This window comes from Streptomyces rishiriensis, assembly GCF_003112535.1.
GTDB classification, from domain to species: Bacteria; Actinomycetota; Actinomycetes; order Streptomycetales; family Streptomycetaceae; genus Streptomyces; species Streptomyces rishiriensis.
In genome coordinates this window covers 1-57,671 of sequence record NZ_BEWA01000004.1, presented here as the reverse complement: position 1 = coordinate 57,671, position 57,671 = coordinate 1, and the positions used below count along the sequence as shown (strand labels likewise).

Below are 57,671 nucleotides of genomic sequence, written 5' to 3'. Positions count from 1 at the left end.
AAGAAGCGTGACGCAACGGATGGGAGCGGGACCGCCCGGCAGTACCCCCGTGGATTGCCGGGCGGCTCCCGCACGGCCGTTCACCTTAGGCGGCGTCCTGTGGCCTGATCCACGAGACCCCGCTCAGCGACGCGGCCGTCGCACCGAGCCGTCTGCCCCCCGACGCGACGGTCCGGCACGACAGACGGTGCCGCACGGCGATAAACGAATGATGAACGCCCCCCCGCGCGGCCCTCACCCGCGCCCCCCCCGCGCGGCCCTCACCCGACCGGCGCCGAGGCCAGCAGCGAGCGTACGTCCGCCGCCTCCGGCGACTTCAGCGCCTCGTACGCCGCCAGGGCCTCCTGCCAGCACACCCGCGCCCGGTCGAGCTGGCCGACGCCGTGCAGACCGCGGCCGAGGGCAGTCAGGACGTTGGCGCGCCGCCAGTCCCCGCCGATGCCGTGCAGGACGGCGAGGGCCTGCTCCGCGCAGGCGGCGGCGCGGGCCGGGGCGTGGTCGGCGAGATGGAGCTCGGCGAGCCGGAAGAGGGTCATGCCGTGCCACAGCTGCTGCCGGGCGTCCTGGAACATGCCGAGCGCGTCGGTCAGCGCCTCCAGCGCCAGAGCGATCTCCCCGGCGCTGGTCAGCGCCAGCCCCAGGGCGTACTTCCCGTTGGCCAGGCGCAGGGCCATGCCGGTTTCGTCGCGCCCGTAGATGGCGACGCCCTGCCGGGCCAGGGAGACGGCGCTGTCGATGCGGCCGGTCGCCAGATGGACCCGGGACAGGTTGCACAGCGCGCTGGCCTCGCCCGGTGAGTTCCGGTCGGCGCGGAACGCGGCCAGCGCCTCGGTGAGGTGCTGCTCCGCCTCGTCGTGCCGGCCGGTGTAGAGGGCGATGATGCCCTGCTGGTTGGGTGCCTGGGCGCAGACGACCGGATCCCCGGCGGCCAGGCCCAGCTTCAGCGCCGTACCCGCCTCCCGGTCCGACTCGGCGAACTGGCCCGACACGCCCAGGATGTGACTGTGCATCAGGCGCGCCCTGCCCTCGGCGTAGGCGTCCCCGGTCCGCTGTGCGGCCGTGACCACCGCGGTGGCCGCCAGCACGTACTGGCGTGAGCTGATCCCCGACTCCCCGAGGTCGACGGCCGCGAAGAGCAGGTCGGCCGCGCGCCGCAGCATGCCCGCGGTGCCGGCCTGCTGCACCGCCGCCAGCAGTCCGCTCGCCTCGGCGAACAGCCAGTCCAGCGCCTGGGCGCGGTCCGGGAACTCCAGGCCCGGGTAGCTGCCGCGGCTCAGGTGGTCCAGCACCCGCTCCCCGGGCCGCTCGATCGCGTAGACGCCCGTCGCGGTCGCCAGGTAGAAGTCCAGCAGCCGCGACATCGCCGCCTGCGTCCGCCGCTGCCCGCGAGGCGCGGGAGACGCCCCCACGTCGGACGCTCCCAGGTCGGACGCCCCCACGTCGGACGCCCCCACGTCGGCCGATTCCTCGTCGCGTTCCGCACAGGCCCGCGCGTACAACCGCACCAGGTCGTGGTATCGGTAGCGGCCGGGGGCCGCGGACTCCAGCAGGGAGGTGTCCACCAGGGACTCCAGCAGGTCCTCGGCGTCCTCCGGCGGCAGGTCCAGGACGGCGGCGGCCGCGGCGAGGGAGACGTCCGGGCCGTCCGCCAGGCCCAGCAGGCGGAACGCGCGGGCCTGGGCCGGCTCCAGCGCGCCGTAGCCGAGCTCGAAGGTGGCCTTCACGGCGAGGTCGCCGGCCTGCAGCTCGTCCAGTCTGCGCCGCTCGTCGGCGAGCTTCGCCGCCAGCACCGACACCGTCCAGGTGCGGCGGGCCGCGAGGCGGGACGCCGCGATGCGGATGGCCAGCGGCAGGAAGCCGCAGGCCGCCACCACGTCCAGGGCGGCCTTGCGCTCCGACGCCACCCGCTCCTCGCCGACGATGCGGGTGAACAGCGCCAGTGCCTCGTCCGGGGACATCACGTCCAGGTCGACCAGATGGGCGCCCGCCAGGTCGACCATCCGGACCCGGCTGGTGACCAGCGCCGCGCAGCCCTCCGTGCCCGGCAGCAGCGGCCGCACCTGTGCCGCGTCCCGCGCGTTGTCGAGCAGCACCAGGACCCGGCGCCCGTCCAGCACGGAGCGGTACAGCGCCGCGCGTTCGGCCAGCGAGTCCGGCACCGCCGAGTCGGCCGTGCCGAGCGCCCGCAGGAACGAGCCCAGCACGGTCTCCGGCTCGGCCGCCCGCGCCCCGGCCCCCTGGAGGTCGACGTACAACTGCCCGTCGGGGAAGGCGGAGCGCGCCTGGTGGGCGATGTGCACGGCGAGGGTCGTCTTGCCGACGCCCCCGATCCCGGCCAGCGCGGAGACGGCCATCACCCGGCCCGTCCCGTCGCCTCCGCCGGGTCCGGACGCCGCCGCCAGCACCTCGCTCAGCTCCCGCACGAACGCCGAACGCCCGGTGAAGTCGGGCACGGTCGCCGGGAGCTGGGCGGGCCGCACCTGCACCACCGCGGGCTGCTCGGCCGGCGCGGACGGCTCGGCCAGCTCCGGGTCGGCCTGCAGGATGCGGCGCTGCAGCTCGCGCAGTCCCGCGCGCGGGTCCACCCCCAGCTCCTCGGCCAGCAGCCGCCGGGTGTCCGCGTACACCGCGAGCGCCTCCGCCTGCCGCCCGCTGCGGTACAGCGCCAGCATCAGCAGCTCGCGCAGCCGCTCGCGCAGCGGATACGCGGCCGTCAGCGCCGTCAGCTCCGACACCGCCTCCGCGTGGCAGCCCTGCTCCAGGTCCATGTCCAGGCGCGCTTCGAGCAGCCCGAGCCGCCACTCCTCCAGCCGGACGCGCTGGGCCTCCGCGTAGGGCCCGGGGACGCCGGCGAGCGCCTCGCCGTCCCACAGACCCAGCGCCCGGTTCAGCACCTCCCGGGCCCGGCCCAGGTCACCGGCCGCCCTCGCCTTCTCCGCCTCGGCCGCGCGCTCCTGCGCCACCGTCAGGTCCAGGGCGCCCTCGCCCAGCCCGCGCACCGCGTACCCGCCCGACTCGCTCACCAGGACGCGCGGGTCCAGCGCCTTGCGCAGCCGGGAGGCGTACGTCCGCACCGCGGCCAGCGCCTGCGAGGGCGGGTCCTCGCCCCACAGCGCGTCGATCAGCTCGGCGGCCGTCGCGGTCCGGCCCTCGCGCAGCAACAGGGCGGCCAGCAGGGCGCGTTGCTGGGGGGATCCGGTGGCCAGCTGTTCCTCGCCGCGCCGGGCGCGCACCGGGCCGAGCACATCGAAGCGCAGCGCGGCCGGCTCCCCGGGAGAACCGGGGCGCCTCTGCTGCGGCACACGTGGGCCGCCGTGCTCTGCGCGGTCGTCCATCAGGGCTCCCCTTAGGCATCCGAAGTACCAGCCCAGTTTGCCCTGTCCGCGCCAAGACCGTCAGCTGCGCGAGACGCCGATCACAGCGCGGCGCACGGGAGTCCACAGACCTCTCACACGCTCTGTGCGCACAACCGCACACAGTCGATCACCGGCGGCCCCCGCAGGCTTGCTGACGGGTCGTCAGATCAGCGCTACCGTGCCTGCATGGACACCTCAGCGACCGCCTCGCCCGCCGCCTCGCCGCCCGCCGCACCGCTCCCGCTGATCATCTCCGTCGACGACCACACCGTGGAGCCGAGCACCGTCTGGCAGGACCGGCTGCCGAAGAAGTACCTCGACGCCGGCCCGCGCACCGTCCGCGCCCCGCTGAAGGAGATGACCTTCCTGGGCGGCCGCTTCAAACCCGTCATGGGCGAGCCCGGCGACGACGGGCCGGTCGGCGACTGGTGGCTCTACGAGGACCTGCAGCGCCCCCTCACCCGCCTGGACACCGCCGTCGGCTTCAGCCGGGACGAGATCAAGCTGGAGGTCATCACCTACGAACAGATGCGCCCGGGCTCCTACGACGTCCCCTCCCGGCTCGCCGACATGGACGTCAACCACGTCCAGTCCGCCCTCTGCTTCCCCACCTTCCCGCGCTTTTGCGGTCAGACGTTCACCGAGGCCGCCGACCGCGAGCTGGGCCTGCTGTGCGTGCGCGCCTACAACGACTGGACGGTGGAGGAGTGGTGCGGGCCCGCGGCCCGGGGCCGGCTCATCCCGCTCACCCTCGTCCCGCTCTGGGACGCCGAACTGGCGGCGGCCGAGGTGCGGCGCAACGCGGCCCGCGGGGTCCGGGCGGTCGCCTTCTCCGAGATACCCCCGCACCTGGGCCTGCCCTCCGTGCACACCGACTACTGGGACCCGTTCCTCGCCGCCTGCGACGAGACCGGCACGGTCGTCGCCATGCACATCGGCTCCAGCAGCCGCATGCCGTCCACCTCGGCGGACGCCCCGCCCGCCGTCGGCTCCACCATCACCTTCGCCAACTGCTGCTTCTCGATGGTCGACTGGCTGATGAGCGGCAAGTTCGAGCGCTTCCCGAACCTGAAGGTGATGTACGCGGAGGGCCAGATCGGCTGGATCCCCTACATCCTGGAGCGCGCCGACGTGGTGTGGGAGGAGAACCGGGGCTGGGGCGGCGTCGCGGACAAGGTCCACCGTCCGCCGTCCGAGCTGTTCGCCGGCCACGTCTACGGCTGCTTCTTCGACGACGCCTTCGGGCTGCGCAACCTCGACTCCGTGGGCGTCGGGAACGTCCTCTACGAGACCGACTACCCGCACTCCGACTCCACCTGGCCGAAGTCGCGGGAGGTCGGCGAGGCGCAGATGGGCCACCTGGCCCCGGACGTGGTCGAGCGGATCGTGCGGGGCAACGCCATCGAGCTGCTGGGACTGACCGAGGACGGCCTGTGGAGCCCCCGGTGAGCCTCGCGTACGGCATCCAGCTCCCGGTCCAGTCCCAGTCCACGATCTACGCCGAGCCCTGGGAGGCCGACGCGGGCCCCGCCGACCTGGTCGAGATCGCCCGCGCCGCCGACCGGTCCGGCTTCGCCTACGTCGCCGCCTGCGACCACGTGGCGATCCCGCGCCGGCTCGCCGACGCCATGGGCACCGTCTGGTACGACCCGGTGGCCACCCTCGCCCACCTGGCGGCCGTGACGACCCGTGTGCGCCTGCTCAGCCATGTCGCCGTGGTCGGCCTGCGCCATCCCCTCCTGACGGCCAAGCAGTACGCCACCCTCGACCATCTCAGCGGAGGCCGCCTCGTCCTCGGGGTCGGCGCGGGACACGTGCGCGAGGAGTTCGAGGCGCTGGGCGCGGACTTCGAGCGGCGCGGCGCGATCCTGGACGAGACGATCGACGCCCTGCGCGCCGCCCTCGGACCGCAGGAGTTCCCCTCCCACCACGGGAAGACGTACGACTTCGAGGGGCTCGGCCAGCGGCCCCGTCCCGCCCAGGCCCGCGTCCCCCTCTGGGTCGGCGGATCCTCCCCGGCCGCCGTGCGCCGGGCCGCGCTCCGGGGCGACGGCTGGCTGCCCCAGGGCGACCCGAGAGACAGGCTCCCCGCGCAGATCGAGCGGATCCGACGGCTGCGCGCCGAGGCCGGCGTCGAGGAGCCGTGCACGGTGGGGGCCATCACCGAGCCGCTGTACGTCGGCGCACCCGCCTGGGACGTGGGCCGGCGCACGCTCTCCGGCTCCCCGCAGGCCCTGGCCGGGTCCCTGCGCGCCTACCGGGAGATGGGCGTCGACCAGATCCAGGTCCGCTTCCGCTGCCGTGAACGGGCCGAACTCGTCGACCAGATCACCGCGTTCGGGGCCGAGGTGGCGCCGTTGCTCAGTTGACCGCATCGACTCGGGGCGTCGGTTCGACGTGCTGACGGCGCGTTCGGGTCCCTCGTCCGCCCGTCGGCCATCTGACGCATCGTCAGATTCAGCGCTACGATGCTGAGCTCCAGTGATGCGATGCGAAGGGGTTCGGCATGGGCAAGCTCGACGGACGCGTCGTCCTCGTGACCGGCGCCGCGCGCGGCCAGGGGGAGCAGGAGGCCCGGCTGTTCCGGGCGGAGGGCGCGGAGGTGGTGATCGCCGACGTCCTGGACGAACAGGGCGTGGCCCTCGCCGAGGAGATCGGTGCGCTGTACGTCCACCTCGACGTGGGGCGTGAGGACGCCTGGCAGTCGGCCGTGCGTGCCGCGCAGAAGGCCCACGGCCGGATCGACGGCCTCGTCAACAACGCCGGCATCCTGCGCTTCAACGCCCTCACCGACACGCCCCTCGACGAGTTCATGCAGGTCGTGCAGGTCAACCAGGTCGGCTGCTTCCTCGGCGTCAAGACGGTCGCGCCGGTGATGGCCGACGGCGGCACGATCGTCAACACGGCGTCGTACACCGCGGTGACCGGGATGGCGGCCGTCGGCTCGTACGCGGCGACCAAGCACGCGGTCCTCGGTCTCACCCGGGTCGCGGCCCTGGAGCTCGCCCCGCGCGGCATCCGGGTCAACGCCGTGTGTCCCGGCGCGATCGACACCGCCATGTCCAACCCCTCCCTGCTGGACCCGGAGGCGGACCGGGAGGAGAGCGCGAAGGCCATCGACGGGCTGTACCGCAAGCTCGTGCCGTTGGGCCGCATCGGCCGCCCCGAGGAAGTGGCCCGGCTCGCGCTGTTCCTCACCTGCGACGACTCCTCCTACATCACCGGCCAGCCGTTCGTGATCGACGGAGGGTGGCTGGCGGGGGTCAGCGTCATCTGAGAGGCCGTCAGGTATTGACCCTCCATGCGGCGGGTGCGACAGTCGGGCCAGCCGATCTGACGAACCGTCAGGAATCGTGGACTTTCAGAACCGGGGACGGTGAACCTCCTTGGAATTCGGGCTCTTTGTACAGGGATACGTGGGCAAGCGCGGCGATACCGACCCGCTCGCCGAGCACAAGGCGCTGATGGAGGAGACCGAGTACGTCATCCAGGCGGACAGGTCCGGCTTCAAGTACGCCTGGGCCTCCGAGCACCACTTCCTGGAGGAGTACTCGCACCTCTCCGCCAACGACGTCTACCTCGGCTACCTCGCCCACGCCACCGAGCGCATCCACCTCGGCTCGGGCATCTTCAACCCGCTCGCGCCGGTCAACCACCCGGTCAAGGTGGCCGAGAAGGTCGCCATGCTCGACCACCTCACCGGCAACCGCTTCGAGTTCGGCTCCGGCCGAGGGGCCGGCTCCCACGAGATCCTCGGCTTTCTCCCCGGCATCACCGACATGAACCACACGAAGGAGATCTGGGAGGAGACCATCGCCGAGTTCCCCAAGATGTGGCTCCAGGACGAGTACGCCGGCTTCCAGGGCAAGCACTGGCAGCTGCCGCCGCGCAAGATCCTGCCGAAGCCGTACGGGAAGTCGCACCCGGCGATGTGGTACGCCGCCGGATCGCCGCCGTCGTACGCGATGGCCGCGAAGAAGGGCCTCGGGGTGCTGGGCTTCAGCATCCAGAAGGTGTCCGACATGGAGTGGGTGCTGGACCAGTACAAGACGGCCGTCGTGAACGCCGAGCCGATCGGCGACTTCGTCAACGACAACGTGATGGTGACGACGACGGCGATCTGCGCGCCCACCCACGACGAGGCGATCCGGATCGCCGTCGAGGGCGAACTGCACTACCTGCCGTCCCTGGTGTTCCGCTACCACGACACCTTCCCGCGCCCCGAGGGCTTCCCCGTCTGGCCGGAGACGCTGCCCGAGTACAACGCCGAGTTCGTCGAACTCCTCATCGAGGAGGAGCTGCTGATCTGCGGCGACCCGGACGAGGTGACCCGCCAGTGCAAGCGGTGGGAACAGGCCGGGGCCGACCAGCTGTCCTTCGGGCTTCCGGTGGGCGTGCCGAAGGAGGAGACGCTCCAGACGATCCGGCTGATCGGGGAGCACGTGATCCCGAAGATCGACACGGATCCCGTCCACCGGACGTCGCGGTTCCGGGGGACTGTCTGAGGTCGTACGCCGGCTGCGGGTGTGTGCGGGCCGGTCGCGCCCACGCGGCGGAGCCGTCCGTCGACAACGCCCCGCGCCCCTTCGGGCCGGACAGGTCCCCGCAGGTGAAAAGGGAGCCCCATGCTTGATCACGTCATCAAGGGCGCGACCGTCGTGGACGGGACGGGTGCGCCCGCGTTCCGCGCCGACGTCGGTGTACGGGACGGGCGGATCGCCGTCGTCGGCACGGTCGCCGAGGAGTCCCGTACCGCCGAGGACGCCGCCGGGCTCGTCCTCGCGCCCGGGTTCGTCGACCCGCACACGCACTACGACGCCCAGCTCTTCTGGGACCCGTACGCCACCCCCTCGCTCAACCACGGCGTGACCACCGTCGCGGCCGGGAACTGCGGCTTCACGCTCGCGCCGCTGAACCCCGACCGGCCCGGGGACGCCGACTACACCCGCCGCATGATGTCCAAGGTGGAGGGCATGTCCCTGGTCGCGCTGGAAGAGGGCGCGCCCTGGAACTGGCACGGCTTCGGGGAGTACCTCGACGCCCTCGAAGGGCGCATCGCCGTCAACGCGGGGTTCATGGTGGGGCACTGCGCCCTGCGCCGGTACGTGATGGGGCCGGACGCGGTGGGCGGACAGCCCAGCCGGGAGCAACTGGCGCAGATCGTCCGGCTGTCGCACGAGGCGATGGAGGCGGGGGCATGGGGCCTCTCCACCACCCAGTCGTCCACCCACTCCGACGGCGACGGCCGGCCGGTCGCCTCCCGGCACGCCCTTCCCGCCGAGCTGCTGGCGTTGTCACGGGCCGTCGGCGAGCACGAGGGCACCCAGATCGAGGCCATCGTCGCCGGCTGTCTGGACCAGTTCAGCGACACCGAGATCGACCTGTTCGTCGAGATGAGCGCGGCGGCCGGACGTCCCCTGAACTGGAACGTCCTCACCGTGGACGCGTCCGTCCCGGAGCGGGTGCCCCGGCAGCTCACGGCGAGCGAGCGGGCCCGCAAAGCGGGCGGCAGGGTCGTGGCGCTCACCATGCCGATCCTCACGCCGATGAACATGTCCCTGGGCACGTTCTGCGCCCTGAACCTGATTCCCGGCTGGGGGCCGGTCCTGAGCCTGCCCGTCCCGGAACGCATCGTGAGGCTGCGCGACCCGGCGGTGCGGGCCGAGATGCTGCGGCGGGCCGACTCCAGGGAGGCGGGCGTCTTCCGGCGGCTGGCCGACTTCGGGCGGTACGTCATCGGCGACACCTACAGCGCGGCGAACGAGGGCCTCACCGGCCGGGTCGTCCGCGACATCGCCGCCGAACGCGGCCTCGACCCGTTCGCCTGCCTGGTCGAGATCTGCGCGGCCGACGAGCTGCGCACGGTCCTGTGGCCGATGCCCACGGACAACGACCCCGACTCGTGGGCGCTGCGCGCGCAGACCTGGAGCCACGAGGACGTCCTGCTCGGCGGCTCCGACGCCGGCGCGCACCTGGACCGCATGTGCGGCGCGCCGTACACCACCCGCTTCCTGGGCGACTGTCTGCGCGGACGGAAGCTGGCCGGTCTGGAGCAGGCGGTGAAGATGCTCACCGACGACCCGGCGCAGCTGTTCGGCCTGCGGGAACGGGGCCGGATCCAGGAGGGCTTCCATGCGGACCTGGTTCTGTTCGACCCGGAGCGGATCGACGCGGGCAAGGCCACCCTGGTGCACGACCTGCCGGGTGACAGCCCGCGGCTGGACTCCCGGGCGATCGGCGTGCGGGCCGTCTGGGTCAACGGTGTGGCGGTCATCCGGGACGACGTGGTGACGGGCGCCGTGCCGGGGCGGGTGCTGCGCTCGGGCCGGGACACCAGGACGGTGAGCACCGGATGAGCGGGGCGCCGGCCGACGGGCAGCGGCTGTTCGTCGGCGGGGCCTGGGTGGAGCCCGGCGCCGGGCACTACGAGGTCGTCGACCCGGCGACCGAGGGGACCGTCGGCTGGGCGCCGGAGGCCTCGCAGGACCAGGTGCGGGCGGCCTGCGCGGCGGCTCGCGAGGCGTTCGGCCCGTGGTCGCGCACCCCGCCGGAGGAACGTGCGGCGATCCTCGGCCGGGCGGCCGACATCGTCCGGGCCCGGCTGCTGCCGTACGCCGAGCTCGCCCGGGCGGAGACGGGCGCGACGACCGGGACGGCGCGCGCCATGCAGGTGGGGGTGGGCGCGGCCCGCTTCCGCCGGTACGCGCGCGTGGAGCCCGCCGAGTGGCCCATCCCGCCGCAGATCAACGAGGCGGGCCCGATGGGGAGGGCCGGGGTGATGGGCGCGCTGGCCGTCCGCCAGCCCGTCGGCGTCGTCACCTGCGTCACCTCCTACAACAACCCGTGGGCGAACCCGGCCGGGAAGATCGCCCCCGCCCTGGCGATGGGCAACACGGTCGTGGTCAAACCGGCCCCGCAGGACCCCCTGTCCGTCTACCGGATGGCGGAGGCGCTGGAGGCGGCGGGCGTGCCGCGCGGGGTGGTGAACGTCGTCTCGGGACGCGCCGTCGGGATCGGCGAGACGGCCGTGTCGTCGCCGGACGTCGACATGGTGAGCTTCACCGGCTCGACGGCCGTCGGGCAGCGCATCGCCGAGGTGTGCGGGCGGCAGATGAAACGCCAGCTGATGGAGCTGGGCGGCAAGGGCGCGGCGGTCGTCCTCGACGACGCGGACGTCGCCTCGGCGGTGGCCGGCATCGGCACCACGTTCTCCTTCTACAGCGGCCAGATCTGCACGGCGCCGACGCGGGTGTTGGCGCAGCGGGCGGTGTACGACCGGCTGGTCGAGCAACTCGCCGCGTATGCACGCCGGTTGAAGGTGGGCGATCCGGGGGAGGCGGACACGGTGGTCGGCCCGGTGATCTCGGCCGCGCACCGGGACCGGGTGGAGTCGTACGTCGAACTGGGCCGCAAAGAGGGCGCGGTGGTGGTGGCCGGCGGCGAACGCCCCTCACTGGAGCGGGGCTTCTACGTCGCCCCGACCCTGCTCGCGGACTGCACCAACGACATGCGGGTGGCCCGGGAGGAGATCTTCGGCCCGGTGGTCGTCGTCGTCCCCTTCGACGAGGAGGAGGAGGGCGTCGCCCTCGCCAACGACAGCGACTACGGCCTCATCGACTACGTCTGGTCGGGCGACGTCGCCCGCGCCTTCCGCGTGGCCCGGCGGCTGCGGGCGGGCGGCGTCGGCGTCAACACCGTCGGCCGCAACATGGAGGCGCCGTTCGGGGGCTTCAAGCGGAGCGGGGTCGGCCGGGACGTCGGCTCGTACGCGCTCCACGCCTACAGCGAGGTGCAGGCGATCGTCTGGCCGGGGTGAGCCGCGCACGGCCGGACGGCGGGTCCTCGGTAGCCTGCCCGCCTGTGCTCACAGATCGAGCACGGCACGCAGTCCGATCTCGACGGCTTCCATGACCCGCTCGCCCACCGGGCCCAGATCGTCGGTGAACCGAACGGCGGACAGGGTCCGGAACTCGCCCAGCACGATCGTGCCGACCGAGGGCGAATCCACAGGGATGTCCACGAGTGTCGGCTCCCGTACCTGCTGGGGGTAGACCAGCACGCACGTCGCCGACTTGTGCTGGGTGTTGAGTGCGTCGGACGAGATCACCAGAACGTGTGCAGGCCCTCCGGAAAAGGACAACGCGTAGACATGGCCACGTTTCACCGGCCCGCCACCCGGCCCCAACGCTCCAAGGTCGCCTCTTCGCTTTCGGCGGGCTCAGCGGCCGTCGTCACTATTCCGGCCTCCGCGCGCACACGCTCGGACCTTCCCAGCTCCTCGGAGAGCATCTGCCGACGCAGTACGCGGGCCGTGTAGGCAGAGGCGTTGCCCTTGGCCTTCACGAAGGCCGCCACGTCGTCGGGCAGGCTCATCGTCATGTTCACCGTCATGCCATCATCATACGGCGTTCACGACGACCGTCACTTCTCCAGGTCCACCCGTACCGTGAGCAGGCCCGTGCCCAGGGCGCGTACCGCCGTGCTGTTGGCGCGGGGCAGGGTGCGCAGACGGGCCACCGGGTCGTCCTCGGGCATCAGGTGGGCCGTCCCCGCGTGCCACCGGCCGCCGATCCGCACCCGCACCCGTGGGTCGGCCTGGATGTTGCGGACGTACTGCGACCGCTCCCCGAACTCCGAGACCAGCCAGAACGTGTCGCCGACCCGGCGGCCGCCCAGCGGGGTGCGCCGGGGCCGGCCGGAGACGCGGCCGGTGGTCTCCAGGAGCGTGTGGAACGGCAGCCGCCGCGTCAGAGGATTGGCGAGGTACCGCTGGAGGGCGGTCGTCGCACGGAAACGGAGGTCGTGGGAACGGGCCATGATCCGTGGGGCTCCTTCGCGGACAGGGTTGTTGCGTCCATGCTCCCCGACGCCACCGCCCCGAACCGGAGCGGGTCGCCTGCCGGGCCGGCGGGGGCGTCGTCGACGCGTGGGCGTGGGCGCGGACCGCCGCGCGGTCACTGCCGAGCGGTACTCGTGGTCACGATCTCGATGGCGAGGGCCGAGCCCCGGAGGAAGGAGTTCGGCGATCCGGCGGAGGGGGGAGAGGAAAGCGGAGAGGGGAGAGGGGAGGGGGCGTCGTCCGCCGGTGGTCTCGCCTCGGGTGCGCTCCGGCGACAGTGCCGACCAGTCGGTATGGACACGTGTCCTGTCTGCCGGTACAGATGAGGGCGTCGTCCGCGACGACGCCGTCGACCGAGCCGTACGCAGTGAAAGGGCCGCCCATGCGCATCGCCGTCACGATCTTCCTCACCGACGAGACGATCACCCCCACCCGCCTCGCCCGTGAGCTGGAGGAACGCGGGTTCGCCGGGCTCTATCTGCCCGAGCACACGCACATCCCGGTCGAGCGGACCACCCCCTACCCCGCCGGCGGCGACCTGCCCCGCGAGTACGGCCGCACCCTCGACCCCTTCGTCGCCCTCGGCCAGGCGGCGGCCGTGACGGAGTCGCTCGGCCTGGGCACCGGCATCACGCTCGTCGCCCAGCACGACCCGATCGACCTGGCCAAGCAGATCGCGACCGTCGACCACCTCTCCGGCGGACGGCTCACCCTCGGCCTCGGCTACGGATGGAACGTCGAGGAGGCCGCCGACCACGGCGTGCACTGGCGGACCCGGCGCGAGCTGGTCCGCGACCGGATGCGGCTGATGCAGGCGCTGTGGGCGGACGAACCGACCGCGTACGAGGGCGAGTTCGGAAGCGTGCGCGCCAGCACGGCGTACCCCAAGCCCGTGCAGAAGCCGCGCGGCCCGGTCACCGGCCCCCGCACCCTGATCGGCGGGGCCGCCGGGCCCAAGCTGTTCGCGCACATCTGCGAGTACGCCGACGGGTGGCTCCCGATCGGCGGCCGCGGCCTCTCCGAGTCGCTGCCCGTGCTGCGCTCCGCCTGGGCCGACGCGGGCCGCGATCCGTCCGCCCTGCAGATCGTGCCGTACGCCGTCCACCCCTCCCCCGGCAAGCTCGCGCACTACGCGGAGCTCGGCATCGAGGAGGTCGTGGTGCAGCTGCCGCCGGCGGGCGAGGCGGAGGTGCTGGGGCTGCTCGACGGGTTCGCACCCTTCCTGTAGACCGCCCTTCCCGTAGGCCGCCCGCCGCAGGGCGCGCCCCGAGCCCGGAAAACGTGATCGTATGCTCGAAGGATGACGACTCCCGCGAGCTCCGGTACCGGCCCCGGCCCGACCCCCGGCCCGTCCGGCGGCCCCACCGAGAACTCCATGCGGCGCGCTCTCAAACGGGCCCGGGACGGCGTCGCGCTCGACGTCGGCGAGGCGGCCGTGCTGCTCCAGGCGCGCGGCGAGGCACTGCGGGACCTCACCGCCTCCGCCGCCCGGGTGCGGGACGCCGGCCTGGAGGCGGCCGGCCGGCCCGGCGTCATCACCTACTCGAAGAGCGTCTTCATCCCCCTCACCCGGCTGTGCCGGGACAAGTGCCACTACTGCACCTTCGTCACCGTCCCCGGCAAGCTCCGCCGCGCCGGGCACGGGATGTTCATGTCGCCCGACGAGGTGCTCGACATCGCCCGCAAGGGCGCGGCCCTCGGCTGCAAGGAAGCCCTCATCACCCTCGGCGACAAGCCGGAGGAGCGGTGGCCCGAGGCCCGGGAATGGCTCGACGCGCACGGCTACGACGACACCATCGCCTACGTCCGCGCCGTCTCCATCCGCATCCTGGAGGAGACGGGGCTGCTCCCGCACCTCAACCCGGGCGTGATGTCCTGGACCGACTTCCAGCGGCTGAAGCCCGTCGCGCCCTCCATGGGCATGATGCTGGAGACCACCGCGACCCGGCTGTGGTCCGAGCCCGGCGGTCCGCACCACGGCTCCCCGGACAAGGAGCCCGCCGTCCGGCTGCGCGTCCTGGAGGACGCCGGCCGCTCCTCCGTCCCCTTCACCTCCGGGATCCTGATCGGCATCGGCGAGACCTACGAGGAGCGGGCCGAGTCGCTGTTCGCGCTGCGCAAGGTCTCCCGCGCCTACCACGGCGTCCAGGAGCTGATCATCCAGAACTTCCGCGCCAAGCCCGACACCGCGATGCGCGGGATGCCGGACGCGGAACTCGACGAGCTCGTCGCCACCGTCGCCGTCGCCCGCCACATCATGGGCCCCTCCGCCTGCCTCCAGGCCCCGCCCAACCTCGTCGACAGCGAGTACGGCCGGCTCATCGGGGCCGGAGTCGACGACTGGGGCGGGGTGTCCCCGCTCACCATCGACCACGTCAACCCCGAGCGCCCCTGGCCGCAGATCGAGGAGCTCGCCGAGCAGTCCGCGGCGGCCGGCTTCGACTTGCGCGAACGGCTCTGCGTGTACCCGGAGTTCGTGGGGCGCGGCGAGCCCTGGCTTGACCCGCGGCTGCTCCCGCACGTGCGCGCGCTGGCCGACCCGGAGACGGGACTCGCCCTGCCGGACGCCGTCGTCGAGGGCCGCCCCTGGCAGGAGCCGGAGGAGGTGTTCGTGCCGTCCGGCCGCACCGACCTGCACCGCACCATCGACACCGAGGGCCGCACCTCCGACCGGCGCGACGACTTCGACGAGGTGTACGGCGACTGGGCCGCCCTGCGCGAGGCCGCCGCCCCCGGCATGGCGCCCGAGCGCATCGACACCGACGTGCGCCAGGCCCTGGCGACGGCCGCCGACGACCCGACGAGGCTCACCGACGACGAGGCCCTCGCCCTGCTCCACGCGGACGGCCCGGCCCTGGACGCCCTGACCCGCATCGCGGACGACGTCCGCCGCGCGGCCGTCGGCGACGACGTCACGTACATCGTCACCAGGAACATCAACTTCACCAACGTCTGCTACACCGGCTGCCGTTTCTGCGCCTTCGCGCAGCGCCGCACCGACGCCGACGCCTACACGCTCTCCCTCGACCAGGTCGCCGACCGCGCCCAGCAGGCCTGGGAACTGGGCGCGGTGGAGGTCTGCATGCAGGGCGGCATCCACCCCGACCTGCCCGGCACGGCCTACTTCGACATCGCCAAGGCGGTGAAGGAGCGCGTCCCCGGCATGCATGTCCACGCCTTCTCGCCGATGGAGGTGGTCAACGGGGCGACCCGCACCGGCCTGTCGATCCGCGAGTGGCTGATCGCCGCGAAGGAGGCGGGGCTCGACTCCATCCCCGGCACGGCGGCGGAGATCCTGGACGACGAGGTCCGCTGGGTGCTGACCAAGGGCAAGCTGCCGACGGCGACCTGGATCGAGGTCGTCACGACGGCGCACGAGGTCGGGATCCGGTCGTCCTCGACGATGATGTACGGCCATGTCGACCAGCCCCGCCACTGGCTGGGCCATCTGCGGACCCTCGCCGGCATCCAGCAACGCACAAGCGGCTTCACGGAGTTCGTGACCCTGCCCTTCATCCACACGAACGCGCCGGTGTACCTGGCGGGGATCTCCCGTCCCGGCCCCACCATGCGGGACAACAGGGCGGTGACGGCCATGGCCCGGCTCCTGCTGCACCCGCACATCCCCAACATCCAGACCAGCTGGGTCAAGCTCGGAGCCGAGGGCGCCGCGGAGATGCTCCGCTCGGGGGCCAACGACCTGGGCGGCACGCTGATGGAGGAGACGATCTCGCGGATGGCGGGCTCGTCGTACGGCTCCTACAAGTCGGTGAAGGACCTGATCGCGGTCGCGGACGCGGCGGGCCGCCCGGCGAGGCCGCGCACCACGCTGTACGGGGAGGTGCCCGAGGAGCGGCAGCGGGCCGCGTCGGCGTCGGACGGGCATCTGCCGGAACTGCTGCCGGTGCTGGACTGAGGGACAGCCCTACAGGATCCCCACAGTACGATGATCGGACCCCTCGTGGTCGGGGGGCCCCGTAGCTGAGGAGATGCGTGCCCGTGCCTGCCCGACGGCTTCCCTCCTGGGCCTGGGTCACCGGCCTGACCGCCGGTGCGATCGCCGGCGTCGTCGTGCTGACGGCGCAGGCCGAGAGCGGTCCGCACCCGACGGCGTCGGCGGTGAAGAGCCCCCGCGCGTCGGCGTCCGCGGGCGCGAAGCCGTCGTCCGCGCCGAAGCCGTCGGCTCCCTCGCAGGCCCTCCGGGTCCCCGAGAAGTCGGGCACGGGCCGCCGGGTCGTCTACTCGCTGGGGCAGCACCGCGTCTGGCTGGTCGACGCGGACGACACGGCCCGCCGCACCTTCACGGTCTGGCCGGGCACGGTGAACCCGGCCGTCGGCAGCTACACGGTGTCGGTGCGCAAGGCGGCCGTCACCGGCTCCGACGGTGTGGCCATCGAGCACGTCGTCTACTTCTCCGCCGCGTCGGGCGTGAACATCGCCTTCTCCAACGCCGTCGACGGCTCCTCCCCGCCCCCGGCCGCCGCCGGCGCGCAGACCGGCGGCATCCGGATGCCCAAGGCCGACGGCACGGCGCTGTGGGCCTTCGGCGAGACGGGGACGAAGGTCAGGGTCGTCGACTAGGACCTGTCGGCCAGGACCTGTCGGCGCCGGCTTCCGCGATCACCGGGGGAGTCGTCCTGCCGTGAGCAGGGCGGCGGTGAGGGAAAGCACACGTGAGGCGTGTGCGCGAGGCGTGGCGGGCGTGGCCGCGCGGGTGTCCCTGCCCCACCAGGTCTCCATGACCCCTCCACCCGACAGTCCGCACCCGGGGCGGGAACCCGCAGGTGTTCGATTACAGTGACGGACGTCGTACGTACGGACGGTGCCCGGGAGGACTTGGTGGGTGCGACTGCCGGGCCCGTCTGGGGCCGCGCCGAACAACAGGACTTCCGCAGCCGGGTGCGCGGCACGCTGCTCGGCGCGGCCGTCGGGGACGCGCTCGGCGCCCCCGTCGACGGGCTGGACATCGAGGAGATCCTGCAAGGGCACGGGCCCGAGGGCGTCGTGGACCTGGCCCCCGCCTACGGGCGGCGCGGCGCGGTCAGCCACCTCACCCAGCTCACCCTCTTCACGATGGACGGCCTGATCCGCGCCCAGGTGCGCCGGGACACCGGCGCCTGGCACCCGCCGACCGATCTGCACCGCGCGTATCTGCGCTGGGCCGCCACCCAGCGCGACTGGGGCCCCGACCTGCGCCGCAAGGACAACGGCTGGCTGGCCCGGGAGGAGTGGCTCTACGTCCGCCGCGATCCGACCCGGACGCTGCTGCTGGGGCTGGGCGACGAGGTGATGGGCACGCTCGACTCGCCCAAGAGCCCGGACGCGGCCGGTCCCGAAGTCGTGCCGCGTTCGGTGCCGTTCGGGCTGCTCGTCGGCTGGGAGCCGCAGCTGGTTGCGCAACTGGCCGTCGAGTGCGCGGCCCAGACCCACGGTCATCCCACGGCGTGTCTGTCGGCGGGCGCGTACGCGGTCACCGTGCATGCGCTGGCCCGCGGCGAGAGCCTGGACGACGCGGTGCAGCGGGCGCTGGCCCTGCTGTCCGCCCGGCCGGGGCACGAGCCGGTGTCGCAGGCGCTGCGGCACGCGCTGGGCGCGGTGCGGCAGGGGGTGCCCGGCCCGGCGAGGGTGGAGGAGCTGGCGGCGGCGGGAACCGCGGAGGCGGTGCTGTCCGGCGCCGTCTACTGCGCGCTCGTCGCGCAGGACGTCCGGCACGGACTGCGGCTCGCGGTGAACCACGGCGCGCCCTCGGCGCCGACCGCGGCCGTGGCGGGCGGGCTCCTGGGGGCGCTGCACGGCGAGACGGCCCTCCCGCCGGCCTGGCTGGCCGAACTGGAGGGCCGTCCCACGATGCTGGAGCTGGCCGACGACTTCGCCATGGAGATGACCCAGGGACCGGCCCTGCACAACCCCGCCGGGGCGTCACCCGGCTGGCTGACCCGCTACCCCCCCGAAACCTGACGACGGGCGACGAGCGACGGGCCACGGGCGCGGGGCGACGAGCGCGCGGTCGGCGGCGGTCAGTCCTTGGCCGCCGTGGAGACCTCGTCGCGGGGGCCGGGGACGGGCGCCGTGGCCGAAGCGCTGCCGTCCCCGTCCGTGTTGATGGTCTCGATGACCGCGAGCCGCTCCGGGGTGTCCTCGGGCTTCAGGAAGCCGATGAGGATGTAGAGGACCAGCGACACGGCGAGCGGGATCGACACCTGGTACTGCAGCGGCACTCCGCCGTCGACGCTCCAGTTGATCGGATAGTTGACCAGCCAGAAGGCCAGCAGGCCCATCGCCCAGCTGGTGAGCGCCGCCGTCGGGCCGGAGCGGCGGAACGGGCGCAGCAGGCCCAGCATCATCGGGATCGCCATCGGGCCCATGAGGCCGGCCACCCACTTGATGACGACGGTGATGATGTCCTTGAAGGCGGGGGAGTTGACCTGGGTGGCCGCCGCCATCGACAGCCCGAGGAAGACGACGGTCGTCACGCGCGCCGCGATCAGCCCCGAGCGCTGGTTCCACTCGCGCGCCCTGGCCCAGATGACCGGCGCGCAGTCCCGGGTGAAGACGGCGGCGATGGCGTTGGCGTCGGACGAGCACATGGCCATCGTGTGGGAGAAGAAGCCGACGATGACGAGCCCCAACAGGCCGTGCGGCAGCAGCTGTTCGGTCATCAGGGCGTAGGAGTCGGAGCCGTCGGGCTTGTTGGACGTCACGAGCAGCGGTGACATCCACATCGGGTAGAACAGCACCAGCGGCCAGACCAGCCACAGCACCGCCGACAGCCGCGCCGACCTCTCGGCCTCCTTGGGACCGGCCGTGGCCATGTACCGCTGGGCCTGGTTGAGCATGCCGCCGTTGTACTCGAAGAGCTTGATGAAGAGGAACGCGAGCAGGAACACCGTGCCGTACTGGGCGACCAGCGGCTTGTCGTGTCCCTGGAGCGCGGGCTCGTCCCAGGCCCCGGTCACTCCGATGCCCTTGTCGTGGAGCTTCAGCACGACGGCGATCAGCATGGCGACGCCGGCGAGCAACTGGATGACGAACTGGCCGAGTTCGGTCAGCGCGTCCGCCCACAGGCCGCCGATCGTGCAGTAGACCGCGGTGATCGCGCCGGTGATGAGGATGCCCTGGTTGAGGGAGAGCCCGGTGAACACGGACAACAGGGTCGCGATGGCGGCCCACTTGGCCCCCACGTCGACGATCTTCAGCAGCATCCCGGACCAGGCGAGGGCCTGCTGGGTCTTGAGGTCGTAGCGGTTCTTGAGGTACTCCAGCGGGGAGGCCACCCGGAGCCGGGACCGCAGCCGGTTGACGCGCGGCGCGAACAGCTTCGAGCCGATCCCGATGCCGAGGGCGATCGGGAAGGACCAGGTGACGAACGAGGTGACGCCGTAGGTGTAGGCGATGCCCGCGTAGCCCGTGAACATCACCGCGCTGTAGCCCGACATGTGGTGCGAGATGCCGGACAGCCACCAGGGCATCTTGCCGCCGGCGGTGAAGAAGTCGCTCACGTTGTCGACGCGCTTGTGCGACCAGGCGCCGATGGCGACCATCACGCCGAAATAGCCGATGAGCACGGCCCAGTCGAGACCGTTCATGTGCGCCCTCCCGTGGTTCAGCCCGGCGTTCAGCTCGGCGCTCATCGTGGGCGCTGTCGCGTGAACACGACAAGTAACCGACGGGTCAAAGGGAGGTAAAAGAATTCTGTATGGTGTCCTGCATTCACCTATGTGAACTCAACGCATCAGCTCCCCGGCGTTGACCAGCAACGATTGCCCGGTGATCGCCCGCGCCCGGTCCGAGGCCAGGAACACCGCGGCGTCCGCCACGTCCCCGTCCGTGGCCAGCTCGGGCAGTGCCATCCGCTCGGCGAGCCGCCCGAGCACCTCCTCCTCCGGCACCCCCTCGGTGTGCGCGGTGAACTGCACGTACGCCTGCACCGGCGGCCCCCACATCCACCCCGGCAGCACGGTGTTGACCCGGATCCGGTGCGGACCGAGCTCGCGCGCGAGGGAGTACATGGCACTGGTCAGCGCCCCCTTGGAAGCCGCGTACGCCGCCTGCCGCACCTGCGAGGGGGCCGCCACCGCGGACTGCGTCCCGATGAACACGACCGACCCGCCGCCCGCCTTCAGCGCCGGCAGGCACGCCCGGGTCATACGCAGGCTGCCCAGCAGGTTCACGTCGATCACCGACTGCCAGGTGGCGAAGTCGGCGTCCTCGATCCCGCCGAAGTAGGAGTCCCAGGCCGCCACGTGCACCACCGCGTCGATCCCCCCGAACCGCTCCCGCGCCAGCCCCGCCAGCGCCTCGCACTGGGCCTCGTCGGTGACGTCCGTCGCCCGGTACGCCGTGCGCGCCCCCGCGGGATCGATCTCGGCCGCGCTCTTCGCGAGGTTCGCCTCGGTCCGCGCCCCGAGCACGGCGTTCCCGCCGTCCCGCACGACCGCGGCGGCGACCCGGTGGCCGAGCCCGGCGCCCACCCCCGAGACGACGACGGTCCTGCCGTTGAGCAGTGACATCGGGACCTCCCTGACCCTGGCGCATTGTCTGACGGAGCGTCAGAGTATGGGCCAGCCGCCGAGGAAGGGGAAGACGCGTGAGCGACGAGACCCGCAGCGAGACGTACGCCGAACTGGCCTCCGTGGGCCCCTACGGGGTCCGTCCCGGCCACGCCCTGATCACGATGGTCGAGCCGCACCCGGGCCACGAGTACGCCTACAACCGCTGGTACGAGGACGACCACTACTACGCCGGCGCGATGGCCATGCCCTGGATGTACTCGGGCCGCAGATGGGTGGCCACCCGCGACCTGCAACTCCTGCGGTACCCGGAGAAGTCGGCCGTCGCCCAGCCCGTCACCGCCGGCTGCTACCTCTCCACCTACTGGATCACCGACGGCCGCTACGACGACCATATGAGGTGGACGGTCGCCATCAACAAGCGCCTCAACCGCGACGCCCGCGTCTACCAGGACCGCACCCACGTCTTCACGGCGTTCCAGGACCATGAGACGACGGTCTACCGCGACGGCGCGGCGGGCCCGCGCGACTTCCACGCCCTGGACCACCCGTACGCCGGTCTCGTGGTCGAGGTGATCGACGCCGACTCGCCCGCGCAGCGCGCCGAACTCCTGGAGTGGCTGCGGGCCCGCCATCTCCCCCGGCAGGCGGCCGGCTCCCCGACGGCCATGGTCACCGTCTTCCGCCCCACCCCCCTGCCCGGCGACCGCATGACCTACGTCAGGCAGGTCGAGGGCGTCGACACCCGGCTGACCCTGCTGTGGTTCCTGGAGAGCGACCCCAGGCAATGCTGGGACCCGCACTTCACCGGCCTGGAGGAGACGGTGGCCGAATCGGGCCTGGGGCGGGTGGAGCTGGTCGCCCCGTTCATCCCGACGGTGCCGGGCACCGACCGGTACGTGGACCGGCTCCGCTGATCAGGGCCGGTCCTTCAGCTCGTCGGGGCACGGCGTGCCCCGCGGCAGCTGGTAGGGGGCGGCCAGCCGGTAGGTCCCCGCCCTCGGCGCGAGCAGCACCGTCCACTTGTCGCCCTCGCTGTCCTCCCGCGTCTCGAACAGGCATCCGTTGACGTTGTCGTACGTCTTCGGCTCCCCGTCCGAGCGGTCCTTGGACTCCGGCGTCTCCTGCGGCGGCTTCAGGCTCTTGCCCTGCGCGTCGACCACGCTCAGCCACGGCGAGTACGGGATCCGGATCAGGATCCGCCCCGCCTTCTTCACGTCGATCGTCATCTCGCCCTGCTCGGCGCGCTGCACGACCGCGTTCGGCTCGGCCAGCGGGGCGGGGTCCACGACCCGGAACAGCTGCCAGTTGGCGTCGCCCCAGATCTGCTCCAGATACGGCAGCCCCCGCTGCACCAGCTCCCGCTCCCGTTCGCCCCCGTCCCCGTCCAGCGCCTCCTTGGGGACGACGACGAAGTGCACCGCCCACCGCTGGAGCCAGTCGTGGTAGTTCGCGGAGTTGAGGGTGTCGTCGTAGAAGAGCGGGTTGCGCTCCATGTCGGCCTGGCGGTTCCAGCCGCGGGCGAGGTTGACGTACGGCGCGAGCGCGGACGCCTCGCGGTGCGAACGGGCCGGGACCACCTCCACCCGTCCCTTCTCCGCACCGACCCCCTGCAGCTCGTTGACGAGCGGGGCCAGCTCGCGCGCCCAGGAGGCCGCCGGGGTCGTCCGGACGACGTCGTCGACCGACTTGAAGCCGATCCAGCCCGCGAACCCCAGGGACGACAGGACGATCACGTACCACTTGCGGCTGCGCGGCACGGCGAACGGCAGCGCGGCCATCAGCACCACACCGGTGAACATCATCGCGAGCCGCGTGATGTTGGACCCGATCTGCGAGCTGATCAGCCACACCATCAGCACCCCGAGCCCGTACACCGCCGCCGTGATCCGCACGGTCTTCCAGTCGCGCGGGACGACCGCGAAGACCGCCACCGCGGACAGCAGCGGCAGACAGGCCGAGCCGAAGGACATCGGCTGGGTTCCCGAGAACGGGAACAGCCAGGCGGACAGGGCGACGACCACCGTGGGCGCGAGACCCAACGCCCACGCGCCCGGCCGCCGCTTCTGCAGGAACAGCGCGACGGCGACGATGCCCACGAAGAGCCCGGCCACCGGCGAGCCCATGGTGGCCAGCGCGGCGAGCGGCGCCGCGCACAGCGCCTTCGCCCACCGTTTGTAGCGCCAGCGGTGCGGCCAGCAGAACACGACGGCGACCGCGGCCAGCGCGAACATGTTGCCGAGCCCGAACGTCACCCGCCCCGAGGCGGCGTTGCACAGCAGGGCGAAGATCCCCGCCAGCGCCGGCCACACCGGGTTCCGCACCGGCCGGCAGCGCAGCAGGATGAGGGTGAGCAGGCCCGCCGAGAGCGTTCCGGCGATCATCATCGTCGTCCGGACGCCCAGCACGGACATCAGGTACGGCGACACCATGCTGTACGACACCGGGTGCATGCCGCCGTACCAGGCGAGGTTGTACGCGGAGTCGGGATGCCGGCCCACGAACTCGGCCCACGCGTCCTGCGCGGCGAGGTCTCCGCCACTGTTCGCGAACGTGAAGAACCAGACGAGGTGCAGGACGGCGGACAGCGCCGTCATCGACAGCACCAGATGCCGGTTCAGCCGGCCGCGCAGCCGGTCGAGGGCGGATCTCGCGCGGGACGCCTCGCGCGCCGGCTCCGTCGGGGCGGCGGTCGCACGATCGCCGTCGCGGGCGTCGCGGGCGTCGCGGTCGCCGTCGCCGTTCTCGCGGTCCCGGGCGGGGCCCTGCTCGACGTCTACCACGGGGTCCGCCGCGGGGCCGTCGGCCGTCGGGTCCGCCGCCGGGGCTGCCGCGGCGGCTGTCGCCGGATCACGGTCGTGCTCGCACGACCGGCGGGGTGCGGGCAGCCTCGTGCGCGGGCCGACGTCCGGTCCCGGACCTGTGTCGTCGGCGCGTGTCGGCTCCGCAGTGGCCACCTGAAGGCACTCCCCGTGTCCCGTCTTCTGTTCTCGGTCGCGTCCCGTTCGCGTCCGCTTCACGGCTGCGCCCTTGCGACCGGCGACCTGTCCCGTTTCGCGACGCTAGCACGCACCCCGCCGGGCGGCTGCCCGACGGGGTGCGCAGAGGTGCGGACGCGTGGCAGGCGTCAGCCGAGACGTGTCAGCTTGTCCGAGAAGCCCGGCTCGCTCAGGTCGGACCGCAGGGCGACCGGCACCTTCACGGCGCTGCTGGTGCCGTCCCCGACGGTGAGCGTGCCCACCTGGGCGCCGGCCTTCGCGGTGTGCGGCACCCCGGCGGCGGCGAACGACAGCTTCACCGTCATGCCCGCCCAGCCGACCGCCGAGACGTCCTGGGTGATGACGACGGGCGTGTGGCCGCCCAGCTTGTCGTCCACGTACCCGACGACGTCGCCCTTCTTCAGGATCTTCGCCGAGGTGAGCGCGTCCTCGGCGGCCACCAGCGCCGCCTGGCTGACCACGTTGGCCGTCTTGAGGATCTCGCGCTTGTGCTGACCGAGGACCGCCCCGACGAGGGTCACCGACTTCCCGTCGACCTTCTTGCGGGAGGCGAACAGCAGGTTGCCCCCGGCCGCGCTCGTGCTGCCCGTCTTGATGCCGATCGCGCCGATCCTGAGCGGCAGCTCGTTGTAGTTGTTCCAGTACTTGCCGGACGGGTCGGTCCAGCTGGCCGCGCTGGAGATGGCGACCAGGGCCGGCATCTTCACGAACGCCCGGCCGAGCTTGACCTGGTCCTCGGCCGTGGAGACGGTGGTCTCCTTCAGACCCGAGGGGTCGGTGTACGTGGTGTTCGTCATCCCCAGCTGCTTCGCGGTGGCGTTCATCTTCTTCACGAACGCCGCCTCGGAGCCCGCGTCCCAGCGCGCGAGCAGCCGCGCGATGTTGTTGGCGGAGGGGATGATGACGGCCGACAGGGCCTGCTTCTCGGTGAGCTTGTCGCCGGCCTTGACGGTGTTCAGCGTCGACTCGTCGAGCGTGACGTCGTAGCCGCCCTCCTTCTCGGCCGTCGCGTCGACCGCGATCTGCGGACCTTCCTCCCCGGCCTTCATCGGGTGGTCCCTGAGGACGATGTACGCCGTCATCGTCTTGGCGACCGAGCCGATGGCCACCGGCGCCTGCTTGCCGAAGCTGCCCATCGTGCCGACGCCGTCGGCGTCCATCCAGCCCTGTCCCTCGTTCGGCCAGGGCAGCTGCGTCTTGCCCCCCTCGAAGGTGTAGGAGTCCTTCGCGGTGAGCGTGAGACCGGGTGCGGGCAGCGGTCGCACGGCCTGCACGATCGCAAAGACGACGACCAGAAGCAGGACCAGCGGCGTCCAGATCTTGAGCCGCCGTCCGAGCTGGCGCAGGGGCGTCGGCGGGGGCGGCGGGGTGTTCGTCAGCTCGGCCAGCAGGTCCAGCGGCGGCTTCGGCGGCAGCGGCTGCTGGGTGGTCCGCTCGGGCCCGACCTGCGGCACGAGCGCGGTGACGTCGGCCTGCGCGGGCGCGGACGGCTTGACCGCGGGCTTGGGCGCCCGGGGCTCGTCGAGCGGCTTGAGCGCGACGAACTTGCTCGTCCGTTCGGCGGGGGCCTCGTCGGTCTTCCCGTCGCCCTTGTCGCCCGCGTCGCCCTTGTCGGTCGAGGCGCCCTTGTCGCCCTCGGCGGCCTTGTCGCTCTTGTCGTCCTCGACCTCGTCGGAGGCGGGCCGGGCTGCTCCGCCCAGCTTCAGCATGGTGGTCGGCTGGTCGACGGCGGGCTTGGGCCGGGGGGTCTTGAAGACGGCGGTCGGCTGGTCGACGGGCTTCTGGTCGGCCTTGCCGCCCGGCTCGGCGTCGGCCTTGTCGCCGGCTTCGCCGCTCGCTTCATCGTCGGCGAGCGCTGCCGCTTCGCCGGGCTCGTCCGACTCGTCCGACTCCTCCGGCTCCTCCGACTCGTCCGCACTGTCGGCCGTGTCGGTCTTGCCGGTCCCGGGGGACTTGTCCGCCTCGTCGGCCTTCTCGTCCGTGGCCCACTTCGGCGCGGGCTTGGAGGCGGACCGGGCCTCTGCCTTCGGCTCCTCGGGCGCCGGCCGGTCGTCCGCCCCGGCGACGCTCGCGGAACGTTCCTCCGCGTCCGTGACGGTGTCCGCCTCCGTGACGGTCTTCTTGTCCGCGTCGGCGGAGCTCTTCTCGTCGGTCTTGTCGTCCGCCGAGGACACCCACTGGGCCACGGCCGCCCGCAGGCGCTCGTCACCGCCCTCGGGGGCGGCGTCGGAGATCTCCGGGGCGCTCTCGGCGTCCTCGGCCCTCTCGGCGTCCGCGGAGGCGTCCTGGGCGGCCTCGCGGGCCCGCGGTTGCTCCGGAGAGCTCTCGGCGTCCTCCGGATCCTCCGCGTCCTCGTCCGCGGCTTCGGCGTCCGCGGGCTTCCCGGTCGCTCCGCCGCCGTCCGCCCGGGCAGCCGGAGACTCCTCCTCGGCGGCCTCGGCGGGCTTGGCTTCCTCGGAGGGCTTGGCGTCCTCGGATTCGTCCGCCGCCTCGGGCTCGTCGGGCTTGCCGGTCTCGTCGGTCTCGCCGGTCTTCAGGTCCCGTACCGAGAAGACCCGGGTCGCCGTGTCGACGCCGCCGCGCGCTGCCGACGAACCACCGTCCCGTGCCACCGCGACCCGCGGATCGCGGGCCTCCCGGGGGTCACGGGCCTCCCGGGGGTCACGGGACTCGCGTGCTTCGGGAACCGTGCCCGCGCTCCCCGACGTCGGTTCTGCCGACGACTCGCGCTGCTTCGACCTGTCGGGGGACTCGCCCGCCACCGATGCCTCCTCCTGTGCCGCACGCCGTCCGCGCGCCTGCCGAACCGTGAACGCCCGCCCCGGACCCGCCTCGCGGCGCTGTCCGAACCATGTACCAGTGTCCTGTGTAGAGGGCTTGGCTCCTGCGGTAGACGAGAACGACATACCTACTGGTTCCACTACAAACAGGTCACGCACCCTCGACAGATGAATGTGAGAGGGGTCACCCTGTCATTCATCCACGCGGGGAGGCATGGATGGGCAGGAGCCGCAGAACGATTCCGGAAGAGCTTCTTCTGCTGGCGTTGGACCCGACCACGGGTACCACCGCACAGCCGCAGTCGCTCGACCTTGGTCTGGCCGGAGCACAGCTAGTGGAGCTGGCGCTGGCCGGGCGGATAGCCCCTGACGGGGATCGTATCGCCGTGGTGTCCCCACGGCCGACTGGAGATCCGACACTGGACTGCGCGTTGGAGTTGCTGCGAAGGCGTGGCGCTCCCGTACGGGCCGTCCACTGGATCGGCGGGCCGCGTCTCGGGCTACGCCAGACCTACCTCTCGCATCTGGAGCGGTGCGGCATGGTGCATGCCGTGGCGGGCCAGATGTGCGGAGTGCTGCCGACGACTCGCTACCAGGCGACGGACACCGACATCAGCCGGGAGATCAAGGCCCGGCTGGACTCCGCGATCCGCACCGGCGTTCCGCCGGACCCGCGGACCGCGGCGCTCGCCGCACTGGCGCACGCGGTCGGCCTCGGCAAGCACCTGTACCCGGGCAACGAGGGACGTTCGTCCCGCTCCCGGTTGCGGGATCTGATCAGGCACGACCCGATGGGCGGCCTCGTGGCGCACGCCGTGATGGACGTCCAGAACGGCGCGGTGGCACAGCCGCGCCGCAACCAGCCACCCGCCGGCCGTCAGGCCGGGCCGGGAGCGAGGCCCGCACCGGAACCCGCCCGTGGCGTTCCGGCGCAGCCGCACCGCGGTCCCATGGCGCGTGTCGTGGCCCACTGAGCCGCAGCACCGCGACACCGCACGACGCCGAGCACGCAGGACCGCACCATCGCAGTACGCAGGACCCGTTCGGGGAGCCGCCGCGGCCCGCGCGGGGCGGTGCGACGCACCGCCCCGCGCGGACGCATGTCGGCGCCGGTGGGGGTACTGATCCGAACTGGCGTGTACCGGCCGCATAACCACCGTTTTCCAGCGGTAGAAAGCACCTTGGTGGCAGTCTGCTCAACAGCAGATACGCAAAGTGTCAGGTACAGACACGCAGCCGGAGGTGCACGTCCCGTGGCGTCCAATGTCAATCCCACTGTCAGGCGACGCCGGTTGGGCCAGGAGCTGCGCCGGCTCCGTGAGCTCAAGGGCATGACGGCCGAAGAGGTCGCCGAGCGGCTGCTGGTGTCCCAGTCGAAGATCAGCCGGCTGGAGAACGGCCGGCGCAGCATCAGCCAGCGCGACGTCCGTGATCTGTGCGGGGTGTACGAGGTCGAGGACCAGCGGATGGTCGACTCGCTGATGGAGATGGCCAAGGACTCGCGCCAGCAGGGCTGGTGGCATGCCTTCGGCGACGTCCCCTACAGCGTCTACATCGGTCTGGAGACGGACGCGGCGAGTCTGCGCGTGTACGACCCGCAGGTCGTGCCCGGGCTGCTGCAGACCCGTCAGTACGCGGAGGCGCTGATCTCGGGCGCGCTGCCGGAGACCGCGCACACGGAGATCGAGAAGCGCGTGCAGGTGCGCATGCGTCGGCAGGAACGTGTCTCCTCAGGGGAGAACCCCCTCCGGCTGTGGAGCGTGATGGACGAGTCGGCGCTCAGAAGGGTCGTCGGCGGCCGTGAACTGATGCGGGATCAGCTGGAACACCTTGTGGAACAGTCCCAGTTGCCGCATGTCACGGTTCAGGTGATCCCGTTCGACATGGGCGCGCATCCCGGTCTGAACGGCCAGTACGCGATCCTCGAGTTCCCCGACACCGCCGACTCCAGCGTCGTCTACATCGAGGGTGTCACCAGCGACCTCTACCTGGAGAAGCCGAACGACGTGCAGAAGTACAGCGTGATGTACGAGCATCTGCGCGCCCAGGCCCTGAACGTGGACCAGTCCCGCCAGTTCATCGCGACATCGCCAAGGGGTATGTGCGGTAAGGCTGCGGGAAAGGCGGGACGTTTGAGGTGACCGACGTTCGAGGTGACGGATGTTCGAGATTGCGGACGTTTGCGTGGGAAGTGCCGCATGATACGCCCACCCCCGGCCTGATGGAAGTTTCCATTGGAATATGTCATCCGGTCGAGTGAATAGTCGCTTCGTCAGTCGATGTTGGCGAGTAGCGTCGATCACGCCATCGAGCAACAAGGTTGGCGTGAACGCGCCGCCGGGCCCCAGTCGGGTCCGTGGTGCGAGGACAGCTACTCAACAACTGCACTCCGGAGCAAAAAATGGCAATTCGTCAGGGCAGCGCGCACTCGTGGACCAAGTCCTCCTACTCCACGGGCAACGGTGCGTGCGTCGAGGTCAAGTCGCCGGCCGTCCAGGCCCTCCTCGTCCGGGACTCCAAGGTCCAGGACGGCCCGAACCTGCTGTTCCCCGCCGACGCGTGGAGCGACTTCGTGGCATCGGTCAAGGCATAGGGCGGAGGACTTCCCGTCCTCCGGCCGGTCACCGGCCACCCGTCACCGGCTCCCGGTCGACGGTCACCGGTCGTCGGCACAACTGCACAAGAACCGCCCAAGGGCCCTCTCGTCCAGATCGCCGTCCTAGCCGAGAGGGCCCGGTGCTGTTCCGGGGCGTTCCGGGACCGCTAGGCCCGCTTCACGGGGAACGCCACGTCGCACACGGGGTCCTCGGCCCCGGCCGCGTCCCAGTCGGCGAAGTAGACCTCCCGGCAGGGGCCGTCGTAGTCCCAGCCCTCCCGCTTCATCCACGCCTCCACCGCCTCGTACGGGGCGAGGATCTGGGGATGCGCGACCTGCGCCTTGGTGATCCGCGTGTACGCGAGCCGGCGGGCCGGCTCCACCCGCACCCGCACCTGACGCCCCCCGCCCCGCGCGGCGGACCACGCCCGGGCCGCGGCCTCGTCGCCGACCGGCACGCAGGCCTCGGCCGGCCCGTCGCTCTCCATGGACACGGCCGAGTAGTAGACGACGAACGGTGCGCCCGCCATCCCGCCGCACTCGCCGGCCGCCCCCGTCAGCCGCCCCAGCGAGGCGGGGATCCAGACGGGCAGCTCGTCCGCGAGCGTGTGCCGCGTCTCGGTGACGACCACCTGCCCGGGCACGTCGACCAGCTGGACCTCGAACTTCTCGTGCATCTCGGAGCTCCTCCCCGACAGCCGTGCACGGAGGTAGACGGCGAGGGTGCGCTGAGCGGCGAACCGGGTCTCGACGTCGTCCCAGTAGGCGGCGAGCAGATCCCCGGCCGCGTACCCGTCAGAGGTCTCCACCAATGCGGCGATCCGCGCGAGCGGCATGTCGAGCTGGCGCAACAGGGCCACCAGCCGGGCGCGTTCCACCTGACCGGCCCGGTAGTAGCGGTAGCCGCTGACCTCGTCGACGTGCACCGGGGCGAGCAGCCCGAGCCGGTCGTACAGCCGCAGCGCCTTGGCCGAGAGGCGGGCGCGGGCGGCGAACGCGCCGATGGTGAGCAGCTCGCCCTCGCCCGCTCCGTCGCCCGCCCCGCCGTCGTCGCCCGTGTCCACCGGCACAGCGTCCATCCCGGTCCTCCGCGCCCCGCCGCCCTCGGCGCTCTCGTCGTCGTCCTCCGTCGTCGGACGGCCTTCTCCGCCCGACGACGAGGAGGCTCAGCCCTGCCCCAGGGGCAAGGTCAAGCCGCGGGCCGTGGGACGGCGGTCAGCTCAGCTGGGCCTCGATGGCGGCGACGACCTCGGCGGCCTCCGGCTCGGTCTGCGGGGAGAAGCGGGCGACGACGGAGCCGTCCCGGCCGATCAGGAACTTCTCGAAGTTCCAGCGGATGTCGCCCTCGTGGCCCTCGGCGTCCGCGAACCCGACGAGCCGCTGGTACAGCGGGTGCCGGTCGTCGCCGTTGACCTCGACCTTCTCGGTCAGCGGGAAGGTCACGCCGTAGGTCGCGGAGCAGAACTCGGCGATCTCCTCGGCGTTGCCGGGCTCCTGCCCGAGGAACTGGTTGCAGGGCACGCCCAGCACGGTGAAGCCCTGGGCGGCGTACCGCTCCTGGAGCCGCTCCAGACCCGTGTACTGCGGGGTGAGGCCGCACTTGGAGGCCACGTTCACCACGAGCACGGCCTGGCCCGCGTACTGCGAGAGGTCCGCGGAACCGCCCTTAAGGGCGTCGATCTGTACGTCGAGGGGGGAGGCGCCGGCATCAGTAGTCATGCTCCGGATGCTAGCCCCGACCCCGCTCCGGGCCCGCCCCGCCCCCGCTCCGGGGGCCCGCCCCCGCTCCGGGCCGCCCCCGGCCCACGAGGGCGGTGGTCAGGGGAGGGGGGCGGCAGGGGGGCGGCTGCCTCGGTCAGGGTTCGCCCCGCCGGGGTCCGGGAGTACAGCACCGAGCGGCCCGCGCGGCGGCGCTCCACCAGGCCCGCGTCCAGGAGAACCCGTAGGTGGCGCCCGACCGAGCCCAGGCCCTGGCCGGTCAGGGCCACCAGCTGGGTGGTGCTCAGAGGCGCGGCGAGGAGCACCAGCACCATGGCCCGGGCGGAGCCAAGGAGCGCGCCCAGGGCGGCGGGGACGGCCCGGGCGCGGTCCCGGCGGTCCTCGGCGAGGACGCCGGAGCACGGGTAGACCACGGCGTACCGCTCCCGCCCCTCCCAGGCCACCCACCCGGCCCCCGGCGTGACCGGCACGAACAGCAGCTCCGCGCCGGAGATCTCGCGGGGCGGGTACTCGTGCAGGTTGACCTGGAAGCGGCTCTCGCCGAGCCAGCGCGTCCCCGGTCGCAGCGAGTCCAGCACGGCGGCCCAGCCGCCCCGGCTGACCAGCGCGGTCCGCGCCACGACGTCGGCCTCCAGGACGCGCCGGCGCCGTTCCCAGTACGGCCGCACGTCCGTCTCCCACACACGCTCCAGCAGCGCGGCCGCCCGCTCGGGCAGGTCGTCCCGGTCCAGGGCGGCGGGGAGCGGTCCGGCCAAGGACGTCCGCAGATGGGTCCGGGCCGCCGCCGGGTCCGCCGCCCGCACCCGGGCCACGCCCTCCTCGAAGCTCTCGCCGTCCCTCGGCGTCGGCGTGAGGAAGTCGGCGATCCAGCGCGAACCGAGCCCCGCCCGCACGAGCAGCGCGGTCACCGGGTCGGCCGCCAGCGCCGCGCGGTAGCCGGGGAGGTGGGCGCGCAGCCAGTCGTGCTCGCCGGGGTGCGTGCCCGCTCCCGCGTGCAGCAGCTTCAGACAGGCGAAGGTCTCGGCGAGCGGCGAGAGCACGAACCGGCTGCGGGCCAGGGTGTCGGCGTTCACCTGCCACCAGCCCATGCCCGCGCCCCCACGGCCGTCCCCCTGCGGCTCGCGACGTTTCGCGGGCCGTCCCCCTGCGGCTCGCGACGTTTCGCGGACCGGCGAAACAATAACCGACCTCTCCGGGCCCGCCCCAGACTCCGGCCATGACCGGCTTCTCCTACCGCCAGCTCTTCCGCGTCCCCGAGTTCACCCCTCTCTTCCTGTCCGCCGCCGCCCAGACCGCCGCCCAGACGGTCAGCGGGCTGGCCCTCGGCACCCTCGTCTACCGGGCCACCGGTTCGCCGCTGCTGTCGGCGGTGAGCATGTTCGGGCCGTCGCTCGCGCAGGTGCTCGGCGCGACCGTCCTGCTCTCGGGGTCCGACCGGCTGCCTCCGCGGTCGGCGCTGACCGGCCTCTCCCTCGCCTTCGCCGGCGCGGCGGCCCTCATGGCGCTGCCGGGGCTGCCGACCTGGGGCGTCTTCGCCGTCGTCCTCGTCCAGGGGCTGGTCGCCTCGCTCGGCGGCGGCGTCCGCTGGGGGCTGCTGAACGAGATCCTCGGCGGCGCCGAGGGCGGCTATCTGCCCGGGCGTTCGCTGTTCAACATGATGAGCGGGCTGATGCAGATCACCGGTTACGCCACCGGCGGCGTGCTCGTGACCGCCCTCTCCCCGCGCCCGGTCCTCCTGCTCGCCGCTCTGCTGTACGCGACCTCGGCCGTCGTCGCCCGCCTCGGGCTGAGCGCCCGTCCGTCGCGGGCCGCGGGCCGGCTGTCGGTCGCGGCGACCCGGCGCGCCAACGTCGCCCTGTGGTCCTCCCGTCCCCGCCGCCTGACCTATCTGGGGCTGTGGCTGCCCAACGGCCTGGTCGTCGGCTGCGAGGCCCTGTTCGTGCCCTACGACCCCGGCGCCGCGGGCACGCTGTTCGCGTGCGCCGCCCTGGGCATGCTGGCCGGGGACGTGCTCGTGGGCCGTCTCCTCCCGCCGGATCTGCGCGCCCGCCTCGCCACCCCGCTCCTGCTGCTCCTGGCCGCCCCCTACACCCTGTTCGTCCTGCACCCCGCCGTTCCGCTCGCCGCGGCCTGCGCCGCCCTCGCCTCCGTCGGCTTCGGCGCGAGCCTGGTGCAGCAGGAGCGGCTGATGGCCCTCACCCCGCCCGAACTCAGCGGCCACGCGCTGGGGTTGCACTCGGCCGGGATGCTCACCCTGCAGGGTGTGAGCGCGGCCCTTGCGGGCGGCGCGGCGCAACTCACCTCGCCCGCGACGGCGATGGCCGCGATGGCGTGCATGTCCATCGCGGTGACCCTGGCTCTGGCGTTCGCCGCACGCACCGGGCCGCGCCCGGACGCACCCGCACCCGCGCCCGCGCCCGCTGACGCCTCGCCGTGAGCGGTCGCCCGTGAGGCATGGCTATGGCGGGCCGTCATGAATGCTGCAAACAAGACGACTTGCGAGAAAACGGCGGCAGTCAGGCGTCCGGGTCGGTGAAGACCTCGGGGACCCTGTTGTCCTGGACGACGCGGGCGAGGAGCGCGGCCAGCCGGTCGCGCTCGTTCGCGTTCAGCGTCGCGGGCAGCGACTCGATGCGCCGGCACGTCTCGGCGTAGAACTCGTGCGCCAGCCGGCCGCCCTCCTCGGTGAGACCCACCCGCACGGCCCGGCCGTCCCGCGGGTCGGGCTCGCGGCGGACCAGCCCGCGCTGGACCGTCCGGTCCACCAGCCCGGTCAGGCTCGACTTGGCGAGCCCCAGGGTCTCGCCGAGTTCGGTCATGCCGTACGGCTGCGGCATCAGCACGCACAGCAGCTGCCCTTGTTGCGGAGTGATGCCGTGGACCCGGCTCGACTCGGCGTACACGGCGTTCACGAGAAACGCCGAGCGCACCAGAGCGGTGCCGACCCCCATCTGCTCACCTGCGCCTTTCCCCATGGAGGGAAGCGTAACGGCGGTGGCCGGCCGCCGAGTTCGACCTCCCGCGGCGCGACGAATTCGCGCAGGCAAGGGTGTCGGGGCGGCCCGCGTCGTCATAATCGTGGCCAGGGACGAACCGGGGGTGGTGGATTCATGGCGGACGTCGTCGTCGTGCACGGAATTTTCGCCAACAGGTCGAGTCGCGACGAGATGCGCGACACCTGGCTGGAGGCATTGCGCGAGGGGTTGCGGAACGTGCGATTCCGTGAGGTCGACAGCCTCACGATCGAATGCGTTTTCTACGGCCATCTCTACAACGACGGGAAAGCGGGGCCCGCCTGGCAGTACGAGGTCGGGGACCTCGGCCCCGGGCTCGAACAGGAACTGCTGGTCGCCTTCGCGGAAAGCGTCGACGACCCCGCCCGCGATGAGACGGGCAAGGCCGGATACGCGCCGAGAACCGTCCAGTGGGCCATCGATTTCCTGCAGGCCCGCAAGGTCCTCGGCGGCACGAACGCGAGGATTCTCGGGTTCGTGAAACAGGTGGCCCGCTATCTGCGCGACCCCGAATTCAAGAAGAAGGTGCAGGCCGAGTTCGGCGCCGCGATGGAGACCGGGCCCCGCGTCGTCGTCGCCCACTCGCTGGGCAGCGTCGTGGCCTACGACTGGCTGCGGTCCAACGGGCCGAGCTCCGCGAAGACACTCGTCACCCTCGGCTCGCCGCTGGGACTGAGGCCCGTCCTGCGGGAGCTGCACCCGTACCTCGACGCCTGCCCGGCCCCCTGGCCGGCCGGCGTCGAGACCTGGGTGAACGTCGCCGCGAAGGAGGACGCCGTCGCCACGGTCAAGAAGCTGGACGGGCTGTTCGCCGGGGAGATCCACGACCTGACCGCGGCCAACTCCCGTGGCACCGCCCACGACGCGCTCGTCTACCTGAAGAACGTCCGCACCTCCGAGTCGCTGAAGGTGGCTCTTGGCTGAGCGGGAGGGCTACTTCTGCGTCTCGGGACGCCCGGCCTACGGCGGAACCTTCGCGGATCTGACGCTGTTGCCGAAGGAGGTGCGGGCCGTCCGCCGCGAGCTGGGCGCCCTGGGACTGACCGAGCTGTTCGCCGGAGCGGGCGGTCCCGAGGAGGGGGACGCCCTCTCCCACCTGGGCCTCTACGACGCCCTGTACGACTGGAGCCGTTCCGGGGCCGGCCCTTCGCCGGGGGCCGCGGACCCGGACGAGGCGGCGCCCGCGCGGACGGCGACCCTGGTGATCTACGCGACCGGCCACGGCTACCAGCTGGACAACGAGTGGGTGCTCGTCCCGCCGGAGCACGCCGACCCGCTCAACCCGCGCGCCGCACTGCCGCCCGCCGCGCTGCTCGCGGCCCTGAAGGAGCGCGTCGACCTCGCCCAGGTCCTGCTCGTCCTGGACGCCTGCGGGGCCGCGCCCGGCGGCGAACAGGCCCTGCTGGACACCCTGGAGAAGTCCCGCTACCGGCCGCTCGACGGACAGTTCGACCTGTGGGTCGTGGCCGCCGCCCGGCGGGCCGAGACGGCCCGGCAGACCGTGTTCTCCGACGCCTTCACCGCGGCGCTGCGCGACACCGCCGCCCCCTCCCTCGACCAGCCGCACCTGGACCTGACCCGGGTGATGGAGTCCGTCCAGAACGCCCTGACGGCCACCTCGCAGCGGGCCCGGATCGTCGCCGGGTACGAGGACCCGCGCTGCCGGGCCCTGCCCGACCCGCTGTTCATGCCGCCGACCCCGCCCGACTGGCTGCCGGGCGGCTGGAGCCGCAGCGCGCGCGGGGTGCACAGCCAGGACGCGCCCGGCTGGTACTTCACCGGACGCGACGGCGCGCTGCGCACCGTCCTCGACCATCTCACCGGTGTGGGAGCCGCTCCGCCGCTGTGGCTGACCGGCTCCCACGGCAGCGGCAAGACCGCCGTCCTCGGCCGTGTCGTCACCACCGCGACCGCCGCACTGCGCGCCGCGCTCCCGGTGGTGGCCCGGCGGGGCGTCCTGCCGGCCGGCGACCTCGACCTGGCCGCGGTCGACGCGCGCGACCGCACCGCCGAGCGGCTGGCCGACGACATCGCCCGCGCGCTGAAGCTCTCCGCCGAGGGCGTCGCCGGCCTGCTGGCCGCGCTCGGCGGCGACGGCGGGAAGGCGCGGGGCATCGTCGTCGACCACGTGGACGAAGCGGAGCGGCCCGCCGCCGTGCTGGCCGGCCTCGTCGAGCCGCTGGCCGCGCTGCCCGGCGTGCGGGTGGTGCTCGGCGCGGCGCGCCCGCTGCCCGGGCCGCCGGCCGGGACGACCGTCGACCTCGACGACGAGGCGCACCACGGCCCCGCGGCGGTCGGCGCGTATCTGCGGACCCGGCTCGCCTACGGCGGGCGGCTCCCGCCGGAGGCCGCCGCGCCCCTGGAACGGCTCTGCGGCGGCTGCTTCGCGGCGGCCGTCACGGCGGCGGACGTCCTGCTCCGGGAGGGTGCCGACCCCCTCGACCGGGCCACCGAGGCCGCCGTCGAACGGCTCGACGGCCTCTTCCGCCGCACGCTGGGGGAGTTCCTCGCGCCGTCGGCGGCGGAGGCGGCGGCCGACGTCCTGAACGCGCTGTGCTCCTTCCACGACGATCTCTTCCTGGACCTGCCGACCTGGGCCGCCGTCACCGCCCGGCACGGGGGCGTCCCGGTCACGGCGGCAGAGCTGGAGAGCTGCCTCGACGCCTGCCGGAGCTTCCTCGTGCGGCGCGAGCTCACCGGCCGCCGGCCCGGCGACGCGCGCGCCGGCCTGCGGCCCCGCCACCAGCCGGCCCCCGCCGAAGGCCAGGGGCCCCGAAGAGCGGTGCTGCGCCGGCTGCTCGACGAGGTCGACCCCGGCGACGCGGTCCCCGGCTGGGAGCGTGTGCCGGCCCATCTGCTCGACATCCTCGCCGCGGCCGCCGCCGCCGATCCGGCCGGCGACGCGGGCCGGCTCCTGGACGACCCCGGCTTCCTGCTCGCGCCGGCGCGGCCCACCATGACCCGCACCGTCAAGGCCCTGAGCGGCCCGGACCGGGCGGCGCGGGCCGCCGTGCACAACGCCCAGCCGCGGCTGGCCCCACCGCACCAGCGCCGCTTCGCCCTCGCGCTGGCCGCCACCCGGCAGGAGCTCACGCGGCTCGCGCGCGCCGTCGGACCCGTCGACGCGCCCTGCGGAACGCTGGAGGTGCGCTGGGCGGGGCCGGGGGTCCGCGAACGGCAGTCGATCACGCGGGTGTCCGCCGCCGGGCGGCCCGGACCCGGCTCCGTCGTCACCGCCCACGACGACGCCACGCTGCTGTGGTGGGACGGCGGCAGCGGCGAGCCGGGGCCGTCCCGGCAGCTCGCGGGCCGCGTCACCGAACTGAACGCCGTGGAGACCGCCGAGGGCGTCCACGCGCTCGTCGTCCTGGCCGACGGCTCGGTGCTGGCCTGCGCCCCGGACGCCGCGACGCCGGACCGGGTGCTGCGGACGGGGAAGGGCGAACTGCCGGGGCCCTGCGCGGGCCACCCGGCCGGCTTCCTCGCGGTGGGCGACGGCCCGGCCGTCGAGATGCTGGCCGTGGGGGCGTCGGGGGCCGAGCTGCTGGGCCGGGAACCGCTGCGGCGGACGGTCGTCGCGACGGCGGTGGCCGGTCCGCCCGGCGCCCCGGTCGTCTGGGCGGCGACGCTGGACGGCGTGGTCCACCGCTGGACCCCGGCCGCCGCGGGCGCGCCGCGCAGAGTCGCGCTGTGCCCGAACCCGGTCCGGCTGGCGGCCGCCGCGGACGGCGAGACGGCGGTGATCGTCGACGCGGACGGCGCGTGCACGTTCGTCGGCGGCGCGGCCGCCCTCGCGGGCGCGGTCCCGGCGCTCCCGCACGACCTGCGGGCGGTCCATCTGACGTCTGACTGGTTCGTCGTCGCGGGCGGGCACCGGGACGGGAACTGGCTGGACACGTACGGCGTCGCCGACGGCGGCACGGCCCGCTGGCCGCTGGACGGGCTGCCCGCGGGAGTCCTCTCCCACCCGGCCGGGGGCGTGCAGCCCGCGTCCGGCGGGGAGCCCGCGTCCGGCGGCGAGCCCGCGTCCGGCGGCGAGCCCGCGTCCGCTGCGGGCCTCGCCTCCGCCGGGTGGCAGGGGTCCGCCGACCTGGTGGTGGCGACCACCCGCGCGCCCGCCCTGCTGCGGGCCCGCACCCCCATGAAGCACGGCATGTCACGGAACGGCCGCAGGAGGTAACCCTCATGACAGTGTCACCCCTCTCCCCGGCCGTCGTGCCCGACACCGCGTTCGTCCGGGACCGGCTGGTCCGCCTGCTGATGTCGCTGAACCGCACGGCCGCGCGGGACCTCGCCGAGGAGGAACTCGCCGCGCAGACCGCGGAGTCGGGACTCGCGGACGGCTGGCTCGGCGAGCTGTGCGACCGGCCCGACCGCGCCGCCGTCCTGGCCTCCCTGCCCGAGTGGCTGACGGTGGCCGACGACAGCGGTCTGGCCGTCCTCGTCGACGTGTCCTCGGGCGGGACGGCGACGGCGGACCCGGCCGCGGCGGCGGACGCGGACGACGCTGCCGCCGCGGACGACGCACCTGCCGCGGCGGCGCGTGAGCGGATACGGCGGCTGCTCCCGCTGCTCGGCCGGGAAGTCCCGGACCAGTTGGCCGACTTGTGGGCCGACTGCCCCGCGCAGGCCGGCCCCGCGGAGCCGGACGCCGGGACGGCGCGGACGGCGCGGACGGCGCGGTCTGCGCGGCACGCGGCCGTGGCGGACGGGTTCGGCGGGCGCGTCGCGATCACGCTGGCCGACGCGTCGGAGCCGGTCGGCGGGGCCGCCTGGATCAGCCCCCTGGCGTGGGCCGGGCCGTACCTGATCGAGGCCCGGGAGGCGGCCGTCGCTCTGCTGAGCCGGTTCGGCGGCGTCGAGGCCGGGGCGCGCCCCGATCTCCCGGTGGGGGTGTGGCCCGCCGACCACCTCCGGGACCCGGCCGTCGGACTCGGCTACGCCCTCGACGCCCTCGCCGGGTTCACCGGCCTGCCCCGGCCGGATCTCTCGGCCGCCGGCGTCCTGACGGACGGGCAGACCTTCGCGCCGATGGCGGACGCCGACCTGACCGGCCGGGTCGAGGCGCTCGCGCTGATCGGCGTCACCGAACTCCTCGCCCCCACCGCGCGGGGCTGGGTCAGGGCAGCCCCCGGCGGTGTGCGGGAACCCGCGCCGGGCCTGCCCGCCGCTCTCACCCTCGACGGGGCCGCCACCGCCGTCTGGGGCGAGGCGTGGACCGGGTGGAAGCACGCCCGGCACCGCGAGGAACTGCTCGCCCTGGGCTGGGTGGTCCAGCCGCTGGAGGCCCGGCCGGGCGACGCCGTGGTGAAGCAGGTCGCCGACCTCCGCGAGATCTTCCACGGCAAGGACCCGAAGGGCGGGAAGGACAAGGAGGGCGGCAAGGGCAAGGAGGGCGAGGAGCCCAAGGAGGTCAAGGGGAGCAAGGAGGTCAAGGGGAGCAAGGAGGCCAAGGGGAGCAAGGGGAGCGGGGGCAGGAGGGGTCGGGAGAGCGGGCGGGCGAGACGGGTGGTGGCCGTCGTCGGCGGCACCGTGCGCAGCGGCAAGAGCACGATCGCCCGGCTGCTCGCCGAGGACCTGCGCCGACGCGGCTGGCAGGTCCAGGCCCTGCGGTCCACCCGGGGCGAACTGCCCGACCGCGACCCGCTGATCGAGGCCGCCCGGCGTGCGGTCGAGCTGGCGGAGCGCGAGGAGGGCAGGCCCTGTCTGCTGATCCTGGACGGGCTGCTCCCCCTCCAGGGCGGCAACAGGGCGGTGGACGAACTGCTGCCGCTGGTGTCGGAGGACGTCCACTGCAGTGTCCTCGCACTGCTGGAGTACGACGTCTCGGCGAACTTCGAGTGGAGCACGGAGAGCGTGGACGTCGTCCCGGCCGTCGTGGGCGGGCCGCATCTGGAGGACTTCGTCAAGGCGGTGGCCCTCGCGCGGCCGGGCGAGGCGAAGAGCGAGGCCGGGCTCGCCGAGGTGCGGCGCGGCGACGGCAGCCGCGATCTGGACCGGATCATCAGGGTCATGACCAGCACGGGGGGCGAGGACCCCGTCCTCGTCTGCTTCGGCGGCCTCGGCGTCGCTCAGCAGAACGCGGTGGCCGACATGGCGGCGGCCTCCCTGATCCACTCGGGCGTCCCCGAGGAGACGCTCGCCGACCTCACCGAGGAGCAGCGCGCGACCCTCGGCGTGGAGATTCTCGACGGACAGGGCCTCGCCCGGATCCCCAGTGTCGAGGACAGCACCCGGATCCTCCAGCGCGTCCTGCAGATCCAGGAGGAGGTGGACGCGGGCGACGACCGCGAGGAACCCGACCAGGTGCCCGCTCCCGGGCCGGAGCGACTGCGCGCGGAGGTCGTCGAGCGGCTGCTGCCCCGGTTCGAGGCGCTGATGCGCCATGAGCGGGGCGAGGTCCTGCCACGGCTGCTGGGAGCCCGGCTCCACCACGCCGAGGTGGCCGCCGAGCTCCTCAGACGCACCCGCCACGGCGCTTTCGCGGAGTGGCTCAGCCGGGCGCAGGCCGCCGAACTGGCCCGCTGTCTGTCCGCGCTCGGCAACTCGCTGAGCGAGGACATCGTCAAGGACGTCATCCTGGAGTTCACCCACCGCCTGGAGGACGAGCCGTCGGCCCTGGGCCTGTTCGACCTGGTCACCGTGATCCGCGGCATCCGGCACGCCATGTCCACCGGCGCGCTCGCCCTGAAACACGTCGTGACCTGGCTGCGCGCCCAGGTGAACGCCGTCCTGTCGAGCGGGGAGGGCACCGCCCAGGAGCGGCTGCACCTGCTTGACCGGATCGAGTGGTTCCAGAACGCCGACCTCGACGAGATCGTCGTCAAGCGGGTCGCGGAGGTCGTCACCGGTCTGGACCCGTCCCGCCCCGCCGACTACTTCCTCGTGCTGCGCGCCCTGCGTCTGCAGCGGCGGCTGTGGCGGCGGGTGGCGGACGACGCCGCGGTCCACTACGAGGACGCCGCCGGCTACCATCCCGTCGACCAGGAGCCGGGACCGGAGGAGCTGGTCGCCTACCGGCCCCGGGCCGAGGACGGCTTCGCGGTGATCCTCGCCGGGATGATGCTGCGCCGGCACGTCGACCGGACCGAGTGGTCCGCGATGATCGACGAGCACCGGGACCTCCTCCAGCCCGCCCTGGACGCCAGCAGCCCGCGCGACGTGATCACCGCCCTGCACGAACTGCGGCGCACATCCGGCATGCACCGCAACGAGATCTTCAAGCGGGCCATCGACACCCGCCACGACAACGGCCGTTACCTGGGGGCGCTGCGCGCGCTCGTCCGTCGCGCCACCCCGATGGAGACCGTGGAGCTGCTGCGGGTCGTGCAGGGTCTGCACGCCTGGTGCGCCTGTCTGCTGCTGTCGGCGGAGACCCGCGGCCTGGTGTGGACGCAGGACAACGACCCCGACGAGTCGCTCGTCGCCCGCCTGGCCGACGCCACGAAGAACGACCCCAAGGCGGCGGGCATGCTGCTGTCCGTCACCCACGCGGTGGAGAGTCCGTACCACCAGAGCGGCCGCAGCTTCGCCCAGCGGTTCGGCGACGGGCTCGGCGAGGCGACCGTCCTCGGCTGGCTGGTCAAGGACCCCCGCCCGTCCGTGAAGTACCACCTGGTCAAGGGGTTGTGGGAGGCGCAGGTCGGCTACCGGGAACGGTGCCTGGAGCAGATGGTGGAGATCGTCGCGCTGGCGCTCACCACCTCCCGCCGCGTCTGGGGCCCCCGGCTCGCCCTGTGGATCGGGGCGGACCCCGAGTTCGGTCCGGAGTTCCTGCACGATCTGCGCGAGAGGGTCGGCGTCGACGATCTGCTGGTCGGCATGAGCGTGTGGTCGCCGCCGGACGCGCAGGCCGAGTTCCACCGTCTGGCCCGCGCCCTCTACCCGACGGCCGCGCTCCGGTACGCCCGGACGTTCCACGTCGGCGAACTGGCGCAGCGGCTGGCCAACGCCCCGTCCGTCGCCGTCGCCGAGGCCTGCCGCGAGGTCGCCCGCACGATGCGGCACACCGACGGCATCTCCGGAGCGGCCCTGTTGCGGGCGACCGGCCGGCTGATCGGGCGGCCGGACGTGTGGACGGACCGGCTCGACACCGTGCGGACGGGGGAGGAGTTCACCCAGTTCCTGAGCATCGTCAGCGACATCGACCGGGGGTTCGTGCGCCGTCTGCTCGCCGCCTACGGCGAGCGCACGATGCGCACCGCCGTCCAGGAGGCGGAGGAACTGCGGCTGGTGTGGAAGACGCGTTCGGCCATGTACCAGAACCCGCTCGCCGCCACCGGGATGCTCTCGGTCCTGGAGCAGGTCGCCGAGCTCGGCCGGGCCGTCTACACGCGGCTCTCGGACGACGCCGTCCTGATGAAGATCTTCACCGACGAACTGCAGTTGCTGCAGAACCCGTCGGAGCAGTACATGGCGGCTCTGCACCTCGCGCGGATCGGGGTCGGGCCCGCCCACCACCGCAACGCCGACTGGACCGAGACGACGTTCGAGCTGAAGAAACGGCTCATCGCCACGTTCTCCAACCCGCGCGTCATCCGGGACGTCCTGCGCACCGTGGCGCTGTGGGAACGCCGTTGGGCGGTCGAACTGGTGGACAAGATCGAGCTCGGCAAGGCGGAGCGCCGCCTGCGGCTCGGGCTGGTCGCCGACCTGCAGCCGACCGTCGGCCTGGCCGCGCTCCTCATCAGCCTCGGCGACGAGGGCAAGGCCTCGGCCACGCTCGACATGCTGGAGCGGGTCGGCTGGGAGCGGGTCGTCGAGCGCGTCGACCTGCCGTCGGCGGTGCTCCTGCTGCGGCTGGTGGGCCAGTTGCAGCCGCATCACGGCGGCACGGTCGCCTCGGCGGTCAACGCCCGGGTCGGCACGCTGCTGGCCCGCGAGATCGTCCTCGATGACCGGGCCATGTGGCGCGAGGTGGGCCATGCCTGCCAGGCGCTCGCGGTGGCCGGCCGTCCGGTGCAGGGCGTCGGCGGCCTCCCCGCCCGCAAACCGCTCCCAGCCGACGCCCCGGCCGTCTCGCGCGCCCTGCACTGGTTCCCGGCCACCCCCTGGCGCGCCCGCTACCAGACGCAGGCCGTCGAGCGTCTGATCTCGCATCCGCCCCGCTCCGGCGGCGACCTCGCCCTCGCCCTCGCGGGAGCCACCGCCGCCGGCCGCCTGTCCGACCTCCTCGCCGGCCTCCCCGACCTGCAGCCGCTCGCGACCGCCGGCACCCGGGACCTCGCCGACCTCACGGAGTTCGCCGGCTACCACCCCGCCCTCGCCGCCGTCCTGCGCCCGCACCACGGCGTCTTCGACGCCCATCTGCGGTCCGCCACGTCGGTGGCGTCGCTGGACACGCGCCGTCTGCGCCGCAGCATCGCGGCCATCGCGGCGGGGACGACGTTCGACGACGCGGGCTGAACCTGCGCGCCGAACGCCGTCGAGCCCAACGCCGTGGACCCCAACGCCGTGGAGCCCAACGCCGTGGAGCCCAACGCCGTCGAGCCGACGGCCGCCATGCTTCTACAATGCTGTAGAGAAGGCGTCCCGGCAGAGGTCCGGCGGACGGCGGGCGTCCGTACGATGTCCGACCGGAAAACGGACGGCGGCGAAGAGGAGACTGGGCGTGACGGATCACCGGCGGCGTCCCCCGCGGCGGGCCCAGGGCGAGCTGGAGGCGTCGGTCCTGTCGGCGCTGCGGGAGGCGGACGGGCCGGCGACGGCCGGATGGGTGCAGGAACGCCTGGGCGGCGGCCTCGCCTACACCACGGTGATCACCATCCTGACCCGGCTGCTCGCCAAGGGCGCGGTCACCCGCGAGCGCAGCGGCCGCTCCTTCGCCTGGCTGCCCGTCTCGGACGAGGCGGGCCTGGCCGCCCACCGGATGCGCCGGGTCCTGGACGCCGAGCACGACCGCGAGGCGGTGCTCGCCAGCTTCGTCACCGGTCTCGGCCCCGACGACGAACGGCTGTTGCGCGAACTGCTCGGGCAGCACCCCCACGACGACGCCCCCTCCCCGCCCCCGAACTCCACGCCCGCCGGGCCGCCCGCGCAGTCACCGCCCGCCGCCGGGCCGCCCCCGCAGTCGCCGCCCGCCGGGCCGCCCGCGGAACGGCGTGCGCGGCCTCGTCCCCGGCCCGGTGCGGACGGGGAAGACTGACGCCGCATGGGGTTCTTCGTCTTCCTGCCGCTCGTGCTCCCGCTCACGGCCTGGCCCCTCACCCGGCTCGCCGAACACCATCTGCATCCCCGCACCGCGACCCGGCTGCTCACCGCCGTGGCCGCTGTGATGGCCGTGTGCAGCACGGTGTGCCTGGGACTGCTGATGGTGGTCGGCACGGCGCAACTGCCCGGCAACCCCCTGCCCGACGGCTGGTCGGACCCGGAGGTGCGCGAGGCCGTCCCCTACGACGAGTTCGCCGGCAAGGCGGCCATCCCCGCACTGCTGGCGGTGGCCCTGGGCTGCGCCCGCACGCTGTGGCGGCACCGCAGGGTGCGCCGCCTGGCACACCGCGCCCTCACCGGGCTGCCGCTCACCGAGGTCGCGGTCCTGCCCGACGGGACGCCGTACGCCTACGCCCTGCCCGGCGGCCGACGCGACCGCATCGTCGTGACCACCGCCCTGCTGGACCGCCTCCAGGCGGCCGAGCGCCGTGCGCTGTTCGCCCACGAACGCGCCCACCTGGCCGCCGGCCACCACCGTCACCTGCTCGCCGTGCGGCTGGCGGCGCAGGCCAACCCGTTCCTGCGGCCGCTGCGGACGGCCGTCGCCTACACGGCCGAGCGCTGGGCCGACGAGGACGCCGCCCGGGCCGTCGGCAGCCGTCGTACCGTGGCGCGGGCGATCGGCAGGGCCGCGCTGGTCTCCCACGGCGCGCCCCACGCCACGCTCGCCGGCTTCGCCGCGCCGGGGCCCGTGCCCCGCCGGGTGACGGCCCTGCTCGGGCCCGCCCCGGCGGCGCGGCGCCCACCGTCGTTCTTCACGGCCGCGGGCCTGGCGGTCTGGGGGGCGGCCGCCGGGACGGCCGCGTCGGCGATGTCGTCGGCGAACGCGGCCGTGACCATGCTCGTCATCCTGCGCGCCGCGACGCCCCTGTGACCGCACCGGGAACACGGCCCCGCTCGCGCTCGTTCCTCGCCGTCGTCCGCGACGACGAGGGCCGGCTCACCGGCCTGGGCACCCTGGACGACCTGCTCGCGCGGCTGCTGCACCCGCAGACGACGTGAGGGGGCCGGCCGAGCGGCATGGTTCCCGACCGCCCGGGAGCCGCGGACGGAGGGGCGGAGTGTGCGATGCCGCTCCGCCACCCCGCCCTCGCGGATCGGACGGGTCAGCTCGCGCTGCAGGAGACGGTGGGCCAGGTCCAGTTGCCGTTGGGCTGGACGGTGACGCCGAAGGTGTTGCCGCTGCCGTTGGGTTTGGCGGTCAGCACCTGGGCGCTGGGGTAACTGGCGGTGGTGTTCCAGGTGGAGAGGACCTTGGCGGGGGAGGGGATGTTCATGGTGACGGTCCAGTTGCTGGATCCGCTGACGGTGACGTTGAGGTTGTACCGGTCGCTCCACTGCTGACCCGCGGAGAGCGTCGCGGAGCAGGCCCCGCCGCCGCCGCCCCCACCGCCGCCGCCGTCGGGGGCGACGGCGCGGCCGGTCTGCGGGGAGATCATCCCGGCGCACAGGCCGCGGGCGGCCAGCCCCTGTGCGATCCGAGGGATCGCGGCGATCGTGTTGGCCGGCCAGTCGTGCATGAGGATGACCTGGCCGTTGGTGAGCCGGCCCGCGGCCTGCACGATCGCGTCGGTGCTCGCGCCGTTCCAGTCCTGCGAGTCCACGTCCCAGATGATCTCGGTCAGGCCGTACCTGGCCTCGACGGCGCGCACCGTGGAGTTGGTCTCGCCGTACGGCGGCCGGAACAGTTTCGGCGTGCCGCCGCCCGCGCCGGCGATCGCCTGCTGGGTGCGGGAGATCTCCGAGTCGATCTGCGACTGGCTCTGCTGGGTCAGGTGCGGATGGGTGTAGCTGTGGTTGCCGACCCACATCCCGGCGTCGACCTGGGCCCGCACCTGGGCCGGGCGGGCCGCGGCGTACTGGCCCTCGTTGAACATCGTGGCCCGCAGCCCGTTCTGCCTGAGGGCGTTGAGCAGGGCCGACGTGGAGCCGGACGGCCCGTCGTCGAAGGTGAGCCCGACGTATCCGTTGCAGGCGGCGGCCTGCGCCGGAGCGGCGGCCTGGACGGTGAGGGCGCAGGCGGCGGCCGTCGCGAGGACGGCCAGCCTGGTGACCAGGGCGCGTAAGAAGTGTCGTGGTCTGATGCTCATACGGAGTGGTCCTCCAGTCTGAGGCGAGGGTGTGGGAGTCAGCTCGCGCTGCAGGAGACGGTGGGCCAGGTCCAGTTGCCGTTGGGCTGGACGGTGACGCCGAAGGTGTTGCCGCTGCCGTTGGGTTTGGCGGTCAGCACCTGGGCGCTGGGGTAACTGGCGGCGGTGTTCCAGGTGGAGAGGACCTTGGCGGGGGAGGGGATGTTCATGGTGACGGTCCAGTTGCTGGATCCGCTGACGGCGACGTTGAGGTTGTACCGGTCGCTCCACTGCTGACCCGCGGAGAGCGTCGCGGAGCACGCCCCGCCACCGCCGCCCCCACCGCCACCGCCGCCGCCCGAACCGGCGTCGCCCAGGGTGATGTTGGAGCTGCCGCTGCTCTGGTAGCCCTCGGTCGCGAGGATCATGTAGTAGTTGAAGCTGCCGAGCGGCATGCCGGCCCGGGCCCAGGCGTCGAAGTGGTTTCCGGTGGTGATGGTGCCGCCCGTGCGCTTCGACTGCCGCACGCTCCAGTACTGGTCGAAGGTCCGGTTGCCCTCGACTGACGGGGCGTTGTACCGCGTCGTCTTGTAGATGTCGTACGTGCCGCCGTCGCTGGTGACGGTGCCCTTGTACGTTCCCGTGGGCCGGTAGGTGCCCCAGTTGTCGACGATGTAGTACTCGACGAGCGGATTCGACGTCCACCCGTACAGGGACAGGTAGGCGTTGCCGGACGGGTTGAAGGAGCCCGAGTACGTCACGCTCCGGCGCCCGCCGTTGCTCCAGCCCTTGCCGGCGACGAAGTTGCCGGTGTTGCGCCAGGACGTGCCGTAGGAGCCCCCGGATCCCAGGTTCATGGACACCGAGCCGGGCGAGTCGGTCCAGAACGAGTAGTAGTAACCGTTGTTGGTGCCGGTCTGGTTCGTGGTGACGACGGTGTCGGCGTACGCGACGCCGGGCGACGTCAACGCGGCGAGGGCGACCAGGACCGTGGTGCAGACGCCGCTGAGGAACAGCCTGAAACGTGCGGGTGCGTTCATGTACGTGTTTCCTCCTCGTCCTCGTGAGGCCGATCCCGCCCGCCAGGCGGAAGCGGCCCCTCGGATTGACCGACAGTTTTGGTATGGCCCTGCCAACTGTCAATACTTTCGGCATTGAATTCGAAACATTCGTAGAAGGCCTCCGTTCCTCACGCGGACGTTTCCGCTGTTCAGGGAGGAGGGAAAGGAAAACCGATCGACAATGATGAGCAAGGCTCACGATAGGAAGATCCCATTACTGGATCAAGAATTCCGAATGTTTCGAAGCTTTTCCGTTCGGTCTGGCCATGGCCGAGGCTCCCGCCCCGCTGCTCTCGCGACCGTTGCGCAACTGCCCCCGCGACAGCTCCGCAGCCGCTCCTGAGAGCGCCCCTGGAACCCTTCCCGCAACCGTTCGTCGAACCGTTCTTCGAACTGTTGTCGTTCGTCCCGTTGACACCATGCGCAACCCCTCTTACTGTCACGCCAACACGCCGACCATGTGACGGTATTTCGAACGGTTGAAGGGCAAGTGCCTTGCGCGCCAACGGAATCAGCCCACGCGTGGTCGGAGCGCCGTGGCGCACCCCGGCGTGCTTACAGGCGCACGCCGCCCACGCGATCACGAGAGCCGGCGGGAGCCGGCTGCCAGGCCGCACCGACGCGCCGACCGCCGATCCGCGCGGCCCCGAGGCGCTTGAGCGCCGCACCGCGCACAGAGCCGGCCGGCACGACCGCCGGTCGTTCCAGCGCGACCCCCCGCTCGTCCGCCGCCCGTGAAGCACGAGCACACCGCGGCCGCCGACGACCTCGGCAGCCCCGTGCGCGTCTTCGAGCCCGCCGGGCGGATCCGCCGCGGCGCACCCCTCTCCCCACCTGAAGTCCGGCCTGTCCAGGGCGTCCAGCACCCATCGGTGCGCGCGGACCCCCCAGCGGTGGGGCCCCGGCCCCGTCCGGGAACAGCGGCACAGCGGGTCCGACCCACCCGCTGCCCCGCCACCGCGACGCACCCTCCCCCACCCGGGGCGTCCCACCGTCCCCAGCCGCCACCGGCACCCCGTCCTCCTCTCAACGACGAGAAGAACAAGGAACGATCACCATGCGCAACCGAAGAGCCGCCCTCGCCACCCTCGCCGGGGCCGCCTCCCTGGCTCTCACCCTGTCCGGCTGCGGAGAGACCACGGCGAGCGGCGGCAAGGCCCACTCCGGTCACGGCACCATCGGCATCGCCATGCCGACCCAGGCCTCCCAGCGCTGGCTCACCGACGGGAAGAGCGTCGTCGACGACCTGAAGGCCAAGGGGTACGACACCAAGCTGGTCTACGGCGAGGACAACCCGAAGACCCAGGTCGCGCAGATCGAGAAGCTGGTCCAGGACGGCGTCGACGCGCTGATCATCGCCGCCATCGACAACAAGTCGCTGAACGGCGTCCTCCAGAAGGCCGCCGCGGAGAAGATCCCGGTGATCTCCTACGACCGGCTCATCCTCAACACCCAGAACGTCGACTACTACGTCTCCTTCGACAACGAACAGGTCGGCCGGCTCCAGGCCCTCTACATCATCGACAAGCTCGGCCTGGAGAAGGGCAAGGGCCCGTTCAACATCGAACTGTTCGCCGGATCCCCCGACGACAACAACACCCAGTTCTTCTTCGACGGCTCGATGCACCTGCTGCAGCCCTACATAGACAGCGGGCAGCTGGTCGTCCGGTCCGGTCAGACCGCGCTCGACAACGTCACCACCCTGCGCTGGGACGGTCCCACCGCGAAGAGGCGCATGGACGTCGTTCTGTCGCAGTCGTACCGCACCAGGAAGGTGGACGCGGTCCTGTCGCCTTACGACGGCATCTCCCTCGGCGTCCTGACGGCGCTGAAGGCGGACGGCTACGGCTCCGGCAGCAAGCCGCTGCCGGTCATCACCGGGCAGGACGCGGAACTGCCCTCGGTGAAGTCGATCATCAAGGGCGAGCAGTCGCAGACCATCTACAAGGACGTCCGTGAACTCGCCTCGGTGGCAGCGGACATGGTCGACGACATACTCAACGACAAGACCCCCAAGGTGAACAACAGGCGCTCCTACAAGAACGGCGTCAAGGCCGTTCCGGCCCACCTGCTCCAGCCCACGAGCGTCGACAAGAGCAACTACGAGTACGTCCTGGTCGCGGGCGGTTACTACAAGGACGCGCAGCTCAAGTAGCGGTGGAGCGCCCATCACGCGGCCCGGGCAGCGGACGGCCGATCGCCCCTGCCCGGGCGCGCCCTCACGCCGTACCCGGCCTCGGAGCGGGGACAACTCAGTGATTTCCCCGATGTGTCCGCAACCGCGGCGTGCGACGGTGGACAGACTTCGGCCGCAGGCGGGCCGACACCGAGGGGAGAACGAATGGGAGCGTCCCAAGAGCGGCGTGCCACCCTGCAGGAGCGAGCCGACGAGCTCGGGCACGCGAGGGGCCGCCGGACCTACGCGATCACGGGAGTGATGGGCGGTCTCAGCCAACTCGCCTGGCGGGGAGCTCTGGTGGTGCTCGTGCTCGCCCTCGGCATGGTCGTCTTCGCCAAGCCCGATTCGGCGTTCCTCAAGGGCGTCGTGCTCGCCGGCCTGTTGCTCGCCCTGATCGGCCTGAGGCTGGCGTGGCGAAGGCTGTCCGCGGGGCGCGGGATGAACAGGTGCCACCTCTACGGCGGCGGCCTGGCCGTCACCGACCTGTCCGGCCGACTGCGGGACGTGGTGGCCTGGAGCGAGGTGACCGAGCTGAAGCGGTCGTCGGGAGCGGTGCTCTTCACCCCCCTCTACCGCGTCGAGCTCGCACGCCGTGCCGCGGAGCCCCTGGCCTTCGTGGTCCCGGCCTACCAGACCGACCTGATCAAAGCCCTTCAGGAACGGGCGAACCAGCACGGCATCGCGCAGAAACAGGTCCGCTACATAGTCTCGTGACGACGACGTCCTCGCCGTCGCCGAGTGCTTCCGCGTGGTCGAGCCCGACGCCCCGGACCGTCCCTGACCCGACAGGGAGGCGGTCGACGGCCGTTCGTCGACGGCCCGTTGATGCTCCTATTGCTCGTCAAGCGGCTTGGAGCCAGTTGCGGCGTGGGCGAGGTCGTCGTCTCGGCGGATTAACGCCGACTTCCTGGTCGGCGACGTGTCGGACCGCGATGCAGGCTGGTACGCGCAGCCGGCCCACGGCGGCTATGACAACTTCTGGACCGACCAGAAGGCCGCCGCCATGCTGGGGTTCTGCAAGACGATGGCCGAGTCCGTGGGCAAGCCGGTGGTCCTGTGGCAGATCCCGGTGGGCAACATGAAGCAGAACAACACCCTCAACCACTACAAGGACGACAAGGTCGACTGGTTCTTCGCGCACATGGACCAGGTGGCGAACGCCCATGTCGTCGGCCTGCTGTTCGGCGCGGGGCAGCAGGAACAGACATCGATCGAGACCGACGGCGGCAACCTGATCAGCAAGACTGTCGCCTATCACAACTCGGGCGGCACAGCGCTCAAGTAGACGCAGGCGCGATCCGGACCCGGCGTCGTCCCGACGCCGGGTCAGGCAGTACGGCCTCGCCCGGCCCGCTTCGGCTGACGTCCCACGGTGAGTGCCCAGCGCACCCGGGAAGGAGCGGTGACGGTGACGGTGCCGCGCTCGCGGGAACGTTGCAGGACCAGTTGGTTGAGGATGCTGGTGACCTCGCCGTCCACACATGTGAGGGGGAAGCTCAATCCGACCGGTTCCACGGACACGGTCAGCACTCCTCTGCCCTGGCATTTCACGACGACCGACAGCTCTCCGGGCTCGATCCCGCCGCGGATTTCCATCTCCCGGTCGCCGCTGACGTTCGCGGCCTGCGCCACGATCTCCCCGTCCGGAAGGTCCGGCGCCTTGGCCACGGTCTCTCCGGGAACGTGCTGGCCGACGCGTGCTGACGACGGCGAGGCCGTAGGAGACGAGGCCGGAGGAGACGAGGCCGCGGAACGCGCCGGGTACGTGCCAGCGGAGGGCCTGGCATGGTCCTTGGCGCCGGCGCAGCCGGCCGCCGCGAGCGCGGCTGCCATTCCTAAGGCTGTCGCGAGGACCCTCAGCCTTCCCACAACTACCACCCGCCCACCCGGCTGTACGACAGCGTGTCTACCCGCCTTGCCCCCAACCTCTCACATACAGGTCGACTTGGCGGTTCCTCGGGAAGCCCCGAAGTGCCTCGTACAGATCACCGTAGGCTGCCCAACAGGCGATGCTGCCGTCGTCGTACAGGCTGCCCATGTGCCAGTCGTCGTCATGACAGGCTTCACGAGGCACAGGCTGTGGAATCCGAGAACGATCTCCGGGTACAGCACCGCGTCGGGCAGCCGGCGTGCCCGTGACCAACCTGATCGGGACGGCCTTCGACGTAGAGGGGCGGCCCGCCGACGTCCGCGACACGGTCATGGCGGTGGATGCGTACGTCCTGGCGTACCAGCTCCCGGCGACGTGATCGCATGACCGGTGTCGGTGGGGTGCTACTGGTCGTGCTTCGGCCAGGTGGGGCCCTGATCGGTCCAGACGACACCCTTGTTGCGGCAGAGGCAGAAGGGGTGGCCGATGGGGTCGACGTAGACGCGGAAACCGTAGCCGTCGGGGCCGATGCAGTCCCGCTGCAGGGTCGCGCCGAGGGCCAGGACGCGGCGCTGTTCGGCCTCGACGTCGTCAACTTCGAAGTCGAGGTGGAACTGCTTGGGGTGCTCGCTGTCGGGCCATTGCGGGGCCCGGTAGTCCTCCACCTGGATGAAGGCCAGTTCGATCTCGCCGAACCGGATACCGGCCCAGTTCTCGTTACTGCTCTCCTTGACCGGGAGCCCCGTCACCTCAGAGTAGAAGGCTGCCAGCTTCATCGTGTCCGGGCAATCGATGATGAAGTCGGTGAGTCGTAGCATCCCGCGATCTTGCCACAAGATCAATGAGCCGGACTTCGAGACGGACCCCTGGGCCTCCGGTGCGAACACGTCGCCGATGTTGTTCCCCATGAAGCCCTCGCGCCGGTCCGGCTTGCCGGTCGCCCAGCCGATGAGCGCCGCATGCACCTTCTCCTGCGAGGCGATCTGCGTCCGGGTCCGGTGGTGCTCAAGCGCCGGAATCCGCCTCCGAGCCGCCCGCCCAACCCGCTGTCCACAAGGCGCCCGAACGTCCCGCCGTCGCGGTCCCGACTGCTCCGGTCGACCATGCCCGCAAGGTCGCTGCCGAACACCGCACTCGCACCGGTACACCGATCGGCACGCCAACCCTTTGTGCCCGCCTCGGCATTCCAGTTCCCATGGCCGAAACCATCGCCGCCCAGCCCTGAAGGTGAAGGCGGGCCCTGTTGGGAGGCTTTACCGCTTCCGCACCACTCGCCGCGTTCCGACAACGGCCGAAATGATCAGTACCTCAAGGCAGCCCGTGGTGATCACGGTGGCCCAGGACTCGCCCAACCACCACCTTGCCCCCACACACGCGAGCCCGAGTACCAACGCGGCCGAACCGAAGGCGGCCAGCCGCCTCGCCCCTTGTGACATGCCGTCATCTACGCATGTTCGCGCGCCCCGGGCAAACGAACAAAGGAAGGAAAACCGGCTGTACCGGCCAACCGCCGCTTCCGCAACGTCACCCGCATCGGCCCCGTTCAGGTCGGCACCGCCCACGACCACCGCGACCGCGAGAAGCACACCGCCGGACCTCGACCTCGACAACCTCGTCCCCTACGTCCGCCAGTAGACGCAGCGCCGTCGCGGCGTCCTCTACGACGACGATCCCGAGAGCCGTCGCCGTCGTGTCGTCCTGCTGCCCGCGCTGTGCCTGTCAGGAGTCGGGCTACGTCATCACCATCCGTACCGGTCGTCAGGTCGGGCCGCGGAACGTCTACCGCTCCTTCACCCGCGTCGCCCAGTCCGCCGGCCTCCGCGTCATCCGGCTGCACGACGCTCGCCAGGCCCGGCCACGCTCCTCACGGCGGCCGGGGTCGCGCCCCGCGTAGTAATGGAGATCCTCGGGCACAGTCAGATCAGCATCACCATGGACGTGTCCATGCACGTCGTGCAGGACACGCCGCGCGAGGCCATGAGCCACATGGACTGGCTGCTGCGGAGGCGTCCCGGTCGTCAGTGACCGTCGCCGTTGATGTCAGATCTGGATGTCAGAAGGGGGCCACCTCCGAAAAATCGGAGGTGGCCCCCTTCTGAACTGGTGCCCCCGGCAGGATTCGAACCTGCGACACCCGCTTTAGGAGCGAGGTTGGGCGATTACGGGTGTGACCTGGGAATCCCGGCCTTGGGCAGCACGGGGCAGCGCGTGCCCTGGCGAACCTCGATTCCCCGCGAGTCCCCGTCCGTTCTGGCACGGAAGTGGCACGCCTACTGAGCCCTCGTGTCCTGAGCGCCCCCTTCGCTTCTGAGTACGTGTACTCATGCGCGGCACGGACCAGGCCAGCATGCTGGGCTGCGATTAATCGGCGGCCTGGCGACTGCGAATAACCGGGGTGGGCATGCAACGCAGGAGTACGCCGTATGTCGGCGCGCAGGTGATGATCGGCATACTGCTGCTCGCCATAGACCTGGTGTACATCGTCGGGCTCTGGTACTGGTGTGGACTCGGGGGATCGACCGACGACGGCAGTATTGCGCCCGAAACGCAGATGCTCGCACAACGGATAATGTGGTACTTAGCCTGTGGCGCCGTAGTCACGGGCGGTGGCCTTCTGGCCTTGCGATGGCGCATCCCTGGCGCGGTGCAGCTCATCGTCCTGGGCATCGGAGCACTCGAGTTCCACGCCCTGGCCACTCGTCACTAGCGCACGGTGCCCGGCCCTTCAAGCTGGCGACTACCGGGCAGAACAACGACGACCCGGACATGGCCCGGAGACGCCGCCTGGCCGCCCCGGAGGGACCCGCCTAGGTGATCCTCGGCATCCTCGTAGGGCGGGGCGCCACCAAACGGTGACTACACCTCGTGCCGTGTCCAACTTTGAGGTCTGGCCTCATCTTTATCAGGTCGATCACGGGACCCCTGGGCGTGGCAGGGAAGCCGGCCCGGCGCCGATGTCATGGCCGCTTGGAACCGCTCCCGTCCCGCCATGTACGCGGCTGTTGGTGTCAGCCGCTGGTGTCACCTTCTACAGGCGGACTTGACAAGCGTAACTAACTCGGCTTGAAGGGCCAATGGCGGCAGGGGGCATTCAACCAGCGTCCTGCTCACGGGATCGGCGCCGCTTCGGTCGAGGGCGGATGTGGTCGAGGATGGTGCATGCAATGGTCACCACGCCAATCACCAACATGCCGGCAGAAACCATCTGCAGCATCCCTTGTCCATATCGGGCCTGGTAGCCGAACCAAGCCAGGGCGATGCAGGTCATCAGACGCTCGCCGAATCTCCTTAGGCGCGGTTCCATGCGCACTCCCCCGAGTCAGGTACGCCCGCAAGCTGGGCCACCTGAGTGTGGCATGGACCTGCCCGTTTCCTGCACCCACCACTCTCCCCAACTCCCATCCCGTCCGCCGTCGGCCCACACACCGTGGAGCGGGCGTGGTTTAGGGGCGTCAAGGTGGAGCGCGCCACTGTACGAACGACCTTGACGCCCCTGGGCCGCGTCTGCTCGGCTCTGCCTGGGTCGACGGTGGACGGGATGGGAGCCCCCCCACGTGCGCCACAACGAACCCGCAGTCGGCGACGGCGCCCCCTCCATCCCGGTGCTGGCCGATCCTCCGCCGGAGGTATTGCCTTGACCGCGGGCCGCTCTATGCGGTGATCGGCTCATGGCCACCGGCCCTATCCACATGTGGGCGCGCGTCGGCGCAGCGCGGGCGGAGCGGAAGGCAGGAGCGCAGACCGCAGCGGAGCCGGGAGCGCGCCCGGCGGAGCGGAGCGCAGCCGGGGCTTGATGAGGTAGAGAAATCCGTAACTCGGGCTTGCCCAGGGGCGGTTCAGGCGTCCGACTGTCACTTTTACTGACAGTGCCATGGATTGGGGTGGGTACCTTCGTAGTGTCGAAGGGAACCCATGATGGCTGAACTGACCACGGGGTACCCCGACCGGCTGCTCGCCCGGTGGGCTCACATGCTCGGCTTCCGCGGGCGCTTCTCCACCAAGTCCCGCCGCTACTCCACCACTCTCAGCGCCCTGCGCCGGGTCCGCGCCGACTACCGCGCCCGGCAGGAACGCCGCGAACGCGGGCTCTCCGAAGACCTCGACGACTCGGAGGGCTCCACGCTCGTGCTCGCCCACTGGACCTACGCCGGACAAGGCCACACCCCCGGGGAATCCTGGCTCGCCGAAACGATCGCGAAGGACATCCGACTGAACCGAGAGACAGCACGAGAAGCCCTGGCCGACATGCCGGATCCGGAGATTGAGGGGGAGTGGTGAGAGTGGATCGACTTCTCACGGTTCAGCAGGTCGCCGAAGTGCTCGGTACGGGCGTGCGCTTCCCCCGGCGCTTGATCGAGGAACGCCGGATCACCTTCGTGAGGGTGGGGCGACACGTCCGCATTCCTGAGAGCGTCCTGACCGCTTACGTCGCTGAGCACACGGTGCAGCCGGTGACGCTCCGTTCTGTCGTGTTCCGGAGGGCTGCCTGATGGCGAACAGTCAGGGTCGACGTCGCCGGTTCGGTTCTGTCCGGCAGCTCAAGTCCGGCCGTTGGCAGGTCCGTTACCGCGACCCGAACACGGGTCAGCTCCGTAGCGCAGAGCAGACGTACGCCACCAAGACAGACGCGGAAGTCGCGCTGACGGTCATCGAGGCAGATATTTCCCGTGGCCAGTGGTCCGATCCCGACGCGGGCAAAGTCCAGTTTGGCGAGTACGCCCACGGCGTGGCTCAAGGATCGCAAGCTTCCTGCCCGTTCGCGCGAGCGGCACGAGTCGGTGATCCGGCTTCACCTGCTGCCCACGTTCGGTGAGCGTGAGCTCTCCTCGATCACCACGGGGCAGGTGCGGGCCTGGCGTACGGTGTGCCTGACACGGACCGGTGAGCCGACCGTGGTGAAGGCGTATCAGATCCTGCGGGCGATCCTGAACACGGCCGTTGACGATGAGCTGATCGGCCGCAACCCGTGCCGGATCAAGGGTGCCGACCGATACGACGTGCCAGAACGGCCTGTCCTCACGGTGGCAGAGGTCTACGCCGTGGCCGACGCGATCGCCCCCCGCTATCGGCCGCTCGTCCTCCTGGCCGCGTTCACCGGACTGCGCTTCGGAGAGATGGCCTCGCTCCGCCGGCGGGACGTCGACACCGAGCATGCCGCGCTCATGGTCCGCCGCTCCCAGGCAGAAATGCAGACGGGCGCGCTCTTCGACAAGGCACCCAAGTCCGATGCCGGGGTCCGGCCGGTGGCCTTCCCGTCCGAACTCCTGCCGGAGGTGAAGCGGCATCGGCGGCCGGAGCCGACGCGGCCGCTTGACGGGTTCGCCGGGGCCGGGAAGGATGCCCACGTCTTCCTCGGGTCCCAGGGCGGCCGGTTGCGGCGGAGCAATTTCCGGGACGACTGGATCGAGGCGCGGACCAAAGCGGGCATCGTCGCGGACGTGCACTTTCACGATCTTCGACACACGGGCAACACGCTGGCGGCGTCCGGTGCGAGTCTGCGTGAGCTGATGACCAGGCTGGGTCATAGCCCCCCCGCGGCGCTGATCTATCAGCATGAGGTCAGTGGCCGTGACCGCGAGATCGCCGATCGGCTCGGCTCGATGATCCGCAAGACGCGGGGCGACGTGGATTCCTAGTGGACTTTGTGGCACGGGCGTGGCGCGGCCGTGATCACGAGAAAGGGCCAGTTCGAGAGGATCAAACCTCTGAACTGGCCCTTAGTCGTGTGCCCCCGGCAGGATTCGAACCTGCGACACCCGCTTTAGGAGATCTTTCGGCGCGTGCATGCACCGGTGTCTTGAGGTTCTTTAGCTGCCTGATGCGTCTTCGGTTGTTCTTGACGGTGCAGCGATGTGCACCAGCGTTGCCGTCACGAACCGCCGTCAGAGCTGCACGTCGGCCCGAGCTAGCGCGTCAGCCACACCAGCTGGAGGTTGCCGACGGCAGGACGGGTTATGCGGATCTGATTGCCGTATGACGTGGTGCGGCCCGAGAGGTCGGTGCAGAAGACATAGGCAAAGGCCTTTTCGCCATTCTTGGGAACACGGTGGAAGGACACTGAGTAGACCCCGAAAAGGCCGGGGGCCTTACCTGCGACGTGATCGTCTGCAGCTTCCCCATTGGCTGCCTGGATTAGAACTCGGGTGACAACTGTATTTGGACCGCAGGCCGCTGCCCTACCGCCGACGGTGACGTTTGGGCTGTTGGGTGAGGCCGCTGCTGGAGTCAAGGTTGCAGTGCCACAGGCTATGGCGGCGCAAAGCGAAGCTCCAGCCACGCAAATTCTTCTCATGTGCTTACCCATACGGCTACTCCCTAACGCTGTGAATGATCAGCGGTGTGGTGTCGCTGCTGGGATATCCCTCCCTTCCAGGCAACCACATTCACTCTGGTGGTGCACCTGGAGGTCGCCGTTATTGAAGGGTCAACAGGCCGTATGGCGAGGGGCGTTGCTGGCGCTGACGTAGCCC

Annotated in this window: 41 protein-coding genes and 8 pseudogenes; 32 read left to right on the top strand and 17 right to left on the bottom strand. The window is 71.9% G+C overall.

Translation table 11 applies throughout. The features are described 5' to 3' along the window. Positions 1 to 260: 260 nt before the first annotated feature. Positions 261 to 3,335 (bottom strand): AfsR/SARP family transcriptional regulator, encoded by a 3,075-nt coding sequence (locus Sri02f_RS07210; protein ID WP_109000254.1) that lies wholly within the window; start codon positions 3,333 to 3,335, stop codon positions 261 to 263. Between the two features lie 207 nt (positions 3,336 to 3,542). Here Sri02f_RS07210 and Sri02f_RS07205 point away from each other — a divergent pair, with 207 nt between their 5' ends. The 6 genes from Sri02f_RS07205 (at position 3,543) to Sri02f_RS07180 (ending at position 11,172) form a co-directional block, all read left to right on the top strand. Beyond that, a complete protein-coding gene (locus Sri02f_RS07205) occupies positions 3,543 to 4,805 on the top strand; it encodes an amidohydrolase family protein (RefSeq protein ID WP_109000253.1) in 1,263 nt (420 codons plus the stop codon). Then, a complete protein-coding gene (locus Sri02f_RS07200; protein WP_109000467.1) occupies positions 4,802 to 5,725 on the top strand; it encodes an LLM class F420-dependent oxidoreductase in 924 nt (307 codons plus the stop codon). The genes Sri02f_RS07205 and Sri02f_RS07200 overlap by 4 nt, the downstream gene beginning before the upstream one ends. Positions 5,726 to 5,862: 137 nt before the next feature. Next, positions 5,863 to 6,633 carry an SDR family NAD(P)-dependent oxidoreductase gene (locus tag Sri02f_RS07195; protein ID WP_109000252.1) on the top strand — a complete coding sequence of 257 codons (771 nt, stop codon included), beginning with the start codon at positions 5,863 to 5,865 and terminating at the stop codon, positions 6,631 to 6,633. Positions 6,634 to 6,742: 109 nt separating this feature from the next. Next, positions 6,743 to 7,861, top strand: coding sequence for an LLM class flavin-dependent oxidoreductase (locus Sri02f_RS07190; protein ID WP_109000251.1), 1,119 nt, complete (start codon positions 6,743 to 6,745; stop codon positions 7,859 to 7,861). Between the two features lie 120 nt (positions 7,862 to 7,981). Beyond that, positions 7,982 to 9,712, top strand: coding sequence for an N-acyl-D-amino-acid deacylase family protein (locus Sri02f_RS07185; protein WP_109000250.1), 1,731 nt, complete (start codon positions 7,982 to 7,984; stop codon positions 9,710 to 9,712). Further along, positions 9,709 to 11,172, top strand: a complete 1,464-nt coding sequence (locus tag Sri02f_RS07180) for an aldehyde dehydrogenase family protein (protein WP_109000249.1) — start codon at positions 9,709 to 9,711, stop codon at positions 11,170 to 11,172. The genes Sri02f_RS07185 and Sri02f_RS07180 overlap by 4 nt, the downstream gene beginning before the upstream one ends. Positions 11,173 to 11,220: 48 nt before the next feature. Here the strand turns inward: Sri02f_RS07180 and Sri02f_RS07175 are convergent, their stop codons facing one another. From Sri02f_RS07175 to Sri02f_RS07165, 3 genes are read right to left on the bottom strand one after another with little or no spacing between them, the layout of a single operon-like run. Further along, complete coding sequence (locus Sri02f_RS07175) at positions 11,221 to 11,520, bottom strand: type II toxin-antitoxin system PemK/MazF family toxin (RefSeq protein WP_281261884.1); 300 nt, start codon at positions 11,518 to 11,520, stop codon at positions 11,221 to 11,223. Continuing rightward, entirely contained in the window at positions 11,517 to 11,747 is a 231-nt protein-coding gene (locus tag Sri02f_RS07170) for a hypothetical protein (RefSeq protein WP_109000247.1), read from the bottom strand. Before Sri02f_RS07170 ends, Sri02f_RS07175 begins: the two co-directional genes overlap by 4 nt. Before the next feature lie 30 nt (positions 11,748 to 11,777). Beyond that, positions 11,778 to 12,173, bottom strand: coding sequence for a nitroreductase/quinone reductase family protein (locus Sri02f_RS07165; RefSeq protein ID WP_109000246.1), 396 nt, complete (start codon positions 12,171 to 12,173; stop codon positions 11,778 to 11,780). Between the two features lie 404 nt (positions 12,174 to 12,577). Between Sri02f_RS07165 and Sri02f_RS07160 the strand changes: the two genes are divergently transcribed. The 4 genes from Sri02f_RS07160 to Sri02f_RS07145 all read left to right on the top strand — a co-directional run bounded on the left by Sri02f_RS07160 (position 12,578) and on the right by Sri02f_RS07145 (position 18,153). Then, the gene (locus Sri02f_RS07160) at positions 12,578 to 13,423 is read left to right on the top strand and encodes an LLM class F420-dependent oxidoreductase (protein WP_109000245.1); all 846 of its coding nucleotides are present in this window, start codon (positions 12,578 to 12,580) and stop codon (positions 13,421 to 13,423) included. Between the two features lie 72 nt (positions 13,424 to 13,495). Further along, complete coding sequence (locus Sri02f_RS07155) at positions 13,496 to 16,111, top strand: bifunctional FO biosynthesis protein CofGH (RefSeq protein WP_109000244.1); 2,616 nt, start codon at positions 13,496 to 13,498, stop codon at positions 16,109 to 16,111. A 77-nt stretch (positions 16,112 to 16,188) separates the two neighbouring features. Continuing rightward, a complete protein-coding gene (locus Sri02f_RS07150) occupies positions 16,189 to 16,776 on the top strand; it encodes a hypothetical protein (protein ID WP_109000243.1) in 588 nt (195 codons plus the stop codon). Positions 16,777 to 17,034: 258 nt separating this feature from the next. Then, positions 17,035 to 18,153, top strand: a complete 1,119-nt coding sequence (locus Sri02f_RS07145) for an ADP-ribosylglycohydrolase family protein (protein ID WP_109000465.1) — start codon at positions 17,035 to 17,037, stop codon at positions 18,151 to 18,153. 59 nt (positions 18,154 to 18,212) lie between these two features. Here the strand turns inward: Sri02f_RS07145 and Sri02f_RS07140 are convergent, their stop codons facing one another. Then, a complete protein-coding gene (locus tag Sri02f_RS07140) occupies positions 18,213 to 19,781 on the bottom strand; it encodes a sodium:solute symporter family protein (protein ID WP_109000466.1) in 1,569 nt (522 codons plus the stop codon). Between the two features lie 138 nt (positions 19,782 to 19,919). Continuing rightward, complete coding sequence (locus Sri02f_RS07135) at positions 19,920 to 20,705, bottom strand: SDR family oxidoreductase (protein ID WP_109000242.1); 786 nt, start codon at positions 20,703 to 20,705, stop codon at positions 19,920 to 19,922. 77 nt (positions 20,706 to 20,782) lie between these two features. Between Sri02f_RS07135 and Sri02f_RS07130 the strand changes: the two genes are divergently transcribed. After that, positions 20,783 to 21,622 carry a hypothetical protein gene (locus tag Sri02f_RS07130; protein WP_109000241.1) on the top strand — a complete coding sequence of 280 codons (840 nt, stop codon included), beginning with the start codon at positions 20,783 to 20,785 and terminating at the stop codon, positions 21,620 to 21,622. Here the strand turns inward: Sri02f_RS07130 and Sri02f_RS07125 are convergent, their stop codons facing one another. After that, positions 21,623 to 23,662, bottom strand: a complete 2,040-nt coding sequence (locus Sri02f_RS07125; RefSeq protein ID WP_109000240.1) for a DUF8823 domain-containing protein — start codon at positions 23,660 to 23,662, stop codon at positions 21,623 to 21,625. Positions 23,663 to 23,832: 170 nt separating this feature from the next. After that, positions 23,833 to 26,466 (bottom strand): D-alanyl-D-alanine carboxypeptidase, encoded by a 2,634-nt coding sequence (locus tag Sri02f_RS07120; RefSeq protein WP_245970500.1) that lies wholly within the window; start codon positions 26,464 to 26,466, stop codon positions 23,833 to 23,835. Positions 26,467 to 26,702: 236 nt separating this feature from the next. On the opposite strand from Sri02f_RS07120, the gene Sri02f_RS07115 reads away from it, so the two are divergent. The 3 genes and pseudogenes from Sri02f_RS07115 to Sri02f_RS07105 all read left to right on the top strand — a co-directional run bounded on the left by Sri02f_RS07115 (position 26,703) and on the right by Sri02f_RS07105 (position 29,077). After that, a complete protein-coding gene (locus tag Sri02f_RS07115) occupies positions 26,703 to 27,458 on the top strand; it encodes a GOLPH3/VPS74 family protein (protein ID WP_109000238.1) in 756 nt (251 codons plus the stop codon). Positions 27,459 to 27,737: 279 nt separating this feature from the next. Continuing rightward, positions 27,738 to 28,594, top strand: a pseudogene (locus Sri02f_RS07110) (helix-turn-helix domain-containing protein). Between the two features lie 291 nt (positions 28,595 to 28,885). Then, entirely contained in the window at positions 28,886 to 29,077 is a 192-nt protein-coding gene (locus Sri02f_RS07105) for a DUF397 domain-containing protein (RefSeq protein ID WP_109000236.1), read from the top strand. A 170-nt stretch (positions 29,078 to 29,247) separates the two neighbouring features. Here the strand turns inward: Sri02f_RS07105 and Sri02f_RS07100 are convergent, their stop codons facing one another. The 3 genes from Sri02f_RS07100 to Sri02f_RS07090 form a co-directional block, all read right to left on the bottom strand. Beyond that, positions 29,248 to 30,159 (bottom strand): MerR family transcriptional regulator, encoded by a 912-nt coding sequence (locus Sri02f_RS07100; RefSeq protein ID WP_109000235.1) that lies wholly within the window; start codon positions 30,157 to 30,159, stop codon positions 29,248 to 29,250. A 136-nt stretch (positions 30,160 to 30,295) separates the two neighbouring features. Beyond that, the gene (locus Sri02f_RS07095; RefSeq protein WP_109000234.1) at positions 30,296 to 30,799 is read right to left on the bottom strand and encodes a glutathione peroxidase; all 504 of its coding nucleotides are present in this window, start codon (positions 30,797 to 30,799) and stop codon (positions 30,296 to 30,298) included. Next, complete coding sequence (locus Sri02f_RS07090; RefSeq protein WP_109000233.1) at positions 30,796 to 31,887, bottom strand: ArsR/SmtB family transcription factor; 1,092 nt, start codon at positions 31,885 to 31,887, stop codon at positions 30,796 to 30,798. The genes Sri02f_RS07095 and Sri02f_RS07090 overlap by 4 nt, the downstream gene beginning before the upstream one ends. A 128-nt stretch (positions 31,888 to 32,015) precedes the next feature. On the opposite strand from Sri02f_RS07090, the gene Sri02f_RS07085 reads away from it, so the two are divergent. Further along, positions 32,016 to 33,236: an MFS transporter gene (locus Sri02f_RS07085; RefSeq protein ID WP_109000232.1), complete on the top strand. Its 1,221-nt coding sequence runs from the start codon at positions 32,016 to 32,018 to the stop codon at positions 33,234 to 33,236. 79 nt (positions 33,237 to 33,315) lie between these two features. On the opposite strand, the gene Sri02f_RS07080 is transcribed toward Sri02f_RS07085, so the two are convergent. Further along, positions 33,316 to 33,750 (bottom strand): MarR family winged helix-turn-helix transcriptional regulator, encoded by a 435-nt coding sequence (locus Sri02f_RS07080; RefSeq protein WP_109000231.1) that lies wholly within the window; start codon positions 33,748 to 33,750, stop codon positions 33,316 to 33,318. A gap of 159 nt (positions 33,751 to 33,909) precedes the next feature. On the opposite strand from Sri02f_RS07080, the gene Sri02f_RS07075 reads away from it, so the two are divergent. The 6 genes and pseudogenes from Sri02f_RS07075 to Sri02f_RS43590 all read left to right on the top strand — a co-directional run bounded on the left by Sri02f_RS07075 (position 33,910) and on the right by Sri02f_RS43590 (position 45,024). Further along, positions 33,910 to 34,737, top strand: a complete 828-nt coding sequence (locus Sri02f_RS07075) for a lipase family protein (RefSeq protein ID WP_109000230.1) — start codon at positions 33,910 to 33,912, stop codon at positions 34,735 to 34,737. Then, positions 34,730 to 37,993: a hypothetical protein gene (locus Sri02f_RS41100; protein ID WP_159106670.1), complete on the top strand. Its 3,264-nt coding sequence runs from the start codon at positions 34,730 to 34,732 to the stop codon at positions 37,991 to 37,993. Before Sri02f_RS07075 ends, Sri02f_RS41100 begins: the two co-directional genes overlap by 8 nt. 5 nt (positions 37,994 to 37,998) lie before the next feature. Continuing rightward, positions 37,999 to 43,218 (top strand): hypothetical protein, encoded by a 5,220-nt coding sequence (locus tag Sri02f_RS07065; protein WP_109000229.1) that lies wholly within the window; start codon positions 37,999 to 38,001, stop codon positions 43,216 to 43,218. A gap of 205 nt (positions 43,219 to 43,423) precedes the next feature. After that, positions 43,424 to 43,789, top strand: a pseudogene (locus Sri02f_RS07060) (BlaI/MecI/CopY family transcriptional regulator); the annotation flags it as partial. A 174-nt stretch (positions 43,790 to 43,963) separates the two neighbouring features. Further along, positions 43,964 to 44,896 carry a M56 family metallopeptidase gene (locus tag Sri02f_RS07055; protein WP_109000228.1) on the top strand — a complete coding sequence of 311 codons (933 nt, stop codon included), beginning with the start codon at positions 43,964 to 43,966 and terminating at the stop codon, positions 44,894 to 44,896. Continuing rightward, positions 44,893 to 45,024: a hypothetical protein gene (locus tag Sri02f_RS43590; RefSeq protein WP_281261883.1), complete on the top strand. Its 132-nt coding sequence runs from the start codon at positions 44,893 to 44,895 to the stop codon at positions 45,022 to 45,024. The genes Sri02f_RS07055 and Sri02f_RS43590 overlap by 4 nt, the downstream gene beginning before the upstream one ends. Before the next feature lie 104 nt (positions 45,025 to 45,128). Here Sri02f_RS43590 and Sri02f_RS07050 read toward each other — a convergent pair whose 3' ends face one another. Together Sri02f_RS07050 and xynA are read right to left on the bottom strand one after the other, a co-directional pair. Continuing rightward, positions 45,129 to 46,112: a polysaccharide deacetylase family protein gene (locus tag Sri02f_RS07050; protein WP_109000227.1), complete on the bottom strand. Its 984-nt coding sequence runs from the start codon at positions 46,110 to 46,112 to the stop codon at positions 45,129 to 45,131. 38 nt (positions 46,113 to 46,150) lie between these two features. Next, a complete protein-coding gene (gene xynA, locus Sri02f_RS07045) occupies positions 46,151 to 47,131 on the bottom strand; it encodes an endo-1,4-beta-xylanase XynA (RefSeq protein ID WP_109000226.1) in 981 nt (326 codons plus the stop codon). A gap of 1,078 nt (positions 47,132 to 48,209) precedes the next feature. Here xynA and chvE point away from each other — a divergent pair. From chvE to Sri02f_RS07030, 3 genes are all read left to right on the top strand, one after another. Beyond that, on the top strand, positions 48,210 to 49,307 hold the full coding sequence (chvE, locus tag Sri02f_RS07040; RefSeq protein ID WP_109000225.1) for a multiple monosaccharide ABC transporter substrate-binding protein: 1,098 nt from the start codon (positions 48,210 to 48,212) through the stop codon (positions 49,305 to 49,307). 186 nt (positions 49,308 to 49,493) lie between these two features. Further along, positions 49,494 to 50,045 (top strand): hypothetical protein, encoded by a 552-nt coding sequence (locus tag Sri02f_RS07035; protein WP_109000224.1) that lies wholly within the window; start codon positions 49,494 to 49,496, stop codon positions 50,043 to 50,045. 205 nt (positions 50,046 to 50,250) lie between these two features. After that, positions 50,251 to 50,616 carry a hypothetical protein gene (locus tag Sri02f_RS07030; RefSeq protein ID WP_245970493.1) on the top strand — a complete coding sequence of 122 codons (366 nt, stop codon included), beginning with the start codon at positions 50,251 to 50,253 and terminating at the stop codon, positions 50,614 to 50,616. 41 nt (positions 50,617 to 50,657) lie between these two features. Here Sri02f_RS07030 and Sri02f_RS07025 read toward each other — a convergent pair whose 3' ends face one another. Then, a complete protein-coding gene (locus Sri02f_RS07025) occupies positions 50,658 to 50,999 on the bottom strand; it encodes a hypothetical protein (RefSeq protein WP_245970491.1) in 342 nt (113 codons plus the stop codon). A 416-nt stretch (positions 51,000 to 51,415) separates the two neighbouring features. Here Sri02f_RS07025 and Sri02f_RS07020 point away from each other — a divergent pair. Beyond that, positions 51,416 to 51,580: pseudogene (locus Sri02f_RS07020) on the top strand (GntR family transcriptional regulator); the annotation flags it as partial. A gap of 25 nt (positions 51,581 to 51,605) precedes the next feature. On the opposite strand, the gene Sri02f_RS07015 reads toward Sri02f_RS07020, so the two are convergent. After that, positions 51,606 to 52,019, bottom strand: a complete 414-nt coding sequence (locus Sri02f_RS07015; RefSeq protein WP_109000463.1) for a VOC family protein — start codon at positions 52,017 to 52,019, stop codon at positions 51,606 to 51,608. Between the two features lie 194 nt (positions 52,020 to 52,213). Here Sri02f_RS07015 and Sri02f_RS42565 point away from each other — a divergent pair. From Sri02f_RS42565 to Sri02f_RS06995, 4 genes and pseudogenes are all read left to right on the top strand, one after another. Beyond that, a pseudogene (locus Sri02f_RS42565) lies at positions 52,214 to 52,426 on the top strand (DUF2637 domain-containing protein); the annotation flags it as partial. A gap of 277 nt (positions 52,427 to 52,703) precedes the next feature. After that, positions 52,704 to 52,793, top strand: a pseudogene (locus tag Sri02f_RS42560) (mobile element transfer protein); the annotation flags it as partial. A gap of 1 nt (position 52,794) precedes the next feature. Further along, positions 52,795 to 53,226, top strand: a pseudogene (locus tag Sri02f_RS07005) (tyrosine-type recombinase/integrase); the annotation flags it as partial. Positions 53,227 to 53,602: 376 nt separating this feature from the next. Further along, complete coding sequence (locus Sri02f_RS06995) at positions 53,603 to 53,908, top strand: hypothetical protein (protein ID WP_159106669.1); 306 nt, start codon at positions 53,603 to 53,605, stop codon at positions 53,906 to 53,908. 384 nt (positions 53,909 to 54,292) lie between these two features. Here Sri02f_RS06995 and Sri02f_RS41095 read toward each other — a convergent pair whose 3' ends face one another. After that, positions 54,293 to 54,505, bottom strand: a complete 213-nt coding sequence (locus Sri02f_RS41095; RefSeq protein WP_159106668.1) for a hypothetical protein — start codon at positions 54,503 to 54,505, stop codon at positions 54,293 to 54,295. A gap of 620 nt (positions 54,506 to 55,125) precedes the next feature. On the opposite strand from Sri02f_RS41095, the pseudogene Sri02f_RS06985 reads away from it, so the two are divergent. From Sri02f_RS06985 to Sri02f_RS06975, 3 genes and pseudogenes are all read left to right on the top strand, one after another. After that, positions 55,126 to 55,479, top strand: a pseudogene (locus Sri02f_RS06985) (replication initiator); the annotation flags it as partial. After that, entirely contained in the window at positions 55,473 to 55,691 is a 219-nt protein-coding gene (locus Sri02f_RS06980) for an excisionase family DNA-binding protein (RefSeq protein ID WP_167467501.1), read from the top strand. The pseudogene Sri02f_RS06985 and the gene Sri02f_RS06980, both read left to right, overlap by 7 nt. Beyond that, positions 55,691 to 56,837 (top strand): annotated as a pseudogene (locus Sri02f_RS06975) (tyrosine-type recombinase/integrase). Before Sri02f_RS06980 ends, Sri02f_RS06975 begins: the two are co-directional and overlap by 1 nt. Positions 56,838 to 57,671 lie beyond the last annotated feature (834 nt).

Bases quoted from the DNA above. Each gene is read 5' to 3' on its own strand.
- Sri02f_RS07210 (WP_109000254.1), bottom strand. From the start codon at position 3,335: ATGGACGACCGCGCAGAGCACGGCGGCCCACGTGTGCCGCAGCAGAGG.
- Sri02f_RS07205 (WP_109000253.1), top strand. From the start codon at position 3,543: ATGGACACCTCAGCGACCGCCTCGCCCGCCGCCTCGCCGCCCGCCGCA.
- Sri02f_RS07195 (WP_109000252.1), top strand. From the start codon at position 5,863: ATGGGCAAGCTCGACGGACGCGTCGTCCTCGTGACCGGCGCCGCGCGC.
- Sri02f_RS07185 (WP_109000250.1), top strand. From the start codon at position 7,982: ATGCTTGATCACGTCATCAAGGGCGCGACCGTCGTGGACGGGACGGGT.
- Sri02f_RS07180 (WP_109000249.1), top strand. From the start codon at position 9,709: ATGAGCGGGGCGCCGGCCGACGGGCAGCGGCTGTTCGTCGGCGGGGCC.
- Sri02f_RS07170 (WP_109000247.1), bottom strand. From the start codon at position 11,747: ATGACGGTGAACATGACGATGAGCCTGCCCGACGACGTGGCGGCCTTC.
- Sri02f_RS07165 (WP_109000246.1), bottom strand. From the start codon at position 12,173: ATGGCCCGTTCCCACGACCTCCGTTTCCGTGCGACGACCGCCCTCCAG.
- Sri02f_RS07160 (WP_109000245.1), top strand. From the start codon at position 12,578: ATGCGCATCGCCGTCACGATCTTCCTCACCGACGAGACGATCACCCCC.
- Sri02f_RS07155 (WP_109000244.1), top strand. From the start codon at position 13,496: ATGACGACTCCCGCGAGCTCCGGTACCGGCCCCGGCCCGACCCCCGGC.
- Sri02f_RS07140 (WP_109000466.1), bottom strand. From the start codon at position 19,781: ATGAACGGTCTCGACTGGGCCGTGCTCATCGGCTATTTCGGCGTGATG.
- Sri02f_RS07135 (WP_109000242.1), bottom strand. From the start codon at position 20,705: ATGTCACTGCTCAACGGCAGGACCGTCGTCGTCTCGGGGGTGGGCGCC.
- Sri02f_RS07115 (WP_109000238.1), top strand. From the start codon at position 26,703: ATGGGCAGGAGCCGCAGAACGATTCCGGAAGAGCTTCTTCTGCTGGCG.
- Sri02f_RS07105 (WP_109000236.1), top strand. From the start codon at position 28,886: ATGGCAATTCGTCAGGGCAGCGCGCACTCGTGGACCAAGTCCTCCTAC.
- Sri02f_RS07100 (WP_109000235.1), bottom strand. From the start codon at position 30,159: ATGGACGCTGTGCCGGTGGACACGGGCGACGACGGCGGGGCGGGCGAC.
- Sri02f_RS07095 (WP_109000234.1), bottom strand. From the start codon at position 30,799: ATGACTACTGATGCCGGCGCCTCCCCCCTCGACGTACAGATCGACGCC.
- Sri02f_RS07090 (WP_109000233.1), bottom strand. From the start codon at position 31,887: ATGGGCTGGTGGCAGGTGAACGCCGACACCCTGGCCCGCAGCCGGTTC.
- Sri02f_RS07085 (WP_109000232.1), top strand. From the start codon at position 32,016: ATGACCGGCTTCTCCTACCGCCAGCTCTTCCGCGTCCCCGAGTTCACC.
- Sri02f_RS07080 (WP_109000231.1), bottom strand. From the start codon at position 33,750: ATGGGGGTCGGCACCGCTCTGGTGCGCTCGGCGTTTCTCGTGAACGCC.
- Sri02f_RS07075 (WP_109000230.1), top strand. From the start codon at position 33,910: ATGGCGGACGTCGTCGTCGTGCACGGAATTTTCGCCAACAGGTCGAGT.
- Sri02f_RS07065 (WP_109000229.1), top strand. From the start codon at position 37,999: ATGACAGTGTCACCCCTCTCCCCGGCCGTCGTGCCCGACACCGCGTTC.
- Sri02f_RS07055 (WP_109000228.1), top strand. From the start codon at position 43,964: ATGGGGTTCTTCGTCTTCCTGCCGCTCGTGCTCCCGCTCACGGCCTGG.
- Sri02f_RS07050 (WP_109000227.1), bottom strand. From the start codon at position 46,112: ATGAGCATCAGACCACGACACTTCTTACGCGCCCTGGTCACCAGGCTG.
- xynA (WP_109000226.1), bottom strand. From the start codon at position 47,131: ATGAACGCACCCGCACGTTTCAGGCTGTTCCTCAGCGGCGTCTGCACC.
- chvE (WP_109000225.1), top strand. From the start codon at position 48,210: ATGCGCAACCGAAGAGCCGCCCTCGCCACCCTCGCCGGGGCCGCCTCC.
- Sri02f_RS07035 (WP_109000224.1), top strand. From the start codon at position 49,494: ATGGGAGCGTCCCAAGAGCGGCGTGCCACCCTGCAGGAGCGAGCCGAC.
- Sri02f_RS07015 (WP_109000463.1), bottom strand. From the start codon at position 52,019: ATGCTACGACTCACCGACTTCATCATCGATTGCCCGGACACGATGAAG.
- Sri02f_RS06995 (WP_159106669.1), top strand. From the start codon at position 53,603: ATGCAACGCAGGAGTACGCCGTATGTCGGCGCGCAGGTGATGATCGGC.
- Sri02f_RS41095 (WP_159106668.1), bottom strand. From the start codon at position 54,505: ATGGAACCGCGCCTAAGGAGATTCGGCGAGCGTCTGATGACCTGCATC.